Raw genomic sequence first — 57,671 nt, forward strand, 5'->3', positions numbered from 1 at the left:
CTTATCTATATACAGAATACTGTATTACACAAGAGTTATTCTGTCTGTCATTACACTCCCAGTAGATAATATCAGCATCTACAAAAGCAGCTCCACCAGAACCAACAACTTGTAATACTTGTGCTTGTAAATCATCTTGGTAATTATCTAAGTTAATATCACTATCACCATCTACATAATATACCATACTCCTAAAGTATGTGTTTACTACACCAGAAGGAGGCCAGTTTTTAGTATATGTAGTGCACTCACGTACATATCTTTCAAACTCAGATGAAGCATTGTCAGAACATCCTTCATCACCGCTTAATGTACATCCGGCTTTTTCTATGATAGCAGGTATTTTACTGAGTTCTTCTGCAGTGGCAATACGTTGTTCCTCTGTACCCACAAGATCAAATATAGCAGTTCGATCTGTAGACTCTGTAGACTCATTAAAATCATTGTCATTACTACATGAAACGATAATTAGTGATATAAATAAAGTTCCTAAAAAAGATTTAAAAAGTGATTTCATTGTGTAATATATTTAAGGTTAAAAGTTGAAATAAAAGTAAACAACAGTACCTAAAAAATGAGGGTATTACTTTTTAAGAAATCGTAAATAATACATAATATTTTTAGGGGAATTTTTAACTTTTTTTAATGTTTAGTTAAGGTGTGAATAACATATAGTCTAATAACAGTGAGAAACAGTATTTTTTTAGTTTGCATGTTGATTATTAGTGTATTGTGGTTTTATAAAATAATCATTTTTAAAGTTTATCAAGTATCGTACTAAGATTCTTATTAGATTTGGTATTCAACCAAGATATTAATATATGATTCAATCCTATAAACAACGTCCGAAGTTAGAAGATAAGTATGATGCCATCATTATTGGATCTGGTATGGGAAGTCTAACAGTTGCTGCTATTTTGGCTAAAGAAGGGAAGAAGATTCTTGTATTAGAACGTCATTATACTGCAGGCGGTTTTACTCATATATTTAAACGTAAAGGATATGAATGGGATGTTGGTATACATTATATAGGTGGAGTACAACAGGAGAATAGCCCGATAAGAAAATTGTTTGACTATGTTTCTGATGGTAAATTGACTTGGGCAGATATGGGAGAAGTGTATGATCGTATTATTATAGGGAATAGATCTTATGATTTTGTAAAGGGTGTAGAAAATTTTAGAAATAAGATGGTAAGCTATTTTCCGAATGAAGAAAAAGCAATTGATACTTATATTGATTTAGTTTTTAAAGCAAACAAAGCGATGGGAGCTTTTTATAAAGAAAAAGCATTGCCAAACTTATTACGTTTTTTTATAGGTGGTTTTTTAAAAAGGCCTTATTTGAAATTTGCCGATCAAACTACATATGAAGTACTTAGTAAGCTCACCAAAAATGATGAATTAATTAAAGTATTATCTGCACAGTATGGTGATTATGGATTACCTCCTAAGCAAAGTAGCTTTGCTATGCATGCTTCTGTAGCTAGACATTATTTTGGTGGAGGTAATTTTCCAATTGGTGGATCATCTAAAATCGTTGATACGATAGATCCAGTGATTGAAGCTTCTTTGGGTACTATTCTCACGAACGCTGCTGTAGAAGAAATTATTATTGAGAATGATAGAGCAAAAGGGGTAAAAATGTTTGATGGTAAGGAGTTTTATGCAGATACTATTGTTAGTGGTGCTGGTGTTTTTAATACCTTCGAAAGGCTAATTCCTGACCATATTAGTAAGAAGTATGGATTATTAGATCAATTGAAGAAAGTAACACCATCTGTATCTCATGCTTGTTTGTATATGGGGTTTAAAAGTTCTCCTAAAGCTTTAAAACTCCCAAAAACTAATTTTTGGATATATCCAGAAGATGGTGATCATGATACTTGTGTAGATCGTTACTTAAAAGATGAAACAGCTCCTTTCCCTGTTGTTTATGTCTCATTTCCTTCTGCCAAAGATCCAGATTGGCCTAATAGATATCCTGGTCGAAGTACAATTGATATTATTACACTAGTACCTTATGAAACTGTTTCTCAATGGAAAGATACCCGCTGGATGAAAAGGGGAGAAGACTACGAAGCTTGGAAAGAAAAGATATCTCGACGTTTAATGAGTGAACTTTTTAAACAGCTTCCTCACTTAAAAGAAGAGGTGGATCATTATGAACTTTCTACACCACTCAGTACAGAACATTTTGTGAATTATAAAAAAGGAGAAATTTATGGAATAGATCATACTCCAGATCGTTTTCGTCAGAAGTTCTTGCAACCTAGAACACCAATCAAAGGATTGTACTTAACAGGACAGGATATTGTTACGGCAGGTGTCGGTGGAGCATTATTTGCAGGAGTTGTGACTGCTTCTGCCGCAACCGGTATAAATTTTAAAAATAAGATTTTTGTCTAGTCTATTGTTGTAGGTATCATTTCAATTGATAACACGCTTCGATGTTTACAAAATCAATAAAGATTCTACGTTTAAATATGTTATATATAGTGTAAGGATATGAATCAATTGATCTAAACCAAGAAGAGGGAAAAATATTCGCGGATTTTCTCTATAACGCATGGTAAGTTTACTAGTGAAAAAATCAGTAAAACCATGTAGTAGACTATTTAGTAAGATATAAGTTATAGCGATTTTTATTGGAAATAGAAATATTACGAAAATAGCTAACACTGCTGTATACACTAAAACGTGTATACTTAACCATTTAATCTTTTCGTTTTTTTTCAAAGCCATTTTGGAAGTTTGAAATGCAAAATCCCCTATCCAGTGAGCTATTAAAATAAAGCTAAAGATCATAGCTAAAAGATATTAATTCAGTGAGTTATAACCTAATTGTTTCTGTAAAGTTTTAATAATTGTAATAAAAAAACATGAAAATGAGCATAAACTTAAGTATATTGTAATATCAATATTTTTGATAAAGAATAGTGAACTTCTTGCTCTTTTATGAGATGAATATACACTGAGGTGTAATAGTTAATATCCAATTTTAATAGTATTAGATGTTTCGTACTTTCCGTCATCGATTATTATTTTGGTTTCTGATTTTCATCAGCTTTAGCTTTGTGATTATCATGCTTTCTATTACCTATCTTCAAAAACGTGAAACCGTTTTAAAACGAACAGAAGCTATTGAGAAATCGTATGTTATGCTTTTAAAAAGTGTAAAAGCTCAACAAGATTTTTTTAGCCATGCTACTAGAGATCCTCATTTTTTTCGTACCGGTGATAATCAATATTTGGATCAATACCTTACTTTATTAGATAGTACTAGATCATATTTAATGCAATTAGATCTTGAGGAAGAATCTGCATTGGTAGGAGGTATTGAATTTGTAAAATCTGATATAACAGAAATCGATGCGGTTTTTTTAGAGCTTATTGAACAAATCCAAGCTAGAGGTTATAAGAACTTTAATCTAGAAGGATCTATGCGCAAGGACGCACATTGGTTAGAGAAAATAAATGAGATAGATACAAAAGATATACTTTTTCTAAGACGTCATGAGAAAGATTATATTATGAGAAATGAATCTATATATGTAACCAGACTTAGTAATCTCGTTAATAAATTAAGACAACAAACCATCAATAGTGGAAGAATATCTAAAGCAAGAAAAAAAGTTGTTCTCTATTATCTCGATGGTTATCGAGATAAATTTATTCAGTTGGTAAAACTCGACCAACGTATTGGTATACGAGATAACTCTGGATTAAAACAACAATTAGATCAGCGAATTATAGTCTGCGAAGAAGATTTTAGTAACTTGGTTTTATATACCGAAGAGTGGGCCAAGGCGGAATTTAAAAAACTTACTATTTATTTTGGTTTGATTGCGTTTCTATTACTCATTGTAAGTGTATTAATCAGTTCTTTGATTTCTAGAAAAATCACAAAACCTCTTACAGAATTGACAATGCATATTACGAGGTTTGTGGATAGTAACTTTACCTTAGAAACAGAACATCCAATTATACGTACAGATGATGAAATAGGAAGTCTTACACGTAATTTTTCTTTTCTGAAAGATGAGGTGATTTCTAGATTAAAATTTTTTAAGCAAAAGGTAGATGAACGGACTGAAGAATTAGCTAATGCAAATAGAAAATTGCTACGTCTTAGTGAAGCTAATAGCCGTTTTGTACCTCAGGAGTTTTTACAAAACTTGGGTAGAGCTAGTATAGAAGAGGTAGAACTAGGAGATCAAGTAGAACGGGAAATGACGGTTATTTTTTCCGATATTAGAGAGTTTACTAAAATTTCCGAATCATTAAGTCCACAAGAGAATTTTGATTTTCTGAATGAGTATTTAAGTGGAATAGTTCCGATTATAAAACGTAATGGAGGTTTTATAGATAAATTTATTGGAGATTCAGTTATGGCGTTATTTCCAGATAACCCTGATGCTGCAATACAAACCATTTTTGAATTTGAAGATTTTATAGAAGAATACAATAGTAGATTGGATAAGAACATAGCCTTACCTATACAAATAGGCACAGGAATTCATACTGGTAAACTTATTTTAGGTACTATAGGACATGATCATAGATTAGAAACTACTGTTATTTCTGATGCGGTGAATACAGCTTCTCGAGTAGAAGGATTAACCAAGTATTATAATGCAAAAGTCATAGGTACAGAGCATACATTACTAAAATTGAAAAATAAAGATTCATTTCATTATAGATTTTTAGATACTGTAAAGGTAAAAGGCAAAACTAAAACACTATCTGTATACGAATTTCTGGGCCCTGCAGATCAAATAAAATTAAGTTATCTGAAAAATTATAATAAGGGTGTTACGTTTATAGAAAACAAAAAAATTCGGGAGGCAGCTGTTATATTCTCTGATTTATATAAGAAGCATCCAAGTGATAGGGCGGTAGAAATCTTTTTTGATAGATGCGAAAATTACTTAGAAAAGAAAACATCTTCATGGGATGAAATAACACATATGATTACCAAATAAAAATGAATGAAAAAGAAATTTGATCTTATTGTAATTGGTTCAGGTCCTGCAGGTGAAAAGGCAGCAGCAAAAGCAGCATATTTTGGATATAAAGTAGCTGTTGTAGAAAAAGAAAGAAGATATGGAGGAGCAGGAGTGCAGACAGGTACTTTACCGTCAAAAACATTAAAAGAGACAGCATTGTATCTTTCAGGAATGTACCAGAAAGGTATATTTGGAGTTGATAAACAAATAGGAAGAGAAACTGGAGTTCATGATTTTTTATACCGTAAAAATGTTGTTACGAACCATATGCATAAGACCGTAGCCCATAATCTTAAAAAACATGGAATAGAAGTTTTTGAAGGTTTCGCTAGTTTTATAGACGCCACACACATAAAAATATCTGGAGAACTAGAGCAAATTATAGAAGGTAATTATATCTTGATAGCCACAGGTTCTTATCCATACCACCCCGAAAATATACCATTTGATGACAAACGAGTTTTAGATTCTGATTCAATTCTTAATATAAAGAGGTTTCCTAAGTCCATTTGTGTTTTGGGAGCCGGTGTAATAGGGTGTGAATACGCTACTATATTTGGCGCCATGGGAGTTAGAACTTTTGTAGTAAATGATAGAGATAAGATTTTGGGGTTTTTGGATTCGGAGATATCAGAAGCTTTAGTAGAACAAATGAAAAAAAATGAAATCAAAATCTTATTTAATAATTCGGTCACAGAATTTGAGATTTCGGATGATGAAATGCAACCATTAAAATTGAAATTGAAATCTGGAGAATGTTTGAATGTAGAGATGTTTTTATTTGCCGCAGGACGCAGTGGTAATATTAAGGGCCTAAATTGCGAAGGAATTGGATTAGAAACAGGTAAAAGAGAAACTGTATTAGTTAATGAAAAGTTTCAAACAAATATCCCTAATATTTATGCAGTAGGTGATGTGATTGGTTTTCCTGCTTTAGCAAGTACAAGTATGGAACAAGGTCGTTTAGCAGTTACTCATATGTTTGATACTGCAGATTTAGAATCGTTGGCAGATGTTTTTCCATATGGAATTTATACAGTTCCCGAAGTTTCTATGGTAGGAGTAACAGAAGAACAGGCAAAAGCAAGTAATATAGATTATGGCGTTGGATATAGTTATTTTAGGGATACTGCGCGTGGTAAAATCATGGGAGATAATGATAATGGATATTTAAAGCTAATTTTTGATAAAAAATCAAGAATCATAAATGGAGTCCATATCATGGGGCATTTTGCTACAGAGCTAATTCATTTTGGTATGCAGTTAGTTCAAGAGAAGAAGACATTAGATCATGTTATCTCCACAGTATTTAATTACCCTACATTGCACGATTTATATAAATATGCTAGTTATGATGGTTTGGGTAATATAGCTGGTAAAAAAGTAAAAACCGCAGGAGAAGTGATTTAGTTTTAATGATTAAGACAGTTTTATTAAGATGTTGCTGTAATCAATTCAATTTAATCAAAATGACTTCTAAACTCAGGTATTTCTACTCGAAAAGAAGTTAAATTATCTTACTAAATTTATTGTTCTTAAATCCTTTAAAAAGATGATGAAATCTAAAATAATTTTGGTTACCACATTATTCATAGCTATAGTGATGATTAGTAGTTGTGATAAAAGAAATAAAACAAAACAAATCACATCTACTGATGTTGAAATTGCAAAAGATTCAATACTATTCAGTTTTTCTTTTGTAGGATGTAATATAGTCCAATATGGAGATTGGCATAATGACAGTGTAACCAATGGTACGATCAGTATTATGAATAATGGAGAAATTCAGTTTATTTCTAGAGGTTTTGATAAAGGCGATCCATACTATCAGGATGTACCAGATAATCTTATGAAGGTACAGGACAGTACAATTCTAAGTTGGTCAGAGAATAAAAATCCGTATCTGGATAATTAATAAAAAGTCAATTTTCGTAAAATCACGTCACTTTTTGTAAAACTAGATGTCAACGTTCTAATTAGATTTGTATTGATGGAGATAAATAAGATATCTCCACTAGCTAGAGTCTAAATCTGTAATATCTCAGATTTTTGTTGTATTTTAAATTAAGTCTTTGATACAAAGTCATCTAAGTTCTATGAATGGAAAGCATTTTTTTACAAAATTAATAGTAGTACTCATTATTGTTTTGTTTTATCATGATTCTGGATTTGGTCAGGATGGTAAATCGGTAAGAGAACGTATTGATAGTCTACAAACTCTTTTACAATCCCGACAATCGGATAGCTTATCCATATTCATGAATCTTACGGATTCCTATAATAATCTTCAAAATGATTCAGCTAGTATTTACATAAATAAATCTCTTTCTTTATTAAATATTATCGGTCCTGATAATAGGAAATTTTATGAGGTCTTAACACAAAAACATCTATTTTTTGTTCAGAAGTATGCAATGGATAGCATAAAAAATGTAAATACAAAGAGACTCTCCATTGCAAATGAAATAGAGGACGATAGGCTGATTTTTGATTGTTTTAGTGATATTGCTGCCGCTAATGTAATATTGAGAAAGTTTGATTCGGCAGGTTATTTTTTTGATAAAGCTAAATTGATTATCCCTAAAATTAAAGATAAAGGGTCAATAGCTAGCTATTATATCAATTTAGGAATGTTTAACGCAGAAAAAGGAGATTTTGATCCTGCAATCAAAGATTATATAAATGCTTTAGAAATATTCGAGAGTCTTAATGATACGATATCATTAGCCACTATTTACAATAGTATTGGAGTTCTTTTTTGGAATACAAGTGAGATGGAAAAAGTTATAGATTACTTAGAGAAGTCACTTCAGTACAGTAAGGTTATAGGAAATGAAGGACTTATTTGTACCAATTTGTACAATTTAGGGAGTTGCTACCTGGAATTAAACAATACCAAAAAATCTGCTACTTATTTAAATGAGGCATTGGTTTATGCAAATAAATTAAATCTGGATTATATTAAAGCTGATATATATAATAACCTAGGAGCTATTACTGTTCTAGAGAAAAAGGATTATGCTATGGCTATTGTTTATAATAAAACTGCATTAGAAATCTATAAACAAACAGGTGATGAAAAACGATATATTGCCACTTTACAGAGCTTGTCAAGGAATTATCTTCATAAAGGCAATTATGAGAAATCTAAAGATATAATTGACAGTGCTATAGTATTATCAAGTGAAAAACAAATTATCGAAGAAAAACCTGATCTATATAAATTGTTATCTGAAATTGATTCTATTCAAGGAGATTACCTTTCTTCTCTTACAAATTATAAACAATCCATTCGAATAATGGATAGTTTAGAAAAGGTGAAAAGAAGGGATAAAATTAAACAATTACAGGTAAAATTCGAAACATCAGAAAAAGAAAAAGAGATCACTACTTTAAATAGTGAAAACAAAATTAAAGAATTACAAATAACACGTCAACGATATCAAAACTATATTTTATGGGCAATTTTGGGAATGTCAACTATTGGTATCGGAAGTATATTTTTTCAGTATAGAATCAAGAAAAGAAATAATAAATTATTATCAATTAAGAATGAAGAAATAGAAGAAAAAAACCAAATTCTTTTAGATAAAAGTGCTCAGTTAGAAAAAGCTTTAGGAGAAAAAGAAGTCTTATTAAAAGAGGTACATCATAGGGTTAAGAATAATCTTCAATTGGTTACAAGTATATTAAATCTACAGGCAGATCGCCTTAATGATAAGAAGATTGAAGCCTTTGTAGAAAGAAGTCAAAGCAGAATTACATCTATGGCATTGGTACATCAGATTCTTTATTCTAATGATAAAATTGAGCAGATAGATTTTCATAAATACTTATTAAAGTTAGTGAAAGCAGGGTATGACTCTTTTGATTTTAATGATCAAAAAATAAAATATAATATTGATGCAGAGGAATTTTTCTTCCATATTGATACAGCAATACCAGTAGGAATTATAGTCAATGAATTGGTTAATAATGCATTTAAATATGCTTTTAAAGGAAAAGAAACGGGAATATTAACAATTAAGGTATATAGAGAATCAGAAAAAATAGCTATTCTAATAAAAGATGATGGCATTGGAATTTCTGTGAAAGAAACGAATGAGGAATCATCATCATATGGTCTCAAATTGGTAGACTTATTAGTAAGACAAGTAAACGGGGAAATGATTGTAAATCAAAATAATGGAACATCGATTAAAGTTTTATTCGAACCCTTAAAAGTATAACCAATCATGTCAAAAAAAATACTAATTGTAGAAGATGAGTTAATTATAGCTGCTGATTTGGCACGTATTCTTAAAAAAAATAATTGGAATCCTGTAGCCACCTGTATTAGTGCCGATGAAGCTTTGGAAGAGATAGAATTGTTATCTCCTGATATGGTACTTATTGATATAAATTTAAGAGGAGAAAAGCAAGGAACAGATATTGCTAATTACCTTCTGGAAAAGGATACGATCCCTTATGTTTTTATCACATCCCTTTCTGATAAATTAACATTGGATGAGGTTAAGAAAACAAGGCCTATGGGTTATATAATTAAACCTTTTAAACCAGAAACCATTATTTCTACAATTGAAATAGCCTTTTCTAATCATAAGCACAGAAAATTAGATCCAGTTCGTAATTCTGAAACTCCGGTGAGTGATGTTCCATTTAAACTTAGAAAAGTAACAGATCACATTGCTAATAATTTAGACAAAAAATTAGTGGTAAAAGAATTAGCCAAAATGACCGATTGGCAACATCATCATTTCATTAGAAATTTTAAAAGATATATTGGATCTACTCCTTATCAATATATATTAGAACAAAAGATTAGCAAAGCAAAATTGCTACTTACTGAAACTGATTTACCAATATCCACTATCGCTTATGATCTTGGTTTTCAGAGCCATTCTAATTTTAGTGTAACATTTCAGAAAAATGTGGGCACAAATGCAGAAAATTATAGGCGAACTTTTAAAAGTAGATAATAGGTTGTAATTAAGTCAATTATAGTCAAGTATAGGCAATTTTGATAAATTCTTTCTTCATTCAATAACATACATTTGTCATAGAAATATTTCTGATAAAACAAGAAATTTTATTACATACGGAAAAAGCTATAATCTGATCAGTTTTCCAAATTATTATTTTTTGTTAACTATTAAAATAAGTTAAAATCTTAAAACCAGAAACAATGATAAATTATAAAAAAATCTTTTATTTAATGTCCTGTATACTAATGTTATCATTAGTGATTGCATCCTGTGATAGCGAAGAAACGGAGACAACTTCAATTGAGGCACAAATTGAAATTGATGATAAGGCTATTGAAAGCGACCCAGACTATATAGCATTAGAAAAATTACTTATTAATAATATTTCTTTAGTTCAGTCTTCTTTAAAAAATAATAATGTTTCTCTTACGGAATATAAGAAAATAGTTATAGATAAAAATGAGGAACAAATGCAGGAAATTTTTGATAACAATCAGATGAAAATTTCAGAGAATTTTATTTTAGCAAAAATGCATTATGAAAGTTTAATTTCAAAATATCCTCAAATTGAAGAAGAAGTAGGTAGCGGCATAGATTATAATAATTTGTCTAAATCTGAGGCTGAAAGTATATTCCAAAATTTAGATAAATCTGACTTCTTAGATGTTAATTTTATTGGAAAGAATAATAGACGTTGCGGTTGGAGGTATATAACTTGTCTGCTAGCAGTTGGTTTACCAGCTTGGGCTTGTGTAATAGGCGGTTCTCCGACTATTGTTGTATCTGCTGCCTGTATAGCAGGATATGGTGCTGGTGCTATACTTTGTATGGATTCTTATTGTTGGGTTTTTTAAATAACTCACAATAAAAATATTCATTGATTGGAGCTGTTTATTTAAACAGCTCCAATTTTTTGTTTATACTTAATAACCATGATCTATAGCTCAATGAATATATTTTGTATAGAAGGTTTCATATTACATCTACAATTTGAAAAAGTACTTTTTTAAAAGAGCGTAAATGTTTTTAAAAAGATTTTTTTTATGTTAAATAAAGTTAATATCAATTTTTGTAAAGTCGTAGCATTTTTCAGAAAGTTCGTACTAGTCTTCATCCATACATTTGCACTGTTAAAAAATAAAAAGCTAAATATTTAAATTACAATAAGTTATGAGATTTTGTTTAAAATCATTTACAGTAGTTTCACTTGTTTTTTCGTTTGTGTTTTTTTCTTCTTGTGATAATAAACAAGAAGAATTGGAAGAAATTGGAGTTGAAGAAAATGTTGAAGTAGTTGGAGTTGAGTATTATGGAGAAAAAATATATGTGGAAAAAGTAGATGGAAATTATGTAATGGAGGGTGATATTTTGATTGACTTGGATCAGAATGCTAAAAGTTCAGGAAAAATGGGCGTTTTATGGCCAAATGGTATTATTTATTATAATATAGCTAGTGATGTATCAAACTCTAAAAGACAGATTATTTTTGAAGCAATGAATCATTGGAAAGACAACACAGTGATTAAATTTCAACAGAGAACAAGTCAAAATGCTTATGTTAATTTTGTAGACAAAGGAGGTTGTAAATCATTTATTGGTAGAAGGGGGAGAATGCAAGAACTCAATGTAGGAGGATGTTTTAATAAAGAATTATTAATTCATGAATTAGGGCATGCTGTAGGTTTATATCATGAGCATAACAAATATGACAGAGATAAGTATATAAGAATATTGTGGGATAACATAGATGATAATTTTTTAAGTGAAGCTCAATACAAAAAAAATACAACAGCTCCGGGTAGAGATTTTACAATTGGAGTGGATTTCGAAAGTGTTATGATATATAGAGCAGGTGTTACTGATCATTCAATAGATATAACAAAACCTGTCATGGAAAAACTTGATGGGACAGATTGGTCTTACCCTCCAGGAACTTTAAGTGCTAATGATATTCGTGGTGTAAATCTGATGTATGCTAATTCCATACCACTTGCAAGCGATATTTCTGGGAATTGGGCGCAGTATGAAATAAACCTTTTAATGAGTAAGGGGTTGGTATCAGGATTTCCTGATGGAACATTTAAACCGAATGATCTTCTTACAAGAGCTCAGTTTGCCACATTAATAGCAAGCATTATAAAACCAGAACCAATTAGAGATGATATTAATTTCCCTGATGTTCCTGATACGGATTATTGGGCTACTGATGCAATATCTATTGCTGTTAGAGGCGGATACATTTCAGGGTTTCCTGATGGAACATTTAGACTAGATGAAAAGGTGTCAAGAGTTCAGATATGGGTTTCTTTGGCAAGCGGATTACGATTAGGTGGAGGAATAAATTCTGATTTAGATTTTTTCTCTGATCGAGAAGATATTCCTGATTGGGCAATCGATAACGGTAAAGTAGCAGATGCTTATAAAAATAAACTAATCTCTGTTTACAATCCGAATAATTCAATAACTAATAAGTTACGCCCAAATGATAATGCAACTAGAGCAGATGCATTGGTTACGTTTCATCAAGCACTGGTATTCTTGAAAAAAGTTGATGATACAGCGAATAGATATTTGGCATTACCTTAGATCATTTTATAGAATAATAATATAAACGTATTCATTATCCTTCAGATAGTTCTCTAATTATCTGAAGGGTTTTTTAACGTACTAATGAAAACCATTAATCATTCAAATCCCAATTATATTCTAGATAATGAATTTTTGCATAATCATTAACTTTTGTATTTGTATACTGGTTAATAAAAGAAATAACACCTTTTTTGAAATCAACTTTATACCATTCGAATATTTTGCTTATTTCTACAGTGTTTTCTGAAATTTTGTTTTTAGATATATCATTAATCCAATTCCTAGATAAGGTGTTTAATTGTGTATTTAATTCAGAAGGAAGAAAAGCCCCTTTCATTAATTTTGGACAAGATATGGCTGCGCAATTAAAAGCTACGTGTAATCTAGGCTCATTAAAATTTGGGCGTACAATAGAGTTTTCTATTTGATTTAGAGAGTATGTTTTGTTTCCAGATTTTATGAATTTCTTATCCCAAGGTTTACCATTATTTATATCCTTAATACTTTTTACAGGATAATTGCTGGCTATGAGATGAATTGTAGCGGCATTATATAAATTAAACCAATATGCTAATTTTTCATTTTTTGTCCAATCCTTTTTTGGAGAAGTTACTGCTAAGTGTGATAAGTAGATTTCAATGGATTTAATATCTGATTTAAAACCATTATAATTGACTTTTCCAGAAGAGGAGACGTGTTTTTTGGTTAAACTATTCCAAATGGTGTGATGTGGTCTAATCTTTTCAATATTATTTTTCTTAATATCTTTTTTTTCTTCTTTATCACCTGCATTAGTTCCTTTTACAATCTCTTTGCCCTTAGATACTTTTACATCTGTTTGTGGTTCTCTTACTTCATTAGTCTCAATCACAGAATCCTTTACTTCTTGAGCTTCAATTGTTTCATTATTAGATGTAATTTGATCAGATGTGTGGTCGACCATAGCAGTATCTATAACGGTAGTGCTTTCTGGTTTCAAATTAGATTTTTCTTCCTTTTTATTAGAAGAGCATCCAAGAATAAAAAGAATAGCAAATAGAAAAGATATTTTTTGCATATTATTTTGGTTTTAACACTAATAGTTTAGGTCTTATTAAGATAGACAATAATTTAATAAAAAATAAACAAGATATAATTTATTATTTCTCGCAATCCTGAGTTATCTGAATTTCATTTAATTTATTCCATATTAAATGATCAATTTCTTTAGGAGATATTCTAAAGATTACTAAATGTTTATCGATAGAATTACATTCAATATAAGTAGCAATAATATTTAGAGCGACTTCTTTTTTAGTTGTAAAAGCGTCATAGGTTATTACTTTACCAGCATAAGATGCATTGTCAATTTTCTCAAAGAAAGCCTTAGTTTCTGTGACTTTCTTGGTAGCATCAGGTTCTGATTTAACCATTCCTTGCATTAATCCGATAAAGTAATCTTCTAGTTGTGATTCTAAAACCGTAGTAGATAATGTTGGTTTTTCATCCAAATACCAAAGAAATGCATAAGAAAAGTAATCCTCAGCGCCTTCTTTACCCCAACCGGGAGCAAATCGAACATATTCCGTACCTTTATAATTAATTGATGGTGCAAATGATAATGGAAACTCGATGGTTTCTTTTCTCCAATTATCAGGAGCAGATAAGTAGTTAATAGACGATTCTTCTTTTTTACAACCACCAATGAATAACAAAGTAACAATGATAAAAAATGGTATGGTTTTTGGATTTATCATAAGGAAATGTTTATTTTAAGACAATAAAAATAGTAAATGCAAAAATATTTATTGTTTTTCATAAATTTGTTACAAGGAAAGGAAAAATAAGAATACAAAAATTTTAAAATGAGATTATATAAGTTTAGAACATTACTATTATTGATTTTTTGCATTCAGGTTTCAGTAGCTCAATCATTGACTGATCAAGAAGAAGCAGAAATCATTAATATCCAAAAGGATATTGTTGGTAAATTAACTGGACACATTCCTATTAAGGGAAAAAAGAAATTGTCTAGTAGGGCCAGTAATTCAGAAAGAAGAATCACCGCTGATTATTTATTTAATTATCTTAAAGATCTAGGTACTAAACCCAAGCGTAATAATTATAACGTTCAAGATAAAAAAGGAAATCAGTACAATGGATCTAATATCTATGCCGAGATTCCAGCTACAAATGGGAGTGATGAATATATAGTTTTAGGAGCTCATTATGATACAGCAGAGGGGAGCCCTGGAGCAGTTCATAATGCTACAGGAGTTGCACTTACTTTATATGTTACAGAGAAAATAACCAAATTAGCCAATCGAAATATTAATTTTATAATTGTATTTTTTGATCAACAAGAAACTAATATGATCGGATGTAGAATGTTTGTTAAAAAACTACAGGACGATAAATATAATGTAAACTCGATGCATCGAGTTGATTATGTTGGTTGGGATAATGATGAAGATAGAGCAATAGAATTATTAGCATCCAACATAAGTCTAGAATCTGCATATCGACTAGAATCTGGTGTACCTGTTTTTAAAAGAAGAGTATCAACTCCAGAGACCCGAGTGTTTTCTACTTTAGGGTATGATACAATAACAATTACTGCAGAGTTAATGAATGGAGATAATTCTCCATATGTACATCAATCAGAGGATAAGTATACGACTGTAAATTTTAGATACTTAGCGTCTACTTCGTATATAGTTTCTAAGGTAATGAAGTCACTTGCTAAGTAAGTTTAAGATATAATAGATAACAAATTAAAAGAGTTTCTTCTTAGTTAAGAAGAAACTCTTTTAATTTGTTATAATCATTGGTTTTAATACTCACTTTTTCTTTGTTCATTACTTTTTGAATCTGAGGCGGGATTAATATTTTAGTATCCAATGTTTCTTCTACAATATCCAAAAATTTAACAGGATGAGCAGTTTCTAAAAATACTCCGTATTCATTTTCCTTTAAATTATATTCTTTTAAACCAAGATAACCAACTGCTCCGTGAGGATCCGCTATATATTTTGTTTGTTGATATACTTCTTTCATAGCATCTTTTGTACTTTGATCGTTAAAACTATACGCAGAAAAACTACTCTTTAAAGACTCGAAATTATTGTCAAATAATTGTTGAATTCTAATAAAATTACTTGGGTTACCAACATCCATAGCGTTAGATATGGTTGCTTTAGAAGGCTTTGGGTTATAATCTTCGGTATTCATATACCTAACAACGGTATCATTTGCATTGGTAGCAGCAATAAAGTGTTTAACAGGAAGCCCAAGTTTATGAGCAACAATCCCAGCGCAAATATTCCCAAAATTACCACTAGGAACTGAAAAAACGATCTCTTTTCCTTTGCTTTTTAATTGTTTATAAGCAAAAACAAAATAGAATAATTGAGGTAGCCATCGAGCAATATTTATGGAATTAGCGGAAGTCAACTGTTTATAATTAGTGATGCTTTCATCAAGGAAAGCTTTTTTTACCATATCCTGACAATCATCAAATACCCCATCCACTTCTAATGCTGTTATATTTTGACCTAAGGTGGTTAATTGTCTTTCCTGTATATCACTAACTTTTCCGGACGGGTAGAGAATAACCACATCAACACCTTTTACGCCTAAAAACCCTTGTGCTACCGCACCCCCTGTATCGCCAGAAGTTGCAACCAATACGGTAACTTTATCATCATTATTTCTATTAAAATATCCAAGACAACGTGCCATAAATCGAGCACCAACATCTTTAAATGCCATTGTAGGTCCATGAAAAAGTTCTAACGTGCCTATATTTTCTTTGATATCAATTACAGGAAAGTCAAAACTTAATACATCTCTAAGAATGTCTTTTAATTCAGTATCAGGTATCTCATTTCCAACGAATTGTTTAATAGTCTGAAAACCAATTTCTATTGTGTCTAAATTCTCAATATTATCAAAAAATGATGGAGGTAAAGGAGTAATACTCTCAGGGAAATATAGTCCCTTATCTGGAGCTAATCCCTTTATAACTGCTTCAGAAAATGATACTTTAGGAGCTTTATTATGTAAACTATAATATTGCATTATAAATTTAATTTTATTATTGTGAAACTATTGCAGAAAATTCAATCTCTACTAAAATACTGGGATCAATTAACTTAGAAACTTCTACCATTGATGTTACTGGTTTTATTTTTCCAAAGTACTCTCCATGAGCTTTGCCAATTTTTTCCCATTGCGTAATATCTGTACAGTAAATTCGTGTTCGTATTACATTATCCAAACTTGCATCCAAACCTTCTAATACTTTTTTTATATTTTCTATAATTGCCACTGTCTGTTCATATTCATTTCTTCCAGGAGCAGTTGTTCCTGATATTTCAATAATGTTCCCAATTTTAATGGCTCTTGAGTATCCTACGATATCTTCCCAAGGAGAACCAGTAGCTATTTTTTTGATTTCTTGCATGTCATTTAATTATTTTGACTCCTTGACTATTGATTTTAGAAATATGAATATCAAAGTCAAGTCCAGTTTTTGTATATACATCGTTTATTACTTCCGCTACATTTTTTGCAGTTGTTATACTCTTACTCAAAGCAAATATAGAAGGCCCTGAACCTGATATCCCACATCCTAATGCGCCTGCAGAAATTGCAGCTTTTTTAACGTTTTCAAATTCAGGGATTAGAATGGATCGCATTGGTTCTATAATAACATCTTCTAGACTACGTCCAATAAGTTCATAATCTTCGGTAAAAAGACCTGATATAAAACCGCCAACATTACCCCATTGATGTATTGCTTGCTTTAATGTTACATTTTGCTTGATAACAGACCTCGCATCCGAAGTTTTTACTTCAATTTGAGGGTGAATAACGGTCATTACTAGATCATTTGGAGTGTGTAATTTGATCACATCTAATGGGGCATAACTTCGCACTAAAGTAAATCCGCCTAATAGGGCTGGAGCTACATTATCCGCATGAGCATTTCCACTAGCTAGTTTTTCTCCTTCCATTGCGAATTCTACTAATTTATGAGGAGAAAAAGGATTGTTTAATAGATGGTTTACAGCCCAAACAGCTCCTGCACTACTAGCAGCACTGCTTCCTATGCCACTTCCTGCTTTTATTTTCTTGTAAATTTCAATATCAACACCAATTTCATTCTCATAGTTAGCTAGTAAAGCTTCGACAGCAACACCAGCAACATTTTTTTTAGTATCTAAAGGTAGATCAGCTCCCTCAATTTTAGTAATTCTTACACCTGGTTTAGAACTAAGGGATATAACCATTTCATCTCCTACAGTATCCAAACAGCAGCCTAGGACATCAAATCCACAAGATAGATTGGCAACGGTAGCTGGAGCAAATATCTTTATACTTTTCATGTTAACATTGAGATTTACTTTTTACCTATTCTTATAATGTCAGCAAATATACCAGAGGCTGTTACTTCTGCACCGGCACCAGCTCCTTTTACAATAAGAGGTTGTTTTGGATAACGATCTGTATAAAAAAGAACAATGTTATCACTTCCTTCTAAATCATAAAAAGGATGATCAGCGGGGATATGCTGTAAACCTACTTTTGCTTTTCCATTCTCATATTGAGCTACATATTTTAGTCGACACTCTTTTTCGTTAGCTTCTTCAAGGATTTGAGCAAAATGAGCCTCATTATTTTTTAATGATTCAAAAAAATCATCAACCGTTAAGGTTTCAAGACTTTGCTGTGGTAAGAAAGCATCTTTTTCTATGTCATCTAATTCCATGATTTGACCACTTTCTCGAGCTAGAATGAGAATTTTCCTAGCAACATCTACACCGCTTAAATCAATTTTTGGATCTGGTTCAGTATATCCTTCTTCTTGTGCTTGTTTTACCACATCATAAAAGTTAACACCTTTTTTATAGTTATTGAAGACAAAATTTAGACTACCTGATAATACAGCTTGTATTTTATGAACGTTATCACCAGATGCAATTAGATTGTTTAGAGTATCGATAATCGGCAAACCAGCACCTACATTAGTCTCATAAAGAAAAGAGGCACTAAATTTTCTAGAAAGCTCTTTCAATTTAGAATAATTAACATATTCATCAGCACAAGCAATTTTATTACAGGTTACAACAGCCATACTTTCTGTTAAATAATGCTTATATACTTTTGCTATATCAGGATTAGCAGTATTGTCTACAAAAATTGAATTACGGATATTCATTTCTTTAGCTGTATTGAAGAACTGTTCTGAATTCGCTTTTTCTCCACTAGCTAGTTTTTCTTTCCAAGTATTTAATTTAATCCCTTGCTCATCAAAAACCATTGTTCTCGAATTAGAAATTCCAACAACACGTATTTTTAGACGTAACTTATCTTTTAAATAACTTTTCTGTTGTTCTAATTGGGAGAGTAATTTACCCCCTACATTTCCTACACCTGTAATAAATAAGTTTAACTGTTTTGTTTTTACTTCAAAAAAACGTTCGTGTAATATATTTAAAGCTTTTTTAATATCTTTTTTTCCAATTACAACAGAGATGTTTTTTTCTGAAGCTCCTTGAGCTATTGCTCTTATATTTACATTGTTTTTACCTAAAGTGCTAAACATCTTACCACTTAGGCCTTGATGGTGATACATATTATCACCAACTAAAGCTACAATAGCAGCATCATTTTCAATTTTTACAGGATCTACTTTATGTTTTGTAATTTCGAATTCGAATGCTGTATCCAAAACTGTTTTAGCCTTTTCCGCATCTACAGCTTCTACGGCTAAACATATAGAATGCTCGGATGAAGCCTGAGTGATTAGAATTACATTGATGTTTTCTAAGAATAGTGCCTCAAATAATCGTTTGGAAAACCCTGGAATTCCAACCATTCCACTTCCTTCTAAAGATATTACAGAGATATTGTCTATATGACTAATCCCAGTAACTGGTTTTGGTCTATTAATAACTTCTCTTGTAATTAATGTTCCTTTATCTTCAGGTTCAAACGTATTCTTGATAACAATTGGAATGTTTTTGTCTAAAACCGGATGGATTGTTGGAGGATAAATGACTTTAGCTCCGAAATGAGACAATTCCATCGCTTCCTGATAAGAAATATGAGATACAGGTTTTGCTTGTTTTACTATTTTGGGATTAGCAGTATACATTCCACTTACATCCGTCCAAATTTGTAATTTATCAGCTTGTATACCTGAAGCTAAAATTGCTGCTGTAAAATCGGATCCGCCTCTTCCTAAAGTGGTAGGTTCGCCAGCTGATGTTCTTGCTACAAAACCTGGAAAAAGACTAATCTGATGTTTATTATCCTCAGCATATCTTTTTATTCTATAGTTAGTTTCTTCATAATCAATGGTAACTTTTGAAGCTTCTGTTGTAATGATATAATCTCTGGAATCTTTAAGAACTATGTCTAAACCTTTTACTTTCGCAGCTTCAGATATTATGAAGGATGATAGCATTTCTCCAAAGCTAGCAATTACGGATTCAGTTTTAGGAGATAACTCACTTAATAGATATACTCCCTCACATAAAGATTCTAGTTTATTTAATTCTGATTTGACTTTACTAATAATAGAACTTTGAGAGACTACAGGAATCAATTTCTTTATAGCATCAAGATGTCTGTTTTCTATAGTAGTAAGAGTGTTTTTATATTTTTCATTGTTAGAAGAAGCTTCTTTACCAGCCTGAATTAGTAAATCTGTAATTCCGCCAAGGGCAGAAACAACCACATAAAGAGGTTTGCTTACAGATTGCTTTTCGATGATTTCTATAACTTTTTCTATAGTCGCTGCATTTGCGACTGAGGAACCTCCAAATTTTAGAACGTTCATAATATATTTTTTATAATGATGTATTTGATAAAGCTTTTCGATAGTTTATTTACTTAAAATATACTACCTACTTGATTTCTATGATATATAAATGATTAACCCCTAAGGGTAATAATAATAGTCGAAGTACGTGAAATTGAAGTATAAGCGAAAGCCGCTGTTGTTCCTAACGCGAAAAGTAAAACCGAGATTGAAACCGTACTAAACATTAGTTTAATTTATATTTAAGTTCAAATGTATAATTTTTTATTTTTGAACAAAATAAAAACGTTAGTAATCATAAACTTTTATTGATCCTTTAATTTAAGGCTGTATTCGTTAAAGCATTCTTAAAAAATAATTCAAAAGGATTATCAATGTTTTTGAAACCAATAAATAAATAATCACTAAAAATTAAACTTGTGAAGATATTTTCCGCTGATCAAATGCGTAAGGCAGACGAAGTAACTATTCAATCTCAAGAAATTACTTCTTTAGAATTGATGGAAAGAGCTGCTACCCAAATATTCAATGTTTTACATCAACGACTACAAGGAGCTCCAATTCCGATTCATGTATTTTGTGGTCTTGGGAATAACGGAGGTGATGGTTTAGTGATTTCACGTTTATTAGTAGAACATGGATATCATGTGAAGACGTATATCGTAAATTTCAGTGATAAAAGATCCGATGATTTTCTAGTTAATTATGATCGTTTAAAGGCGATGGGAACGGAATGGCCAACGCAGCTTAAATCGGATGAAGATTTACCAGAGATTAAGCAACAGGATATGGTGATTGATGCTATTTTTGGTATTGGTTTAAATAGACCATTGGTGCCTTGGGTAATCAATTTGATTAAGCATATTAATGCGTCTAGATGTTTTACCTTATCTATAGACGTGCCTTCAGGTTTATATGCAAATAAGGCTCCTGATGATCCAGAAGGTGTTATTTATGCTTCTACCACTGTTACTTTTCAGTTACCTAAACTAATATTTTTCTTACCAGAGACTGGGCAGTATTCTCAAGACATGGAAGTTATTGATATTGGACTTAGTAGAGAGTTTATCTCACAAACTCCAGGTTTTGCTGAACTAATCGGTAAAAATGAGGTACTTTCTTTATATAGACCTCGTCATAAATTTGCTCATAAGGGTGATTATGGACATTGTTTAATTATTGGTGGAAGTTATGGTAAAATTGGTAGTACAGTTTTAGCAACAGAAGCTGCTTTACGAATAGGATCCGGCCTTGCTACGGCATTTATTCCAGAATGCGGATATGATATTTTACAATCTACTATTCCTGAGGCAATGGTTATAACCGATAATGAAGATGATTACATTTCTAATATAAAGTTTGACTTAGAACCATCTGTTATTGGAGTAGGAGTTGGTTTAGGTACTAAAGACAAGACTATCGTAGCATTTGAAGAGTTTTTAAAACAAAATAAAACTAAATTAGTTATTGATGCAGATGGGATTAATATATTAGCTTATAAACCGGAGTTTTTAAAGTATATCCCATCAAAAACAGTATTAACCCCACATCCTGGGGAATTAAAACGTCTCATAGGTGATTGGAAAGATGATTTTGATAAAATTGATAAAGTAAAAGACTTTTCTAAAAAGAACGACTGTATTGTAGTAATTAAAGGAGCCAATAGTCTTATTGTTTATCAAGAAGATATCTATGTAAATACTTCTGGAAATCCCGGAATGGCTACAGCTGGAAGTGGTGATGTATTAACTGGAATTATAACAGGGTTGATTTCTCAAGGATATGATCCGTTGCATGCAGCAGTCTTCGGAGTTTACTTGCACGGTAGTGCTGGAGATTTAGCAATTCAACAAACTGGATATCAGGGTTTATTGGCTAGTGATATTGTTTCCCATATTGGGAAATCATATTTGGAATTGTTTAAAAAACCACAACAGGCTCCTCCAGAAGCTTAAGATTTCTTTAATTCACGTTAAAAAATAACGTTTAAAACGTACAATTTTATCAGCTTTTTGTAGTTAATTTGAATATTGATATCTATACTATCAAGAATTAAATTTAAAAAAGCAAAAAATGATGAAAAACAAGATGATGGCGATGGCAGTAATCGCCTTAGGATTATTGGGTGTTTCCTGTTCTAGTGATGACGGACCACCAGTAGCTAATATTGCTATTGAAACAATTGGATTAGAAAATTTAACAGGAGGAACTACGTATCAAGGATGGTTAATAGTAGATGGCCAGGCTGTACCAACGAATCGGTTTACAAACCCCGCTGGTACTATAAATCTTACAGTATTAGCTTCTGATCTTGCAGATGCTACTGAGTTTGTTCTTACTGTAGAACCAGTAGGTGATACAGATAATGTTCCTTCTGATGCTAAAATTTTGACAGGAAGTTTTAATGGATCTAATACTGCGACGCTTAATTTTGCGCCAGTAGTTGCGGATTTATCCAGTACAGCGGGACAGTTTTTTCTAGCTACTCCAACTGATGATGTAGCTGATAATGATGAATTTGGTGTTTGGTTTATGGATGGAACATCTGCAGGATTAACATTACCTACTTTAGCGAGCGGTTGGAAGTATGAAGGTTGGGTAGATTTTGGTAATGTAACAGTTTCGACTGGTACATTTTCTGATGCAGAAGGAAGAGATGATGCTAATTTCTTTAGTGGTTCTGGAGGGATGATTCCAGATTTTCCTGGGGAAGATTTTCTTGTACTTCCAAGTCAAATTCCATTAACTGGGGTTACATTTCCAGCTTCAGTAGCAAGTAGAAGAGTTTTTATTACAGTAGAGCCTTTTGGCGATAATGATCCAGCACCTTTCTTTATTGAGCCATTAAGCGGAACTGCAGGTATTACTACAGGTCCTGCAAATCCTGTTTCAATGATTTCGGATACTTCTACACCTTCAGGTAGAGCAACAAGACCAAATTAGATCTTATTTAAGATATAACAATACAATAAAAGACTCTCGATTTTTCGAGAGTCTTTTTATTTATAACTTTTTTGTTCAAAAGATAACAAGAAGAACCCTTTAAACGTTTTTTTTGCTTTTATTATTTCTTCGTAAGACAGTGGGTTGTTGTCTAAAATTAATCCTGCTAACGAGTATTTCTCAGTTTCATATACCTCTGGTATTGATACAATTTCATTATTATTAATGTGTACCATAAGTAGTGATTTCATGCTAGAAAAAACACTCGGAAATTCTTTAAATTTATTATAACCAGCATGTATGACCCATACATTTTTCATTTCAAGTAGTTGATCAGACAAGCCTTTTAAATAATTATGATCTACATAAAAAAATCGTATTTGATTAAGTTGCCCAATTGTATTAGGCAATTGTTCTAATTTATTATGATCAATCCATAAAGAATATAACTTAGGTAATTGACCTAAATAAGAATAACTTGCTTCATCGTGTATCTTGTTATACGATAAATTTAAATCTCTTAGCGTATTGAGTGCTGTTATATTCTCTGGAATTTTAGTGAGCTGGTTATTTTTTAGATTCAAAAACTCAATAGGTAATTCTGAAATTTCAGTTAGTATCTGCTGCAGATTAAGCCCAGGGTTATTTACCAATGAAATTTGTTTAAGATTAGGAAATAGTTTAATTGATTCTGGGATTGTTTTAATTCCTAGACTATCTAATATTAATACTTCTAAATTTTTATGAGTGGCTAATTGGTTCAAGCTTTTATCAATATTCAGATTCGGATTGTTACTTAGATTGACCATTCTTAAATCTTTTACTTTGACTATTGAAACGGGTAGCTCCCTAAAATTTTGATTACTAAGGTCTAAACGATGAATTTTCGAAAATTTATCTGAGTTGATTTCTGAGTGAGTTTTACTATAAAATGTTGTGTATGTATCGCAACTAACAAAGAGCCATAGAAAACATAAGTAATATATTAACTGTCTTTTAATCATTCGTAATCGCTTTATAAAATACATTTCCACTTATTTCTAAATAGATTTTGTTTTTGGTTTCGACTGGCCACGGAAATCTTGGGTTTAATCCTAATCCATCATGTAATATATTCTGAATGTAAGCTCCTGTTTTTTGACTATTTGCACCTAATTTGGCGTGTACAGAAACGTTGTTTTCTTGATGTGTTGCGTATCCGTATAAATTTCCATAAAAAAGTTCTTTAAAAGGAGGAAGTGTGTACCATACATTTTTACGGCCATCATCAGAATTAATAGAGTTTCTAGGTGATTGACTATAATCAGGTCTTGGAGTGAATAAGTCGATACCAATTCCAACTTTTTGTATAGTTTGAGGATCAATGATTTTTGTAAAACCAATGTCTAAAGAGCCTGTAACACCATAATCTGTTCCAGCACCTTTAAATAATCCAATACTAAAATCATTTTGGAAAGAGAAATGGATATTATGATTTGCATTACTAAAACGCATAAGAAATGCTCCACGTCTTAGGCTATACGATTTCAAAGATTTAGGGAGATAATCCTTGCTAAAACCGAATCCTAATCCGTTAAAGCCACCTTTTCCGTTTGGATTAAATAGAAGAGAAGTATTCATGTTGGAAACAGACGATCCTAGTAAGTTGCTATTTTTACCGATACCTGCCAAAGCAAAAAACTCATAAGAATATGCTAATCCAGGTATTTTAACAGTATGACGTTTTAAGAATTGATAAGTGGCTATAGATAATCCACTCTCTACTGAAATATCTCCATAGTTTAAGGTGCCAAAGCCATATGCTCCTAGTTTTAACCATTGATTTTGATTACCTATAGTGATTTCTGCCCTTAGCATAACGCCACCATCTGCACTAAGACGCTGAGAATATATTGAGGCACAATAACTCAAGAGAAGAATAAAAATAATTTGTTTTCTTTGGTTGTTCAAGAGCATACTATCTTCTGGGATGAAAAGTATTAATAACCTCACTAAGATGACTTCTATCTATATGCATGTAGATTTCAGTTGTCGTAATACTTTCGTGACCTAGCATCAATTGAATAGCTCTAAGATCTGCTCCGTTTTCTAATAAATGAGTAGCAAAGGAATGTCGGAAGGTGTGCGGACTTATATTTTTATGAATTCCAGCTCTTTCTACAAGTCTTTTTACAATGGTAAAAATCATCGCCCGTGTAAGTTGTTTTCCTCTTCTGTTTAAAAACAAAGTATCTTCATGTCCATTTTGAATATTTAGATGAGTTCTTATTTCATCCTTGTAAATATTGATGTATTTCTGTGTTACATCTCCAATAGGAACAAATCGTTGCTTATCACCTTTACCAGTAATACTGATAAAACCTTCATCAAAGAAAAGATCAGATAGTTTTATATTAATTAACTCGCTAACCCTTAAGCCACAACCGTAAAGCGTTTCTATGATAGCTCTATTACGTTCCCCTTCAGGTTTGCTTAAGTCTACCTTAGATATAATTATATCTATTTCTTCTAATGATAGTGTATCAGGTAGTTTTCTTCCAATCTTTGGAGCTTCTATGAGGTCCATGGGATTGGTATCTCTATAATCCTCAAAAACCAAATAGTTAAAAAAACTTTTTAACCCTGATATGATACGTGCCTGAGATCTGGCATTAACTAGTTTTGCTGTCTCATATATGAATTGTTGAAGTGTATCTTTTTCGATAGATAATGGTGTCTTCTTTATATTGTGTTCTTCTAGATGTTTGATTAGTCTTTGAATATCGAGGCTATAATTTATAATAGAATTATCAGAAAGCCCTCTTTCTATTTGTAGATAATGTTCATAATCTTTTATGGCGTGACTCCATTTCATTTTTCTAATATAAAAAGAAAAACCATCCTGATCTAATCAGGATGGTTTTATAATTTTTTTGATATTATAGTTTTTACAAATGAATAGCAAATCCAATATTAAGTTGAAATGCATCTGTATAGAAATCATCGTTTAAACTTAAATTATATCTCACTCCCGGTTCTATGCTAACATTATCTCCAATAAAAAAAGCATAACCACCTTGAATACCGAAATAAGAAGGGTCTTCATCAGCATCACTACTGATGCCACTGTAGTCTATTTGTACAGGTATAGTGCCTATAACATAATACTTAGCACCAATTTTATAACTAAATCTATCTACTGCATCAGCATCTGAATTAACTTTAATTGACCCATAACCCAATCCAGCTTTTAATGCTAAATTGTCTATAATAAAATATCCACCTTCTATTCCAATATTAAAAATAGATCCGGCATCATCAGAGAATGAGGTGAACTGAATGCCTGTATTTGCTGTATGAGCTGCGCCAAAATTGGTATTTGCTTCAATTAGCCATTTTCCCTTTGAAGTTTGCTCTCCATCTTGAGCATTAGCAAATGTTAAACTACATACTGCAATAGCAGTTAGAATTAATTTTTTCATGATAATTGTTTGTTTAAAATTGAATACAAATGTATCTCCGCTATGCATGAAAAAAAACCCTGTTTTCAGGTAGATTTTAAGTAAGATTATTCCTGAAAATAGGGTGTGGAAATAAGAAATATTTACTGTTTAGAAAAACAAACTCCATCATAATTATATTATAATGGAGTTTTAAATTTATATGAGCTTAATATTAAAACTTATATACTAAACCTAAGTTGATATCATCTAGATCTAAACCTACACTTACGGCATTAGTAGAATCAGCACCATCAACATCTGGTTTTGCAGTTGCATATGCTAATGCTCCCCAGAAAGCTTCAAGTGCAAAATGATCACTTAAGAAATAGCTTACTCCAGGACCAACATTAAGTCCAAATCCGTTTATTTTAAGCTCACCAGTTCCTTGCTCTTGTTTAGAACTAGCATATTCAAAAGCTAGCTCACCAAATACAGAAAATTTATTAGAAGGAGTAAAGTAATATCTTCCAAAAGCTCCAGCATTAAATGAATTATTTTTTATTTCTTCAGTAAAAGGAGCTTCTTGTTTACTAGTAGTAAAACCTAGTCTAGCACCAACAGCTATATTTTCTGACACAAAGAAACCTACTCTCGGAGTAAATTCAAATGAGTTATTTTTAATATCGCCTGTAGATGTGGAATTGTAACCAAAAGATCCAGAAACAAAAATATCTCCTTTAGTGAAACCTCCATCTTGTGCGTTGATAAAAGTTAATGTGAATACTGCAATTGCAGTTAAAATCATTTTTTTCATAATGTTTGTTTATTTGTTTAATACTCCCATTAGTTACATTGATGGTTATTTTGTTACTCCGGTTTCTCATATTTATTTAATATTTTTTCCTTGTAAAATCTAACACTCTTACTCTCAGTAATTAATAGATTGTTAAATTTTAGTTGTTCATAATATTAGATCATCAATTATGAGTTTCCTCTAGTTTTTAGTAGTAGTTTTTTTAGTTACTTATATACGGTTATAAAAAATAAAGCTACTTTTGAGTATCAACTTATTCTTAGACTATGAAAAGAAATGTTTTTATTTTTCTGGTAATGATTTTTAGTTTCATTTCGATGAAGGCCCAGAAAATTTCAGATGAGGATCCATTATATGCTCGTGCAGGTTTTAAAGGAGGTATAAATTATAGTAGTATTCTTGGTGATGCAGATGATATAAGCGGTAGAGTTAGCATACATCTAGGTGCTGTAGTAGAGTATCCTATTTCTAGTAAGTTCTATGTACAAGGTGAACTTTTATATTCGGCTCAAGGATATAAAGTAGAAGTAGCTGGACAAGAACAAAAAATTAGTCTAAATTATATTTCATTACCTATTATAACAAAATTCTACGTTACAGATAAAATAAGTCTAGAAACAGGACCACAGTTTTCTATTTTGACTACTGTAGGGAATGATGAAGTAGCAGACAATGATCCATTTTTTGATTCTTTTAATGATTTTGATTTTAGTTGGGCATTAGGAGCTGGTTATAAGTTAGAAAGTGGTTTATTTTTTCAGTTAAGGTATAATTTAGGACTTACAAATATTAATGATACTGCAATTATTGATGTAACTAATAGGAATTCAGTAGCACAATTATCAGTAGGATATTTGTTTAAAACTAAAGATAATCGAAGAATCATACGAGAACAATAACAAAATGAAGCTTTTAATATTAAACGGCCCTAATCTAAATCTTTTAGGAAAAAGAGAACCTGGTATATATGGAAGCCAGACGTTTGAAGATTTTTTTTCGGAATTGCAGATGCGATTTAAAGATGTCGAATTAGGATACTTTCAATCAAATATTGAAGGAGAATTAATTACTAAAATTCAGGATGCAGATGAAACTTTTGACGGTGTTATTCTAAATGCGGGTGCTTATACACATACTTCTATTGGAATTGGTGATGCCATAAAAGCAATAGATACACCAGTTGTCGAAGTGCATATTTCTAATACTTTTGGTAGAGAAGAATTTAGACATCAGTCATATATTTCCCCAAATGCCAAAGGAGTTATTCTTGGTTTTGGATTGGATAGTTATGTGTTAGCGATCCAAAGTTTTCTATAACATGCATAAAACATATTTTAATTGGAGTAGTGGTAAAGATTCATCATTAGCGTTATATTATATATTGCAACATAAAGAATATGATATAACTAAACTAGTTACTACAATTAATGATGATTTTAAAAGAGTTTCTATGCACGGATTGAGAGAATCTCTCCTAGATGATCAAGCAATAAGCTTGAATTTACCTTTACATAAAATTAAACTTTCAGCAAGTGTTTCTATGACTTCCTATAATGAAGTGATGAAAAAGAATGTAGAACAACTAAATTCTGATGGGTATACTCATTGCGTTTTTGGAGATATTTTTTTAGAAGATTTGCGATTGTATCGAGAGGAACAGTTAAATAGTGTCGGTATTCAAGGAATTTTTCCACTTTGGAAAAAAGATACTAAAGAACTATTGTTGGAGTTTATTAATCTTGGATTTAAAGCAATCACTGTTTGTGTAAATGCAAAATATCTCAATGATTCTTTTTGCGGTAGGATACTGGATGAATCATTTCTCAATGATTTACCAGAAAATGTTGATCCTTGTGGAGAAAATGGAGAATTCCATACTTTTGTTTTTGATGGTCCAATTTTTAGCAATCCAATAAACTTCGAAATAGGAGAGAAGGTGTTAAGAAATTACTCTCCATCGGCTGATGATGACGATAATTGTTTTTCTGATAAGGATGATAAAAGTTGGGACACTTCGTTTTGGTATTGTGATTTGATACCTAAATAAAAAAACACCGAACTAAAACTAACTAGATCGGTGTTTGTAATATAAAAGATTTATGTTATTGATGGTTTTGAAATAATTTTTTAATCATTTCCATGATTTCTTTATCTTTTTCTTCAGATGCATGAGGGTGTATTTTAAAACCATAATATTTTTTTGCGTTAGGTCTTTTGTCAGTATAATCACCGATGATTTTTTTCTTACCTTTTGATTTTATTAAAATACCTTTTTTATATTTAATTGATTTGATTTCAATTTCCTTCATAGGAACATAAAGTTCATCCCAAACCTTTGTTGAGTGAGGAACAGGATATGAGAATTTCTTCACTCTTAATGTGTCATTTTTAATAGACATTAGTTCATAAAAGTATTTTGTTCCTTGATTGTTATCATGATATTTTTTTAATTCATTGTTTATCTTTTTAAGTTGATATATTTCATTATAACCTTCTTCTTGAGCAGAAATATTCAGTGTTATGAGGAAAAAAAAAGCGCAATAAATTAATTTAAATGTAATTGTTTTCATGTAGGGGTTTTATTTATAATTAATAATTCTATAAGATGTATAACCTTTTGATTTTCGTTCTGTCCAATTATTTCTTTTATCAAATTGGATATATAACCAAGTAAATAACAGATTTTGATCTATAGTTGTAGAGTAAGTAATAGTCTCTATATTTTTGGAGTTTAAATAAGTAATGTTTTCATAACTAAATACATCAAAAGAGAATTTTTTAATTTTTAGGTCTTTATTCCAAATTAGAAAATCCTTAGATTCATTGACATTAAAATATACATCATCATTTTTTATTATATCTAAACTAAATCTAATCATTTGGTTATCATAATGATACAATATATTATAAACTTCTGTAACTTGATCTTTTCTGAAATATTTAATCTCTTTTAAAACACCAGAAGAATTATAGTTAAACTTGTATAACAGTCTATTCTTGATGTAAACACTATTTAATTTGTCATTTGAATAGTTAAAATGATATTTAAAAATGATATGATTTTCAATTTCATCTCTTTTTATTTGATATTCTATTTTAGATAAAACGTTCTTGTGATAGTCAAACGTTATATTTTCAATAAAACCATTTTTTAGAATAGAGTTAAATACAATATTTTCAATTTTATCATCAGAGTTTAGATGCGGGATGTAGTCGTATATACCTTGAATCTCCTGATTTCTTTTTGTTAACTCTAGGTTTAAGAAAAAGTTGACCAAAGTTTGATTTATCTTTTTAGTCTTAACATCAACTTTGTAGGACTGAAATAGAAAAGCCAAACAAATGACTATTGTTATAGTAAGTAACTTTTTCAACATCTTTGGACAGTGAACAAAATTTTAAACAAAAAAAGCGCTTTAAAGCGCTTTTTTTGAATTATTTTTTATAGATGTATTACTTCATCGTACGCATCAGCAACTGCTTCCATAACAGCTTCACTCATTGTCGGATGCGGATGTATCGTTTTTAATACTTCGTGGCCTGTAGTTTCTAATTTTCTACCTAATACAGCTTCTGCGATCATATCAGTAACTCCTGCACCAATCATATGACATCCTAACCACTCACCATATTTAGCATCAAAAATCACTTTTACAAAACCATCCTTAGTTCCAGCGGCACTTGCTTTACCAGAAGCAGAGAAAGGAAATTTACCAACTTTGATTTCGTATCCAGCTTCTTTTGCTTGATTTTCAGTCATTCCTACACTGGCAATTTCAGGAGATGCATATGTACATCCAGGTATATTACCGTAATCAATTGCCTCTACGTGCATTCCAGCTATTTTTTCTACACAAGTAATACCTTCTGCAGACGCTACGTGAGCTAATGCAGGGCCAGGAACAACATCACCTATAGCATAAATACCAGGAATATTAGTTTGATACCAATCATTTACTACGATTTTATCTCTATCCGTAGCAATTCCTAGTTCTTCTAAACCTATATTCTCTATATTAGTTTTGATACCAACAGCAGATAAAACAATATCTGCCTCTAGAATTTCTTCTCCTTTTTTAGTTTTTACTGTAGCTTTTACTCCGTCACCACTTGTATCAACACTTTCCACAGAAGAATTTGTCATTACCTTAATACCAGCTTTCTTGAAGCTTCTGCCAAATTGTTTTGATACCTCTTCATCTTCTAATGGAACCAAATTAGGTAAGTACTCTACAATGGTAACTTCTGTACCCATTGCATTATAAAAATGAGCAAATTCTACTCCAATCGCTCCAGAACCAACAACAATCATTTTCTTTGGTTGTGATGCTAACGTCATAGCTTCCCTATAACCTATTACTTTTTTACCATCTTGTGGTAGGTTTGGTAATTCTCTTGATCTAGCACCTGTTGCAACGATAATGTGCTTTCCTTCATAATCAGAAGTTTTTCCTTCATTATCGGTAACAGTTACTTTATTGTTAGCTTTTAATTTACCATACCCTTCAATAACATCGATTTTGTTCTTTTTCATTAGAAATTGAACACCTTTACTCATTCCCTCAGCGACACCACGACTTCTTTTTACAACCGCATCAAAATCTTTATCGAATTTTTCAACTGTTAAACCATAATCAGAAGCGTGTTTTAGGTAATCAAATACCTGTGCACTTTTTAATAAAGCTTTTGTTGGGATACATCCCCAATTTAAACAAACACCTCCAAGGCTTTCTTTTTCAATAATAGCAGTTTTAAACCCTAATTGAGAAGCTCTAATAGCAGTAACATAACCACCAGGTCCACTTCCTAATACGATAATATCATATGCGCTCATAAATGTGAATTTTTTGAAGAAACGAATTTACGGATAATTCGGTTAATCAAAAAGGGTTTTATGGATTCCGTTTTCATAATAATACCCTAATAAAATTCATAAAAAAACACTATCATAATGATAGTGTTAATTTTTTTTCAATTTCCTTATCTTTTTAGAATAATAAGGAATAATGTTTATTTTTTAGTTGCTTAAAATTCTAGGTTTAGCGCAGATTGTACTTCATCAAAGTTTAATAAATTGATGTCTGTGTTTTCTGCAAAAGAAGCTGGTACAACAACAACTCTGAATGTTTGATTAGTTGTTAAATCCGCAGGAACTAATTCTGGTGCATTACTCTCTAATAATACATCTACATCACCAGAGGTGAAATTAAATCTATATAACACAGTAATATCACCACCACTTCCATCATCTAAGAATATAGTAGCTGTTGGTAATGGCTCCCAAACATCTAAATTATTATCTACAGCTTCGAGTCGATATACTAGTACCACATCTGAATCAAAAATGTTTTCATTAAAAAAGAAACGATGCCCGAATTCGTTAGCTTGATTAAAGTTTGTAGTAAATTCAAAAGTTGATCCAATCGTATCGAAGTCTACGTCGTCATCGTTTACGCAAGAAGTGAATACAAGTGTTGATAAAAATAAAAGTGCAAAAATCTTTTTCATAATGTGTAATTATTTGTTGTTTCTGATATGAGATTTATATATCAATAAGTGTTCCAAAGTAGAGAATTGATAGTTTTTATGTTTTGTTAAAATCAATACTAGCTGAATTTACACAATATCGCTGACCGGTTTCTGTAGGACCATCATTAAAAATATGTCCTAAGTGACTACCGCAGTTTACACATAAAATTTCTGTTCTAATCATTCCATGGGATGTGTCTTTTATGTATTCTACAGTTCCTTCTATAGATTCGTCAAAACTGGGCCATCCACATCCAGAATCAAATTTGGATGTACTCGTAAATAAAGGAGTGCTACAGCCCATACATTTATATGTTCCATCTTCTGAATGAATATTATATGTTCCAGTAAAAGGGCGTTCAGTGCCTTTTTCTCTCAATATTCTATATTGTTCTTCTGTAAGTTCTTTTTTCCATTCTTCTTCGGTCTTATGAAAAGGATATTTACTCATTATTTATCTTTTTTTGGTTCGAATACTAATGCATCTCCATTAATACAATGTCTTTTTCCTGTTGTTTCTCTAGGGCCATCATTAAAAACATGCCCTAAATGTCCTCCACAAGTTGAGCATACTAACTCGGTCCTTGCATATCCTAATTTATAATCAGTATCTACATCTACATTTCCTTTAACAGCTCTATCAAAACTTGGCCAACCTGTTCCACTATCAAACTTATGTTTACTTTTATATAAAGGTGTTTTACAGGCAGCACATTTAAAGGTCCCCGAAGCATATACCTTATTTAGTGGGCTAGAAAAAGGTCTTTCAGTCCCGGCTTGTCTAAGAATATAGTATTGATCGTTAGTTAAAATTTCTTTCCACTCTTTGTTACTTTTACTAACGGCATATTCTTTCTTTTCTATTTTACTGTCTTTTTGAGCAGTACCTGTGCAACTTATAGTCAGAATACTGATGCACAGAATGAGAATTTTTTTCATTTTATTCAAATTAAAGTTCTTGTATCTATATAGTCGTTTGCAAGTTTAATCAATAACAAAATATTTACGATTAAGAAATAAACGTTACAATTTGTTTTATTATTGATTGGTCTCCAAGAATTTTGCGATGACCTAGTTTCTCTGTTAACAATATTCTCCCATTTTTTAATTTACTCTCAATCTCCAATGCGGAGCTATAATGAACATCCACATCGTTCTTGTCATGAATTACTAATGTAGGTGTTTTTATACCTTCCGCAGAAATACCACCGGAATAGTTATCTAGATCTTCACCATAATGGTCATCAAAATATTGCTTCATTAAACGACCAGTTTTATTACCTAATTGTAAATTTTTAGCAAAATCTTTAGTAATTTTAGTAATGCTATTCGCTGTTCCAACAATAACTAGTTTTTCTAATCCTAAACCTAATTTAGTTGCCCTTAATAACGACATTCCACCTAAGGAATGACCAATAGCTGCGTAAAATGGTCCATGTGTATTTTCTAAATGATGAATTGTTTCAATGAAATGAATCATATTACTTCTTTTTCCCGGGGCTTCTCCATGTGCTGGTGCATCAAAACTTATTGTACTATATCCAATTTTTAGTAATTGATCTGCTATCATGGAAAGTTGGGTTCCGCTGCCAGACCATCCATGAACTAATAAAATTTTTTTGTTAGATTCTCCATAGCTATAAACAATAACTTCTCTGTTTATTTTTTTTATTAAAACATTTTCCTTGCGACTTTTAATAGCCATTGTTTTCTCTCTCTCAGGACGTTTGTATTTAAAAGGAGTTAAAAATAATCTAGCAGCAAACCTTGAAGCCAAAAAGGGAGAAATCCAGTCTAATATCTTTCCAGTATATAAAATAGGCTTCGGAATAAGCAATGCTTGAACAGGTATTAGGTCTTTATCAATCTTAGTCATGAACCAATTATGAATTATACTTTAAAATTATAAAGAACCAAGGAAGTTGTAAGGAATATTATGAATAATTAACATTTTTGAAATCATTGTAGAATAAAACTAAATATATTTTATAAAATCTTTTATAAAAGTGGATAAAGTGCTTAATTTTGTAGCTTATTTTTAATCAATAGCAAATGCGGGTAAATCCCTCTGAAATAGAAAAAAAAGAACAAAAAGTTTTATACGATTATCAGGCTAGGGATATCGACAAGATTTTTGGGCGTTTGCAAGAGTTTTCCGGAAAGTATAATTTACTTTATCAATTGCCAACAGGTGGAGGTAAAACTGTAATATTTTCTGAAATTGTTCGAAGATATATTGAAACTACTAAGAAAAAAGTAGTAGTTCTTACACATCGTATTGAGCTTTGTGATCAGACATCTAATATGCTTACAGAATTTAATGTAAAGAATAAGATCATTAATAGTAATGTAAAAAAATTAGAAGATCAGAATGAATTTATGTGTTTCGTAGCAATGGTAGAAACACTGAATAATCGTCTTAATGATGACCAATTAGAGATTGATAATGTGGGAATGGTTATTATAGATGAGGCTCATTATAATTCTTTTAGAAAATTATTTCGCTTTTTTGATACTTGTTTTATTCTAGGTGTTACTGCCACACCTTTAAGTTCTAATATGAAACTTCCTATGAAGGATAATTATAGGGAGTTAATAGTAGGAGATACGATCACTTCTCTAATAGGAAAAGGGTTTTTAGCTAAACCAGTTACTTATACATATGATGTAGGGCTTGGTTCTCTGAAAATTGGAATGAATGGGGATTATACTGTTAAGTCTTCAGAAGATTTGTATACAAATGCACTTATGCAAGATAAATTGCTAAAGGCATATGAGGAAAGAGCAAAAGGTCAGAAAACATTGATTTTTAACAACGGTATTAATACATCTATTCAGGTATATGATGTTTTTAATAGAGCAGGATATCCAATACGACATTTGGACAATACGAATAGTAAGCAAGAACGAGCTGATATTCTAAGGTGGTTTAAGTACACGGATAATGCAATTCTTACTTCAGTCAGTATATTAACTACCGGTTTTGATGAACCTACTGTAAAGACAATTATTCTAAACCGTGCTACGAAATCATTAACACTTTATTTTCAAATGATTGGTAGAGGGTCAAGAATATTACCAAAAAAATCAGAATTTTCTATTATAGATATGGGTAATAATACTGCTCGTTTTGGTTTGTGGAATGGAGAGATCGACTGGCAAACAATATTTAGATCTCCTGATTTTTATTATGAAAGTCTGGTTAGTGATGATGAAATTGAACGTAATTTTAAATACGTCATGCCAGAAGAAATAAGGAAAGAATTTAGTAATTCTAGTGATATAGATTTTGATATAGAGGCGGAGTATGCGAATACTAAAAAGTATGGATTACGAAGCAAAAGTGTTTTGGAAAAATCTATAGAGCAGCATGCTAAGATGTGTGCAGAAAATAGTGAAGATGTTTTTGATGCTCGAATTCTTAGTAAACTATTAGACCATGATATAGAGTATCGTGTTCGGAGATATTCTTATTGTATTAGTAAAAGCACTAAAAATTATAGAGATTGGTTACAGGAAGATTATGGAAGGAAATTGAGATCTAAAATTAATCAGATGTTTTTATAACGGTATTTAGGCTTTTACAATCATTTTTCCATTGTTTTAGCCAAAAATAATATGTTTAGTGCTTTAGTTAACTTTATAAATCCTTTTATAAATAGTTTCTTGATATCTTAATTAAACCGTTTTGCGCCAAAGGTGTCATTTCTAGAAGCAATTCATCCATTCTATTATTATAGCCTCTGGCAATCACTCCTTGGATAGTTGCTTTTTTTTGTAAATAAAAAGCTAGGGATCAGCTATTTGTGGTGTGTATAGCCCACCTGAGTATTGTGATATCTGTCCATAGATAATTATTCGAGCGTTGATATTGATATGATCAAAAACAGTATCTGTTATATCTCTACCTACATTATCGTAGTATATATCTATTCCTTTTGTAGATATCTGTTATAGTTTTTTAGATCGTGTTTAGTGGATGTGGATTCTCCTATGTATTGCTTTTTGATTGTTGGATTCGGATATAAGGATCTACACTGAAATAAACAGATTTTAGTAATACTTTTCCTGATTACAAACCTATAATTGTTATTGTATTTTCTTGTAATGTGTAATGATTCTGATCAACAAATTTTTCAGGTCTTTTAATGTAGATCCATTGTCTGTTTCGAGATTATTTCACTATTCTCGAATGTTTATTTTAATTGATAGAACTATATTTCTATTTCTCCAATTAAATACGGTACAGCATATCCACTTAAAAACACCCTATCTTTTTCAACTCTACAATCTAATTCACCCCCTCGTTTAGATAATTGATGAGCTTTGAGTTTTGTTTTTCCAAGTTTTTCTGCCCAAAATGGGACTAAAGCAGCATGTGCAGATCCTGTTACAGGATCTTCTAATGGTATATCAAGGTTTGCATCAAATACTCTCGACACAAAATCCGATGTATTCCCCTGAGCTGTTATAACGGTGCATAGATAGGGGAGTCCTTTTAATACATCTAGTGTAGGTTCTTCATTTAAAACGTCTTCCTCAGAGGCAACAGTGATTATTAAATCTCTTCCTCCATATGCTTTTATGGGGTTCGATTTAAAAGCTTTGTATACTTCTTTAGGAATTTCAATTGGTTTTGGTGGTCTAGAAGGGAAATCTAAAGTAATTGTATTATTCTCTTCTTTTTTAGCTTTAAGAATACCGCTTTTAGAAGAAAAAATTATTTCATTTATAGAGGTATCTACATAATTGAAAATTACAAAAGCAGCGGCTAAAGTTGCGTGTCCACATAAATCAATTTCTGCATAAGGCATAAACCATCTAATTTCATAGATATTATCTTTTTTTACGAAATAGCCAGTTTCTGATAGATTGTTTTCAATAGCAATGTTTAATAGAGTTTTATCATCTAACCAATGAGGTAAATGGCAAATAGCTGCTGGATTTCCTCCGAAGAGTTTTTGTGTAAAAGCATCAATTTGATATATTGGAATTTTCATGAGTTTGTAGTTTTTTAATGATTTGTAGTGAGATAATTATAATTGATATGTTGTTGTAGATAGTTTAATGTCAGTTTTTTATTTTATTATTCAATAAATTTTAAGGATTTGACCTGTATTATTAGTTGTTAATGAATACTCATATATTTTTACGACATCTTTGATGTCTACAGGGAAATAGCCGGCGAATTTTTTGTCTTTAGGGAAATCACTTGATATCGCACCAGGTGCAACAGTATTTAAACGAATGCCTCGATCTAGTTCTTTAGACGCAGTATTGACATAACTATGAATTGCTCCGTTAACCAATGATAAAGCTACTGCGTTTGGTTCGTAATGTTCAGCGAGAATTCCGGTGGTTAATGTGATTGAGCCATAATCGTTTAAGTGATTTTTTGCTACGTGTACTAGGTTAACCTGTCCCATTAACTTGCTTTTGATTCCGATATAATAATCTTCTTCTTTAAGATCTGAAAGTGATTTCCATGATGCTGTCCCTGAGGCGTTAATAACAGCGTCTAGTTTAGGTAGTTTGTTAAAAAGAGATTCTATAGATTCTTTATTACTTATATCAACAGGAAAGGATGAGCTGTTTCTATGAGCGCCATATACCTCGTGATGTTGTTGAAGTGATTTGTAAATTTCTTTGCCTATTGTTCCGGTTGATCCTATTACTAATATTTTCATAATTATATATTTGATTTTATAAATATGTATTTTTAAATTTTTTATAGATTATATCTTATTTCATTAATATATTCTTGAATAACTTTTTCGTTTCTTTTAAAATACGTCCATTTTCCATGTCTTGTTGGTACTATAAGTCCAGCTTTGTTCATAACTGCCAAATAGTGAGAAATAGTTGGTTGTGATAATCCAGATTTATCTTTAATAAATTGCCCACATACACCAAAATCAAAATGACCTAATTCGGAATGGGGTGGGAAGTTTGATTCTGGATCTTTTAACCAATTTAGAATGTCTAATCTTGTTAAATTAGCCAATGCTTTGTTTATTTCTAATACTTGTTCCTTATTCACAGATCAAATATACATATTTAATTTTATAAATATGTATTAGTCATTTAAATTACAGTAATTTTATAAAACTTACTATAATTCATATGTTCTTGATTAGAACATTGGTATATCTATCTAGATTTTTTAGAACAATATCACTTCCTTTAACAACTACTTCTAATGGATTATCACCTTTATAGACAGGTAATTCGGTTGTTGCCGAAAATCTCTTGTCCAGACCACGAAGCATTGATCCACCTCCAGTTAAAAAGATTCCAGTTTTGTAGATGTCTGCAGAAATTTCTGGTGGTATATCACATAAAGTATCTAATACTGAGTTTTCTATTTGTGTTATGGATTTATCAAGACTCTTAGATATTTCTTTATATGTTATATATACTTGTTTAGGTTTACCTGTTAACATATCTCTTCCTTGTATAGTAGTTTTTTTTGGAGGTTCTTCTAAAGTATCAATTGCCGAACCAATTTTGATTTTAATACTTTCTGCCGTACTTTCTCCTATATGTAAATTATGTTTTTCTCTTACATATTGCGTGATGTCATTGTTAAATACGTTCCCTGCAATTTTAACAGACTTTCCTGCTATAATTCCACCAAGTGTTATCACAGCTATTTCGGTAGTACCTCCACCTATATCAATAACCATATGGCCCTTAGGCTGTAATACATCGATTCCTGCTCCTATAGCTGCAGCCATAGGCTCAGAGATTAAATATATTTTTTTAGCATTAAGTCGTCTTGCAGATTCTTTTACCGCTCTCATTTCTACTTTTGTAATACCGCAAGGAATGGCGATAATCATATTGTAAGATTTAATAAAAAATGCACTACTTATATCTGATAGTTTTTTAATCAGAATCTTAAGCATCTTTTCTGATAAATCGAAATTAGCAATGACACCATTTCTTAAAGGATAGGAAGTTTTAATATTCTTATGAATTTTACCTCGCATTGAACTTGCTTCCTTTCCAACGGCTATTATTTTACCAGTAATTTTGTTAACTGCTATTATTGAAGGAGCGTCTATTGCTATTTTACCTTTATGAGTAATTAATGTGTTAGTTGTACCTAGATCTACGGCTATCTTATTGTTTAAAAAGTCAAAAAAGCCCATGTTTGTGTGTTAAGTTAGTATCGATTAGCATTGTATAAATAAATCATTTTTCTTAAATGATTTTATACTTTAGGGTTGCTAATTCATTATAACTCTCATATACATATTATATTGTTGTACTTGTTTTATAGTGATGATAATCAATATTTTATGTTTTTGATTAAAGATCAGAAGATGTTATTTCATTGATTTAGATATTTTAGTTTTTATATAATTATATGTATTAGTAACTTCTTCATAGTGGGGATTTTTGGTAGTCAAATATGTTTTATTTGTTGTCGGATAAAATTTTTGTCACTAACTATCGTTTTCCAGATAGTTTCCTTTATTTTTGCTGCTAATGATGCGTAAATACATATTTCTGGTAATCATTTTTCTTACCACATTGACCTATTCACAGATAGGAGGTAGGTACACTTATCAATTTTTAAATTTGGTTTCTTCGCCAAAACAAGCTGCGCTTGGAGGTAAGTATGTTACTGGTTATAATATGGACCCTACTTCAGCAATGCTTAATCCAGCTACGATTAACATTGAAATGGATAACCAATTATCTGTAAATTATGTAAATTATATTGCTGATGTTAATTATGGATCTGTATCATATGCAAAGGCTTTTGGAGAAAAACAAAGAGTATTTCATGCAGGAATTACTTATATCAATTATGGTAAGTTTGATGGTTTTGATGAATTTGGAAATGAAACTGGAGATTTTGGAGCCGGAGAGGTAGCAGTTTCCGTAGGATATGGATATACAATTCCGAATTCAAATTTTCATGTTGGTGCGAGCGGAAAATTTATTTCTTCAAAATTAGAGGAGTATAGTTCTTTAGGAGGTGCATTAGACCTGGGGTTGATTTATCATAATCCGGAATCGAAATTTGATTTTGGTTTTGCAGTTCGTAATTTAGGTACTCAATTTACTACCTATGATAATACTAGGGAGGATTTACCTTTATCTGTAGACATGGGGTTTGCTCAAACCTTAAAAAATGTTCCCATTAGATGGAATTTAACATTGGAAAACCTTCAGATTTGGGATGTGGCTTTTAGAAATCCGGCTCGTGATATAACCGATCTTGAGGGTAATGTAGAGGCCGATGATCCTAGTTTTATTAATAATGCATTACGCCATGTTGTGGTTGGATTAGAATTTTTTCCAGAAAGTGGTTTTAATGTTCGTTTGGGATATAATTTTAGAAGATCGGAAGAATTGAGAATAGAAGATCAAAGATCTTTTGCGGGACTTAGTGGTGGTTTTTCTTTAAAACTAGGGAAGTTTAGGTTTGCTTATTCTTATGCCCGCTATAATTCTGCAGCTTCTTCTAGTACTTTTGGTGTAAACGTAAATCTTCAATAGTGATTCGTAAGATAATAATAGCAATAGATGGATATTCTTCAACTGGTAAAAGTACAGTTGCAAGACAATTAGCCAAAGAATTAGGGTATATATATGTTGATACTGGTGCTATGTACCGAGCAGTTACTTTATATGCTATGCAACAAGGGTTTATTGATGAAAATCAATTTGATAAAGATGCGTTAGCAAAGAACCTTCATTTGATTAATATTAGATTCGAAGTAAGTTCTAGCACTGGTCTAGCAGAAGTTTTTTTAAATGATGTTAATGTAGAAAAGGAAATTAGAACCTTAAAAGTCTCCAGACAAGTTAGTCCTGTAGCTGCAATATCATCTGTTCGTAGAAAATTAGTTGAACAACAACAATTAATGGGTAAGAATAGTGGTATAGTAATGGATGGTAGGGATATTGGTACAGTTGTTTTTCCGAATGCAGAGTTAAAGTTATTTATGACAGCTACGGCCAAAGATAGGGCAGAACGCAGGTATAAGGAACTTATTGAGCGAGGAGAAGATGTTACTTATGAAGATGTTTTGAAAAACGTAGTCAATAGGGATCATATAGATAGTACAAGAAAAGATTCACCTCTTCGTAAGGCTGATGATGCAATAAAAATAGATAACTCTAATTTAACTCTTGTAGAACAATTTGATCAAATCCTTAATATTGCTAAAAAAACGATAACTAAAATAAATAGTTAGTAGTTGTTGATAATTAGATGTTTTAGGAAAAAGCTTATTTGTAGTCTTCAACTTCTCTAAGTTCATAGAATAACATTTTTCCTTTAGTCCATTCTATTAACTCTTTAGACGTATTTTCTTCCTTAACTAAAAGAACTCTGTTTAGAATTAGAAGGTTGTCTTTAAACTTGTATCGTAAAGGAATTGTGGTGTCAGAAACGGCATATAAAGGAGTTTCTTTTAGTATTTTATATTCTTTACCATTATTCATTACCACGGTCTTTTTAGACTCATATATGATATTGGTTTTAGATAGAACTTGCCCATAGCCAGAAAAAGCAATTACTAGAAAGAATGAAAATAAAATTGATTTCATAATTATGTATAGTTTTGGCGGGGTGTGTTTACGGTAAAACCTCAAAGTTAAACAATTTATTATTTCTAAAGAGTATTTTCTAATAAACACTAAGAATTATTTTTTTAAATGTGTTTCTGTATTTTGTTGATTACCAGTGTTATTTAAAAAAAACCACCAAAACGAATTGTTTTGATGGTTTTGAAAATATTAAAATTGATGTTTTCTTATTTTATAATAATTGCGTGATTGGATAGTTTTCCTTCAATATCTAAAGAAAGGATATAAGATCCAGATTGAATTCCTTGTAAATTTATTGATTTATTATTTACCGTTCCATTAGATACTCTTCTTCCTCTTAGATCATAAAGATTGTAATTGATGTTTAAATTAGGTGCAATTACATTTAAATACCCATTTGTTTGGATAGGGTTTGGATATGCACCTATCTGTAATGCGTTAGTGGTTGTAAAGCTTTCAATTTCTGGCCCTCTTGCAGTTCCACCAACCGAGAATGTAGTTGATTCGGACCCTCCAAAAGATCCACCAGAAGCTAAAATTGTACTTCCTGCGGTTAATGTATATGAACCATTTCCATAAGAACAGCAAATTCCATCACCATAAGAATCATTAATGGTAAATGTATATGATCCAGCATCCAGACATTCGGTAATAGAAATTGTAGAACCATCAGGTTGTGAAGCATACGTTCCTCCAGAAGCTACTACTTGGTTACTGCTATTGGTAATTTGCCAACTTGTTTCTTCTGGATAGTTATCTAATGTTATAGATAAAGTTACATCAGTGCAAGAAGGAGGTGTTATAGTACCTGTAGTTAAGTTAATATCATCAACTGTTATATCACCAGCCCATGAAGAACTAGTAATGCCATTAAATCTAAGTTGAACTCCAGAACCGGTTAATGCTGCTAGATCAACACTCGCATTTTGCCAAGAATTTCCTTGATTACCAGATTCAGACCATAAAGATGTCCAAGTGGCACCATTATCGTTACTTCCTTCTAGAGTTAATGTTCCCATACTATTACCATACATATGATATTGAAAAGTAAATGTGGCTTGATTGGTTCCAGTTAGATCAAAACAAGGAGAGTTTAAAATAGCTCTTTTGTTCGGATATCCATTTCCATTTCCAGATGCTTCAATATACATATAAAAAGATCCTTCAGCAGCACTAGACGGTCCTGTGTTACGTGAAGGGGTACCATTAGAATCTCTAGTCCAATTAATATCATCGCTTGTAGCTTGAGACCAATTTCCTAATCCATTTTCAAAACCTTCACTATAAGGAAATGAAGAAATTCCTCCTGTACAACCTGTATTAGGAGTTCCAGCATCAGTAGTAATATTTACGGTATTACTAAAATTTGATTCATTTCCAGCAGCATCTTTAGCTTTAACTCTAAAAGAATATGCTGTTTCTGACGATAGTCCAGAAGCTGTATAAGATGCACTCGCTACTGTTGCAATCACAGTATCACCTCTATAAACATCATATCCAGTAACAGCAACATTATCTGTAGAAGCATTCCAAGAAAGATCAGTAGAACTGCTTGTCGTGTTAGAAGCTGTTAAACTGGATGGAGTAGAAGGAGCTTGTGTGTCTGGAGTTACTACACCAGAAATTTCAAAATCAGTATTAGAAATATCAAAGAAAATATTTCCAGAACCTTTAACCATAATTCTATTTTGAGTTCCTTGAACATTAGGAACCGTAATATTATGAGAACCATCGTTTGGTACTCCAGTTGCTAATGCGATAGAATAAGTATCTCCTCCGTCTGTAGATAACAAAATATCTACGTTAGAAGCATTAATTCCATTTCCAGTAGTTCCGGCTACATCCCAAGTTATTGTTTCATTGGCATTTGCTGACCAACTAACATTGGTGTTAGGTGTATTTACTATAAATGGTCCTGCATTTGCTGTAACATTTACACTCATATCGTCACTATTATTTCCAGCACCACCCGCTTTATTATCTCTTACGGTTAGTCTGAAATTTAGAGTTCGGGTAACGTTAGGAATAGCTTCCCATTGCCAAGAAGTAGCTCCGGTCTTTACAGTTTCTAATCTCGGAAAATATCTTTTATTAGAGATAGAAGGGTTAAAAGATCTAAATGCTACACCAGATGTTCCCGTAACACTTGGATATGTAGAAGATGCATTGTTTTCATCTCTTTGTTCCCAGCAATATGTAAGCACATCACCAGAATTAGTATCTGAACCCTGACCTTCTAGCACAAAAGGGGTTCCTCTTGGGATCGTATAGTTAGATCCTGCATCAGCAGTTGGAATAGCATTACCAGTATTAGTGTTTGTTTGACAGCTTGTAGATTTCACATAGTTAGTTACTTGCTCAATAGAATAAAAATGAAAATAAGGATCACTATTCTGTTGAACATCTGTAGCACCTGTTATACCTGCATATCCCATAATAGTAGTTCCACTTCCTGGCTCAAAATGAGCATTAGTACCTTCATTTCTAATTGAAAATGTATGGTTAGCTCCAAATTGATGTCCAATTTCATGAGCTACATAATCTACATCAAAAGCATCACCTATCGGAGTACTTCTAGAAGTAAAGGCACTTCCTTTACTTCCGTTCACACAAACACAACCAATACAACCAGCATTACCATTATCACCTGCTTTTGCAAATAAATGCCCGATGTCATAATTTGCTTCACCAATAACATTTGTTAAAGTTGATTGAAGTTGACTGTTAAAACTACCGGTATAAGGATCTGTATTAGCATTAGTATAAATAACATCATCAGTGTTTCCTATAAGAACCATTGTAACCGCAAAATCGCTTTCAAAAATACCATTTACACGGGTCATAGTTGTATTGATAGCTGCTAAAGCACCAGCTTTAGTTCCTCCATGGAATTCTGTATACTCACCATTTGTGGAAACAGCTAAACGGTATGTTCTTAAAGTGCTATCGTCAGCATTTTTCATATTTGATGAAGTGGACTGGCTCAGATTAGGTGTGTCTCCATCAACTAAACATTCAAATTTCTTAATTGTATCTGATTTTTGGTCTCTAGTATAAATTGTATACGTAGTACCATCTGTAGAAATAGGCTCTATAAATACTGTAGCCCCATTACTTAAGCGCATACTTTGCAGTCCTAATGGAGACATACTAAACCTTACTCTTGTAGTAGGGTCCGCAATACTTTGTCCTGAATAGGATTTAATTCCAGGATATTTAGCAGCAAGTTCATCACTAAATACTGGAGCTTCAAATACTCTATAGGATTCCATGCTTCCGTCTGCATTAGGCAATGGAATGATAGTAGATGATTGAGTAGATTTTCCTCTTAATGGAGAATTAGCAAGTATTTTCTGAATACTATTTACATCTAACGTGAAAAGAGTGTTCGTTGGTAAGTTCTTTTTTGTTGAAATAACATTAGAACTTTTAAGATTTGTGTTTGTTTTTGTCCATGGGTTTTGGGCAAAACAGAGACTTATCATGAATAAGCCCATGATTAAAGATAATCGTGTTTTCATAATTAATAATAAATTGAGTTAGTGGGTTCAAAAGTAGAGATATTTTCATAATTTTTGTGAAATAGTTAACATTAAAATGATGTTTAGTTAATAATTGTATTAAAATTGGTAATATATAGTAGGTTTTAATGTAAAATACTCAATTCACAGGTTCTTTTTAGTGGTAAATTAATCGTATTGATATTGTTAAATTATTAAGTAATTTGTAATGGGTTCTTGATTGATTAGTATATGAGGAGTAATAGGAAAGCAAAAAAAGATCGCTTAAAAGCGATCTTCATATAGTATAGTAAGAAAATTATCTATCGTTCTTATAAGTTAGGGATAATTAATTCTTGGTCTGGGTGAATTACATCTGGATTTTTCAAGATATGAGTATTGGCTGCAAAGATTTCCTTATATTTCATTGGATCCTTATAGTAATGCTTTGCTATTTTACTTAATGATTCACCACTTTTTACGGTATGTCTATGGTATACAGAAGCATCTGCAACATCAATATTAGCTTCAATATCAGATGGAGTTTCGCCACCGATTTCTTTTATTTTATCCCAAAGTTGATTTTTCTCGTATTGAGTGTTAGCAGTTCCTTTTACTTTAAGTACACCATTTTCTTCGGATACATCACCATTTTGGATATTTAATTCTTGTCCTAGATCCAAAACGTCTTGATATTTTGCTTTAACCATAACTAAGTTGATTTTTTAAATTATTAATTAGATTTACTCAAATATAATAATTTATAGAGTTGGTTTTATATTATTTACTCATTAAAAAACATCTTTTTATCGATGAAATACATAATTTATCTATATTCGAATACTTTTAAATAAATATAAATATGTTTAGAAAACGATACTATTACCTTATTCAACTACAATATTTAGGTTTTAGATATCATGGGTGGCAGAAACAACCTAACGTCAATACATTACAAAGAATGGTAGAACGAACCATTAATTATGTGTTAGAGACAAAAGATTTCAAAGTATTAGCTGCCGGAAGAACAGATGCTAAGGTGTCGGCTAATGAAGCTTATGTCGAATTATTTGTTGATCATAACCCACTTATCTTAAAGGATTTTTTTGAGTTGTTTAATCAAAATTTACCACAAGATATTAGGGGAATTAGTATACAAGAGACAAATGAGCATTTTAATATTATACAGCACCCTAAGATTAAAGAATATATATACTTGTTTTCTTTTGGGAAAAAATTTCATCCATTTAGTGCTCCTTTCATGTATAATGTTATGGAGGACTTAGATATTGATAGTATGATCAAAGCTGCAAAACTATTCGAAGGAAAGCATAACTTTAGATCTTATTGTCATAGACCTAACGAAAAAACTGTTTTGCATGGTGAAATAATAGCATGTGAAATCATAAAGAATACATTGTATACAGCAAGTTTTTTTCCAGAGACTAGTTATTTTTTGAAGGTAAAAGGCGAAGGGTTTAAAAGAAATCAAATACGATTGATGATGGGAGTGTTATTGGATTTAGGGAAAGGTAAAATTGACGTTAATTTTATTAAAAAAACATTGAATCCTAATGAAGAAGAGATTATTTTAGAGCATATTGTTCCAGGTTCTGGGTTAATTTTAAATGCTGTACAATTAAAAGATTAATTAAATGAAAGTAATATCCACTAACATAGGGGAGGCAAAAACAATTTCTTGGAGAGGAAAAGAGGTTAAAACTGGTATTTATAAACATCCAATAGATCAACCAATTTTTCTAGGAACAGAAGATGTAAAAGGAGATCATGTCGTTGATAGACGTGTTCATGGTGGTGTAGATAAAGCTTGTTATTTATACGCGGCAGAACATTATCCGTATTGGAAGGAAAAATATCCTAATCTTGATTGGGATTATGGTATGTTTGGTGAAAACCTTACCATCTTAGGGCTTGATGAACGGATAATTAATATTGGTAGTATTTATAAATTAGGAGAAGCATTGGTACAAGTTTCGCAACCTCGACAACCTTGTTATAAACTAGGAGTTCGTTTTGGAACTCAAACCATATTAAAACAATTTATTGAAGCACTAATACCTGGAGTGTATCTTAGAGTATTAACTCCTGGTATCGTTAAAATAGATGATATACTTATACCAAAAGAAATACATACAGATGGAATATCAATTCAAGATATGTATAAGTTATTCTATGATCAAAATTCTCATGAGGCTTTAGCAAAGAAAGCAATCAATGATCCTTTTGTTACTCCGAATAATAAAAAGAATATTCTAAATAGATATGGAAGCTCGATTTCTTAATAAACTATGAGCATTAGGATAGTCAAAAACTTAATTATTGGTGCTGGCCCCGCTGGATTGGCAGTTGCAGGACGTTTTAGAGAACAAAATGTTTCTTTTGAAATTATTGAAAAAACAAATAAGATTGCTTGGAGTTGGCATCATCACTATGATAGACTTCTGTTACATACGGTAAAAGAGCTTTCGTATTTACCTCATTTAGAATTTCCTAAAGAATATCCCAGATATGTTCCTAAAGCTAAATTGACTCAATACTATGAGTTTTATGCAAAACATTTTAATATCAACCCTCAGTTTAATTTAGAAGTAAAATCCATAAAGCGAGAAAATGGCCATTGGCTAGTAAAAACAAACAAACAAAACTATCAGGCAGATAATGTGATAGTGGCTACAGGAGTGAATAGAGTTCCTCTCTTACCTATTTGGAAAAATCAAGAGAATTTTAATGGAGAGATTATCCATAGTAGAAATTATAAAAATGCGAAACCTTTTATAGGTAAGAAGGTACTTGTGGTTGGTATGGGAAATACTGGTGCCGAATTGGCGCTGGATCTAAGCGAACATAATATTGATGTAAGCATTTCTGTCAGGAGTCCTCTTCTTATTGTGCCTAGAGATATTAATGGTCGTTCTGTGCAGCTCACAGCAAGAAAACTAGAGAGGTTACCTTTTGGTTTAGGAAGATGGATTGGTAAACAAGTACGTAAAGTTGTTATTGGTGACCTTTCTAAATACGGGATTTTATCTTCTATTAAAGATCCAATTGATCATTTAAGACAAACGGGAAAGACACCTGTTATAGATCTAGGTACTGTTAAACAGATTAAGTCGAACAAAATCAAAGTAGTTGGAGATATTACATCATTTTATACAAATGGAGTGCAGTTAAAAAATGATATTAAATTAGATTTCGATGTTGTTCTTTTAGCTACGGGTTATAGAGCCAAAATAAGTGATTTTATTGAAAACACTGATGAACTGTTAGATCAATATAATATTCCTAAAAAAGTCATTGCAGATGGAATGCACAAGGGGTTGTATTTTGTAGGTTTTGATAATTATAAACTTGGAGGGATATTAGGTACCATTGTAACTGATTCTAAAACAATCGTATTAGAAATTATGAAAGGTAATAAATAACAGTGTTTGATTCTTATTTAATTTAGAAAAACCTATAACGTTATTATAGAGTACAATACTTAGTATGGATTTAAAAATTGTATGATTTATTAATCCTAAAGGGATAATAAACATTTATTAGTGGACTTATAAAATTACCTCTGTAATTATTTTAGTTGCGTTCTTCTAAAACTGCTAGAGCTAGTTTAATAGTATTATAATCCATTGCTTGCTCAAAATGCTCGAAGTAAGGTTTTAGTGTATCAGGATTACCCAAAGTTTCTTTGGCCTTTTTTATGGAGTTAATATCTGTATTACTAACAAATTGTTTTAAATCAATGTCTTCACCATCGTTATACAACTTCATTATGTGAGAAAAAACAGTTGACTGTGCGAGTTTTCTTTCTTGAGCGATTTCTTCAATAGAGAACCCTTGTTTATATAAATTCAGAGTTTCTTTATGTGAATTTCCTTTGTTTTTATTAGTTTTCTTCTTTTTGGTTTTTTCGGCGGAAAAATCGATAATTGTTTTAATGAACTGATATCCATAATTTTGCATTTTCATTTTTCCAACACCGCTGATTTGCATAAATTCATCATCGCTCATAGGTCTTACTTTTTCCATTTCTTTTAGTGTAGCATCATTAAAAATTTGATAAGCAGGAATACCAGCTTCTTTAGCAAGATTTAATCGTAACTCTCGTAGTTTATCAAATAAAGTATTAGATGAAACTTTTTTAGTCTGTAGAACAGTCTTTTCTTTTATCTTTTCTAATTCTGTAAGATTAGCAAGATGTACTTTTTCATTTTCAAAAAGTACTTTTTTCGAAAGCTTAGTAAGTTTTAATTTGTTATTTAAATGAAAAGCAATTTCTATATATCCTTGATTAATTAACTGTATAATGTATTGTTGCCAATCTCTCCAAGAAATATCACTTGCTATACCATATGTTTTTATGCGTTGATATCCTTTATCTAGTACAATAGCATTTTGAGCACCTCTTAGCACATCTATTACTGTTCCTATTGGTTCTTCTTCCTTGATTCTAGCAACCGTAGATAGCGCTTTTTGGGCAATTATGGTTCCATCAATGAAACTAGGAGGGTTTTTACATACATCGCAATTACCACAATCTTCTTCAATTAATTCTCCAAAATAACTAAGTAATATTTTCCTTCTGCAACTTAGCGAATCCGCATATTGCTTCATTCTGTCTAATTTTGCCATCTGTACTTCTTGGTTACCCGATGTAGTAGCAAATTTTTGTAATTGTACGACATCTGCATAACTATGAAAGAGTAGTGTAGCTGATGGTAATCCATCTCTTCCTGCACGACCGATTTCTTGATAGTATCCCTCAATGTTTTTTGGTAAATTATAATGAATAACCCATCGCACATTAGATTTGTCAATTCCCATCCCAAAAGCAATGGTGGCACATACAATTTGAACACTATCGTTTATGAAACTTTCTTGAACTTTAGCTCTTTTTTCATGAGGAATTCCAGCGTGGTATGCTTCTGCTATAAATCCTTGACCCTGTAATTTTTCGGCTAACATTTCGGTAGTCTTTCTACTTAAACAGTATATAATACCAGAATCATTAGGTTTATTTTCAAGAAAATTAATTATTTGCTCAATTCTCTTATTTCCGGGACGAACCTCTAGACTTAAATTTTTACGATCAAAAGAGGCTAAGAACTGTGTAGCATTTGTAATGTTAAGTTGTTGGCAAATATCTTGTCTAGTCGCTTTGTCAGCTGTAGCAGTTAATGCGATCAAAGGTGTATCAGGAAATCGACTTTTTAGATATCCTAACTGTGTATATGCCGGTCTAAAATCATGACCCCAAGAGGAAATACAATGAGCTTCGTCAATAGCTATTAAGCTAATTTCTATCTGAGATAATAAAGAATCTAAAAAACTTAAGCTTTCTGGAGCTACATAAAGCAATCTAATATCTTTATTCAGGAGTTTTTGATAAATTTCTTGCTGTTCATTTTCATTCTGACTACTGTTTACAAATGCAGCTTGTATACCATTAGCTTTTAATCCATCTACCTGATCCTTCATAAGAGCTATTAATGGAGAAATCACTAAAGTAATGCCAGGAAGTAATAAGGCTGGTAATTGATAACATATAGATTTTCCACCACCAGTAGGCATTATAACAACATTATCATAACCATTGAATATAGAATTTACAATATCTTCCTGTAAAGGTCTAAAGCTATCATATCCAAAATATTCCTTTAGCGTACTTAAAATTTGTTTTTGATCTGGCATAAATGCAAAGAAAAGAAAAAGCTTTCAAAAAATAAATGATACTACTTAGACCTTAAATATAAAATCGATTATCTGTTGAAACTTTATACATGTTGATCAAGCAGAATTGTATTTCCATCTGGATCAGTTAATAAAACGCTTGCTGGTCCGCCAGTACTTTCATCAGCCTCTTTTTGCAGTACTACATTTTTATTTTTAAGGTGGTTTTGAATTTCTCTTACATCGTTAAATTTTTCAAGTTTATTAGCTTCTTGATCCCATCCAGGGTTAAAAGTGATAATATTATTTTCAAACATTCCTTGAAAAAGTCCAATAAGCGTGTTCTCATTTTTCATTATCAAATAATTGCTTTTTATGTCTCCTGCAAATACTTCAAATCCCAAGTTCTCATAAAATTCTTTTGAGATATGAATATCTTTTACATTTAGACTGATAGAAAATGCTCCTAATTTCATTTTTATGTTTTTTGCGGTTGATCATAAAATTAATGAAATTTCTATTTATTATAAATATGATAATTTATCTTTTGTAACAGATGAATTAGATGTTGTTAAGCATTAAAATGTTTATCACAAAAACAAATCAGAACTTAAATATCGATCTCCACGATCGCATATAATTGCCACAAGAACTCCATTATCTATAGTTTCTGCTAGTTTTAAGGCTGCAGTAACAGATCCTCCGCTACTCATACCAGAAAACACACCTTCTTCTTTTGCCAACCTTTTTGCCATTTCTGTAGCCTCTTCCTGACTAACTTCTATAACTTGATCTACTTTTGAAGGGTTAAATATTTTAGGAAGGTATTCTTTTGGCCATTTTCGTATTCCTGGTATTCTAGATTCATCAGTTGGTTGTACACCTACAATTTGAACGTTTTTAGACTGTTCTTTCAAATAAGTAGAAGTTCCCATAATAGTTCCGGTAGTTCCCATAGAGGAAACAAAATGAGTAATCTTCCCACCTGTATCTCGCCAAATCTCTGGACCTGTAGTTTTATAATGTGCCTTCCAGTTATCGTCATTAGCAAACTGATTAAGCATAACATATCCATCGTTTATTACTTTTGCTTCGGCATAATCACGAGCTCCTTCAATACCAACATCTGCAGGAGTTAATGTTACTTCTGCTCCATATGCTCGCATAGTTTGAACACGTTCTTTAGTAGAGTTTTCCGGCATTACTAACTCGATGTTTAGTTTAAAAACACCAGCAATCATTGCTAATGCAATACCTGTGTTTCCACTAGTAGCTTCAATCAACTTACTATTTTGATCGATATCTCCACGGTCTAATGCGGATTTGATCATGTTATATGCTGCGCGATCCTTTACACTCCCGCCAGGGTTATGTCCTTCTAGTTTAAGGTATAATATAATATCGGGATTGTCAATTAGGGAAGTAGCCTTTATCAAAGGCGTATTTCCAATAAGGTCTAGAATGCTATGAGACATTAAATTACTTTTTTAATCTTTATTTCTGAAGTATTTGATATAATCGAATTTTCCGGCACAGAAGAAGTAATCCAAGCGTTACCTCCAATAGTACTATTAGCGCCAATAATAGTAGTGCCACCTAAGATAGTTGCATTTGCATAAATGGTAACATTATCTTCTACAGTTGGATGTCTTTTTACATTGCGAAGCTTTCTATCTACATATAAACCACCAAGAGTTACTCCTTGATATATCTTTACATTGTTTTTAATAATTGCAGTTTCTCCAATGACAATTCCTGTAGCGTGATCAATAAAAAATGATTCACCAATCTCTGCACCAGGATTGATATCAGTTCCTGTTAATCTATGGGAATACTCTGTCATAAGTCTAGGGATAAGAGGCAATCCAAATTTTAATAGTTCATGACTTAATCTATAGATCGCAATGGCATAAAATCCAGGGTATGCGAGATAAACCTCTTCAATAGAATTAGCTGCAGGATCACTTTTCATAAAAGAATCTGCATCTTTATTCAGTTTTTGTAAAATTTCTGGTAGTTTTTCTAAATAAGAGTGCCATATTTTACTACAAGGTCTTTCCACTTCCCAACAGGCAAGATCCACTAACTCTTCAAAGGTTTGTTCGAGTAGATCAATATTTTTCTCCACTTCTGTGTCAGAATCAAATAAAGTGTAGAAAAGAAGGTTAGTGAAATACTCAGTTCTCTCTTTAAGTTTTAGCTTTAGATTAGGGTTCTTTTTCTGTTTTTCAATCTTAGCTATAATTTGTTCTCTTTCTTTAGTCATTGTGCCTATTTTGAAAAGTCTAGTAAATATATAGAATAAAGAAATAGAGAAGTCTTATTTAAATACAAATACTTACATTTTTACAATAATAATAACAAAGAATGGTCAGAATTCATAGTAATACATAAAATTTGGTTAAAAAGATAAGACGGTTTGGTATTCTTTAAAGATGAATTACCTTTATAAGGATTTACAAAAAACTAGATCTACAGTTATTGTTTTTTGTCGATATAGCTCGTAATAAAGTGCATACAAGAAAGAATCTTAATTTATCAAACAACAATAACACAAATTATGAAAAAACTCAAAAAGGAAGATATTAAGCAGGAGGTATTCAATTTATATGATGAGTATGCACATAGTAAGATTCAGAGAAGAGAGTTTATTGAAAAGTTGGGTGTTTATGCTGTAGGAGGAATTACAATTCCTTCTTTAATGAGTTTTTTAATGCCTAATTATAAGGATAATTTGATAGTTGATAAAAATGATGTTCAATTGGATTCTAGTTATATTACGTATAACTCGGAAAAAGGCGGAGGAGAAATAAAAGCGTTATTGTCTAAACCTAAGGATATAAAACAAAAATTAGGTGGAATTGTAGTAGTGCACGAAAACAGAGGGTTAAATCCTTACATAGAAGACACCGCAAGGAGAGCAGCGCTAGATGGTTTTATTACTATTGCACCTGATGCGTTATCTCCATTAGGAGGATATCCTGGTAATGATGATGAAGGAAGAACATTACAAAGAAAACGAGATCGAAGTGAAATGCTAGAAGACTTTACAGCGGCATATCAATACCTAAAACAACATCAAGAATGCAATGGCAAAATTGGAGTGGTAGGATTTTGTTTTGGAGGATGGGTTTCTAATATGATGGCGGTAAAAATAGCAGATTTAGCTGCTGCGGTTCCTTTTTATGGAAGTCAGCCCAAAGAAGATGTTGATAAAATAAAATCTCCGTTAATGTTACAATTTGCAGGCCTAGACAAACGTGTCAATGAAGGTTGGCCCGAATATGAAAAAGCTCTTAAAAAAGAAAACAAAGAGTATCAGGCCTTTACGTATCCAGAAGTAAATCATGGTTTTCATAATACAAGTACGCCAAGATATGACAAAGAAGCTGCAGAGTTGGCTTGGAGTCGCACGATACAATTTTTTAAAGAAAAGTTAGTATAGTATTCGGTTCAATAAATTAAAGATATAATAATTAAATCAAAACATATGCAGGTTAGAATTCCTGAATTGGCATTCGAGTTTTTAAAAGATCTAAAAAAAAACAATCACAGGGATTGGATGCAAGAACATAAAAAACGGTATCAATCTAACGAGAAGGAACTAAAAGCGTTCTATGCTTCAGTGATGGAAAAGTTAAATGAAGAAGATGAGATAGAGAAGACCAAAGTGTTTAGAATTAATAGAGACGTTCGTTTTAGTAAAGATAAAACTCCCTATAATGTTCACCGAAGCGTTAGTTTTAGTAGAGCAGGAGCACATCGTAGAGGAGGATATTATTTGAGGTTAGAACCTGGTAATTCTCGCATGGCTGGTGGTTTTTTTAGTCCAGAACCTAAAGATTTATTGCGAATTCGAAAGGAGTTCGAAATGGATGATCAAGAAATTAGAGATATTTTGGATCATCCAGATTTCAAAAAAGCATTTGGAGGTTTTAATACAGGATATCAAGTGAAAACCGCACCCAAGGGATTTAGTAAAGATCACCCATCAATTGATTTGATTAAAAACAAATCATTTTTTGTTGAACATAAATTTACAGATAAAGAGGTGTTTGCTAATGATTTTTTAGAAAAACTGGTATATCACTATGGCTTATTAAGACCGTATTTTGATTATATGAGTGATGTGTTAACTACTGATTTAAATGGGGTGTCTTTAATTGATTAGTGATGTAATTTTAATTAGGTTTAAACGACTATCAAATTATAGTTTTAACCACATTTTAAACCCAACAAAAAATAAAATATGAAAAGAATAGCAATAAACGGATTCGGAAGGATTGGACGAGCTGCACTTAAAGTAATTATGGAAGAACCAAACTTAGAAGTGGTAGCAGTGAATGATTTAATGTCAATTGATAATGCACAATATCTTCTGAAATACGATAGTGTTTATGGTATTTATGATAAAGAAGTACGTATTCATGAAGATCATTTACATATAGATGGCAAGAAGGTATTATATTTTAATCAGAGGGATCCGGAACAACTTCCTTGGAAAGAAAATAATATTGATGTAGTAATAGAAAGTACAGGTTTCTTTACGAACAGAGAAGATGCAGAAAAGCATATTAAAGCCGGCGCTACTAATGTTGTGATTTCTGGCCCTACAAAAAGTAAAGATACACCAACAGTAGTCCATGGTGTAAATACGGAAGATGGAAAAACGGCTATATTTTCTTGTGCTAGTTGTACGACAAATAATATTAGTCCTGTTGTAGAAATCTTAGGGAGAACTATTGGAATTAAAAAAGCAATATTAAATACCATCCACGCGTATACAGCTTCGCAAACCTTGGTTGATGCACCATCAAAAAAGAACCCTAGAATGGGTAGAGCAGGAGCAGTTAATCTTACTCCAACCTCTACAGGTGCAGCAATAGCAACAACAAAAGCTTTACCTCAGTTCGAAGGAAAATTTGATGGTATAGCAGTAAGAACTCCGGTACCAGTAGGTTCTGTTAGTGATGTAACATTTATAGCTGAAAGAGATACAACTGCTGAAGAGATCAATGAAATACTCCTAAAAGAGGCCGAAACTGATAGATATCTTAAAGTGTTGGATGTAACTTATGAACCTATTGTATCTTCGGATATACAAATGAATCCATTTGCTTCTACTGTAGATGCTTCTATGACAAGAGTAGTAGATGGGGATTTAGTTAAAATTATGATCTGGTATGATAACGAATGGGGATTCACAAATCAAATGATTAGACAAATTTTAGAATTGTAATCTATTTTAGACTTTTAGATATCTAAAATCTCATGTTTTTGTTTGTATTAATTTTAACATAAACTAAATTTTCGTGTTATATTTTTGAGGATTCAGTATCAAAAACAACTAATTATAAAGAATAAATACGAAATTTTTAACGTGAGATTTTGGGTTATTGTATTTTTTTTAGGTGCAAGTCATCTAATTTTTTGTCAAAAAAATAGCATTAAAAAATCTTTTGTAGTAGGTACTACCTCAGAAAGTATAACTATTGATGGCCAATTAGATGAAGCTATTTGGACAAAATTAGAACCTGCAAAAGATTTTGCACAATATTTTCCTAATGACTCTTTGCCAGCAGCAGCTCAAACTGAGATATATATGTGCACGGATAAAAAGAACTTGTATATAGGAATTAAATGTTATGCTGCTGGAAACGATTGGGTAATTGAATCATTGCGTCGAGATTATCGAGCTGGAGGTAATGATAATATTACACTGCTATTTGATACTTTTGATGATCAAACAAATGCATTTTATTTTGGAATTAATCCTGAAGGTGTTTTAAGAGAAGGTACTATAAGTAATGGTG

At 31.5% G+C, this 57,671-nt stretch carries 55 protein-coding genes (1 of these 55 running past the window's edge); 24 read left to right on the forward strand and 31 right to left on the reverse strand.

Going from position 1 to position 57,671, the window contains the following annotated elements; genetic code table 11:
- Window position 1: 1 nt before the first annotated feature.
- Complete coding sequence (locus BMY33_RS02000) at window positions 2-517, reverse strand: hypothetical protein (RefSeq protein WP_091404818.1); 516 nt, start codon at window positions 515-517, stop codon at window positions 2-4.
- Between the two features lie 304 nt (window positions 518-821).
- Here BMY33_RS02000 and BMY33_RS02005 point away from each other — a divergent pair, with 304 nt between their 5' ends.
- A complete protein-coding gene (locus tag BMY33_RS02005; protein WP_091404821.1) occupies window positions 822-2,408 on the forward strand; it encodes a phytoene desaturase family protein in 1,587 nt (528 codons plus the stop codon).
- A gap of 45 nt (window positions 2,409-2,453) precedes the next feature.
- On the opposite strand, the gene BMY33_RS23990 is transcribed toward BMY33_RS02005, so the two are convergent.
- A complete protein-coding gene (locus BMY33_RS23990) occupies window positions 2,454-2,807 on the reverse strand; it encodes a DUF3307 domain-containing protein (RefSeq protein WP_091404824.1) in 354 nt (117 codons plus the stop codon).
- Window positions 2,808-3,013: 206 nt separating this feature from the next.
- On the opposite strand from BMY33_RS23990, the gene BMY33_RS02015 reads away from it, so the two are divergent.
- From BMY33_RS02015 to BMY33_RS02045, 7 genes are all read left to right on the forward strand, one after another.
- Window positions 3,014-4,984, forward strand: coding sequence for an adenylate/guanylate cyclase domain-containing protein (locus BMY33_RS02015; RefSeq protein ID WP_091404828.1), 1,971 nt, complete (start codon window positions 3,014-3,016; stop codon window positions 4,982-4,984).
- Between the two features lie 6 nt (window positions 4,985-4,990).
- Entirely contained in the window at window positions 4,991-6,418 is a 1,428-nt protein-coding gene (gene sthA / locus BMY33_RS02020; RefSeq protein WP_091404830.1) for a Si-specific NAD(P)(+) transhydrogenase, read from the forward strand.
- A 142-nt stretch (window positions 6,419-6,560) separates the two neighbouring features.
- On the forward strand, window positions 6,561-6,923 hold the full coding sequence (locus BMY33_RS02025) for a hypothetical protein (protein ID WP_091404832.1): 363 nt from the start codon (window positions 6,561-6,563) through the stop codon (window positions 6,921-6,923).
- A gap of 157 nt (window positions 6,924-7,080) precedes the next feature.
- Window positions 7,081-9,237, forward strand: coding sequence for a tetratricopeptide repeat-containing sensor histidine kinase (locus BMY33_RS02030; RefSeq protein WP_170836977.1), 2,157 nt, complete (start codon window positions 7,081-7,083; stop codon window positions 9,235-9,237).
- 6 nt (window positions 9,238-9,243) lie between these two features.
- Window positions 9,244-9,987 (forward strand): response regulator transcription factor, encoded by a 744-nt coding sequence (locus tag BMY33_RS02035; protein WP_091404840.1) that lies wholly within the window; start codon window positions 9,244-9,246, stop codon window positions 9,985-9,987.
- A gap of 206 nt (window positions 9,988-10,193) precedes the next feature.
- Entirely contained in the window at window positions 10,194-10,847 is a 654-nt protein-coding gene (locus BMY33_RS02040; protein WP_139195568.1) for a hypothetical protein, read from the forward strand.
- A gap of 316 nt (window positions 10,848-11,163) precedes the next feature.
- Window positions 11,164-12,579 carry a M12 family metallopeptidase gene (locus tag BMY33_RS02045; RefSeq protein ID WP_091404848.1) on the forward strand — a complete coding sequence of 472 codons (1,416 nt, stop codon included), beginning with the start codon at window positions 11,164-11,166 and terminating at the stop codon, window positions 12,577-12,579.
- Between the two features lie 94 nt (window positions 12,580-12,673).
- On the opposite strand, the gene BMY33_RS02050 is transcribed toward BMY33_RS02045, so the two are convergent.
- Together BMY33_RS02050 and BMY33_RS02055 are read right to left on the reverse strand one after the other, a co-directional pair.
- Window positions 12,674-13,639 carry a DUF547 domain-containing protein gene (locus tag BMY33_RS02050; protein ID WP_244542961.1) on the reverse strand — a complete coding sequence of 322 codons (966 nt, stop codon included), beginning with the start codon at window positions 13,637-13,639 and terminating at the stop codon, window positions 12,674-12,676.
- A gap of 82 nt (window positions 13,640-13,721) precedes the next feature.
- Window positions 13,722-14,318 carry a hypothetical protein gene (locus BMY33_RS02055; protein ID WP_091404851.1) on the reverse strand — a complete coding sequence of 199 codons (597 nt, stop codon included), beginning with the start codon at window positions 14,316-14,318 and terminating at the stop codon, window positions 13,722-13,724.
- 108 nt (window positions 14,319-14,426) lie between these two features.
- On the opposite strand from BMY33_RS02055, the gene BMY33_RS02060 reads away from it, so the two are divergent.
- The gene (locus BMY33_RS02060) at window positions 14,427-15,311 is read left to right on the forward strand and encodes a M28 family metallopeptidase (protein ID WP_091404853.1); all 885 of its coding nucleotides are present in this window, start codon (window positions 14,427-14,429) and stop codon (window positions 15,309-15,311) included.
- A 40-nt stretch (window positions 15,312-15,351) separates the two neighbouring features.
- On the opposite strand, the gene thrC is transcribed toward BMY33_RS02060, so the two are convergent.
- From thrC to thrA, 4 genes are read right to left on the reverse strand one after another with little or no spacing between them, the layout of a single operon-like run.
- On the reverse strand, window positions 15,352-16,641 hold the full coding sequence (thrC, locus tag BMY33_RS02065; protein WP_091404856.1) for a threonine synthase: 1,290 nt from the start codon (window positions 16,639-16,641) through the stop codon (window positions 15,352-15,354).
- A gap of 16 nt (window positions 16,642-16,657) precedes the next feature.
- On the reverse strand, window positions 16,658-17,026 hold the full coding sequence (locus tag BMY33_RS02070; protein ID WP_091404858.1) for a RidA family protein: 369 nt from the start codon (window positions 17,024-17,026) through the stop codon (window positions 16,658-16,660).
- Between the two features lies 1 nt (window position 17,027).
- The gene (locus BMY33_RS02075; protein ID WP_091404863.1) at window positions 17,028-17,951 is read right to left on the reverse strand and encodes a homoserine kinase; all 924 of its coding nucleotides are present in this window, start codon (window positions 17,949-17,951) and stop codon (window positions 17,028-17,030) included.
- Between the two features lie 14 nt (window positions 17,952-17,965).
- A complete protein-coding gene (gene thrA, locus BMY33_RS02080; RefSeq protein WP_091404868.1) occupies window positions 17,966-20,410 on the reverse strand; it encodes a bifunctional aspartate kinase/homoserine dehydrogenase I in 2,445 nt (814 codons plus the stop codon).
- Between the two features lie 401 nt (window positions 20,411-20,811).
- Here thrA and BMY33_RS02085 point away from each other — a divergent pair, with 401 nt between their 5' ends.
- Both BMY33_RS02085 and BMY33_RS02090 read left to right on the forward strand, forming a co-directional pair.
- Window positions 20,812-22,347, forward strand: coding sequence for an NAD(P)H-hydrate dehydratase (locus tag BMY33_RS02085; protein ID WP_091404872.1), 1,536 nt, complete (start codon window positions 20,812-20,814; stop codon window positions 22,345-22,347).
- 118 nt (window positions 22,348-22,465) lie between these two features.
- Window positions 22,466-23,335 (forward strand): anti-sigma factor, encoded by an 870-nt coding sequence (locus BMY33_RS02090; RefSeq protein ID WP_091404875.1) that lies wholly within the window; start codon window positions 22,466-22,468, stop codon window positions 23,333-23,335.
- 56 nt (window positions 23,336-23,391) lie between these two features.
- On the opposite strand, the gene BMY33_RS02095 is transcribed toward BMY33_RS02090, so the two are convergent.
- The 5 genes from BMY33_RS02095 to BMY33_RS02115 form a co-directional block, all read right to left on the reverse strand.
- Complete coding sequence (locus tag BMY33_RS02095; RefSeq protein ID WP_139195569.1) at window positions 23,392-24,144, reverse strand: leucine-rich repeat domain-containing protein; 753 nt, start codon at window positions 24,142-24,144, stop codon at window positions 23,392-23,394.
- Between the two features lie 187 nt (window positions 24,145-24,331).
- Window positions 24,332-25,246 (reverse strand): hypothetical protein, encoded by a 915-nt coding sequence (locus tag BMY33_RS02100; RefSeq protein WP_091404882.1) that lies wholly within the window; start codon window positions 25,244-25,246, stop codon window positions 24,332-24,334.
- A 46-nt stretch (window positions 25,247-25,292) separates the two neighbouring features.
- Window positions 25,293-26,189 carry a site-specific tyrosine recombinase XerD gene (gene xerD / locus BMY33_RS02105; RefSeq protein WP_091404883.1) on the reverse strand — a complete coding sequence of 299 codons (897 nt, stop codon included), beginning with the start codon at window positions 26,187-26,189 and terminating at the stop codon, window positions 25,293-25,295.
- Between the two features lie 73 nt (window positions 26,190-26,262).
- Window positions 26,263-26,796: a porin family protein gene (locus BMY33_RS02110; protein WP_091406061.1), complete on the reverse strand. Its 534-nt coding sequence runs from the start codon at window positions 26,794-26,796 to the stop codon at window positions 26,263-26,265.
- 193 nt (window positions 26,797-26,989) lie between these two features.
- Window positions 26,990-27,571, reverse strand: a complete 582-nt coding sequence (locus BMY33_RS02115; RefSeq protein WP_091404886.1) for an outer membrane beta-barrel protein — start codon at window positions 27,569-27,571, stop codon at window positions 26,990-26,992.
- Window positions 27,572-27,867: 296 nt separating this feature from the next.
- Here BMY33_RS02115 and BMY33_RS02120 point away from each other — a divergent pair, with 296 nt between their 5' ends.
- From BMY33_RS02120 to BMY33_RS02130, 3 genes are read left to right on the forward strand one after another with little or no spacing between them, the layout of a single operon-like run.
- Complete coding sequence (locus BMY33_RS02120; RefSeq protein ID WP_280139524.1) at window positions 27,868-28,470, forward strand: porin family protein; 603 nt, start codon at window positions 27,868-27,870, stop codon at window positions 28,468-28,470.
- A gap of 4 nt (window positions 28,471-28,474) precedes the next feature.
- Window positions 28,475-28,888: a type II 3-dehydroquinate dehydratase gene (gene aroQ, locus BMY33_RS02125; RefSeq protein WP_091404890.1), complete on the forward strand. Its 414-nt coding sequence runs from the start codon at window positions 28,475-28,477 to the stop codon at window positions 28,886-28,888.
- 1 nt (window position 28,889) lies between these two features.
- Complete coding sequence (locus BMY33_RS02130) at window positions 28,890-29,618, forward strand: Dph6-related ATP pyrophosphatase (protein WP_091404892.1); 729 nt, start codon at window positions 28,890-28,892, stop codon at window positions 29,616-29,618.
- 55 nt (window positions 29,619-29,673) lie between these two features.
- Here BMY33_RS02130 and BMY33_RS02135 read toward each other — a convergent pair whose 3' ends face one another.
- The 7 genes from BMY33_RS02135 to BMY33_RS02165 form a co-directional block, all read right to left on the reverse strand.
- Window positions 29,674-30,141, reverse strand: coding sequence for a hypothetical protein (locus tag BMY33_RS02135; RefSeq protein ID WP_091404894.1), 468 nt, complete (start codon window positions 30,139-30,141; stop codon window positions 29,674-29,676).
- A 9-nt stretch (window positions 30,142-30,150) separates the two neighbouring features.
- The gene (locus BMY33_RS02140) at window positions 30,151-30,909 is read right to left on the reverse strand and encodes a hypothetical protein (protein WP_139195570.1); all 759 of its coding nucleotides are present in this window, start codon (window positions 30,907-30,909) and stop codon (window positions 30,151-30,153) included.
- 104 nt (window positions 30,910-31,013) lie between these two features.
- A complete protein-coding gene (gene lpdA / locus BMY33_RS02145) occupies window positions 31,014-32,405 on the reverse strand; it encodes a dihydrolipoyl dehydrogenase (protein ID WP_091404899.1) in 1,392 nt (463 codons plus the stop codon).
- Window positions 32,406-32,596: 191 nt separating this feature from the next.
- Window positions 32,597-33,079: a hypothetical protein gene (locus tag BMY33_RS02150; protein WP_091404900.1), complete on the reverse strand. Its 483-nt coding sequence runs from the start codon at window positions 33,077-33,079 to the stop codon at window positions 32,597-32,599.
- Between the two features lie 76 nt (window positions 33,080-33,155).
- Window positions 33,156-33,551 (reverse strand): peptide-methionine (R)-S-oxide reductase MsrB, encoded by a 396-nt coding sequence (msrB, locus tag BMY33_RS02155; RefSeq protein ID WP_091404902.1) that lies wholly within the window; start codon window positions 33,549-33,551, stop codon window positions 33,156-33,158.
- Window positions 33,551-34,039 carry a peptide-methionine (R)-S-oxide reductase MsrB gene (gene msrB, locus BMY33_RS02160; RefSeq protein ID WP_091404904.1) on the reverse strand — a complete coding sequence of 163 codons (489 nt, stop codon included), beginning with the start codon at window positions 34,037-34,039 and terminating at the stop codon, window positions 33,551-33,553. The genes msrB (BMY33_RS02155) and msrB (BMY33_RS02160) overlap by 1 nt, the downstream gene beginning before the upstream one ends.
- A 70-nt stretch (window positions 34,040-34,109) precedes the next feature.
- Entirely contained in the window at window positions 34,110-34,976 is an 867-nt protein-coding gene (locus BMY33_RS02165) for an alpha/beta fold hydrolase (protein WP_091404907.1), read from the reverse strand.
- A 176-nt stretch (window positions 34,977-35,152) separates the two neighbouring features.
- Here BMY33_RS02165 and BMY33_RS02170 point away from each other — a divergent pair, with 176 nt between their 5' ends.
- The gene (locus BMY33_RS02170) at window positions 35,153-36,667 is read left to right on the forward strand and encodes a DEAD/DEAH box helicase (protein WP_091404909.1); all 1,515 of its coding nucleotides are present in this window, start codon (window positions 35,153-35,155) and stop codon (window positions 36,665-36,667) included.
- 647 nt (window positions 36,668-37,314) lie between these two features.
- On the opposite strand, the gene BMY33_RS02175 is transcribed toward BMY33_RS02170, so the two are convergent.
- The 4 genes from BMY33_RS02175 to mreB all read right to left on the reverse strand — a co-directional run bounded on the left by BMY33_RS02175 (window position 37,315) and on the right by mreB (window position 40,254).
- Window positions 37,315-38,100: a PhzF family phenazine biosynthesis protein gene (locus BMY33_RS02175; RefSeq protein ID WP_091404911.1), complete on the reverse strand. Its 786-nt coding sequence runs from the start codon at window positions 38,098-38,100 to the stop codon at window positions 37,315-37,317.
- A gap of 90 nt (window positions 38,101-38,190) precedes the next feature.
- Window positions 38,191-38,787 carry a short chain dehydrogenase gene (locus BMY33_RS02180; protein ID WP_091404913.1) on the reverse strand — a complete coding sequence of 199 codons (597 nt, stop codon included), beginning with the start codon at window positions 38,785-38,787 and terminating at the stop codon, window positions 38,191-38,193.
- Between the two features lie 41 nt (window positions 38,788-38,828).
- Entirely contained in the window at window positions 38,829-39,140 is a 312-nt protein-coding gene (locus BMY33_RS02185; RefSeq protein WP_091404915.1) for an ArsR/SmtB family transcription factor, read from the reverse strand.
- A gap of 79 nt (window positions 39,141-39,219) precedes the next feature.
- A complete protein-coding gene (gene mreB, locus BMY33_RS02190) occupies window positions 39,220-40,254 on the reverse strand; it encodes a rod shape-determining protein (protein WP_091404918.1) in 1,035 nt (344 codons plus the stop codon).
- A gap of 343 nt (window positions 40,255-40,597) precedes the next feature.
- Here mreB and porQ point away from each other — a divergent pair, with 343 nt between their 5' ends.
- Entirely contained in the window at window positions 40,598-41,614 is a 1,017-nt protein-coding gene (gene porQ, locus BMY33_RS02195; RefSeq protein ID WP_342028411.1) for a type IX secretion system protein PorQ, read from the forward strand.
- Window positions 41,615-41,616: 2 nt separating this feature from the next.
- The gene (gene cmk, locus BMY33_RS02200) at window positions 41,617-42,315 is read left to right on the forward strand and encodes a (d)CMP kinase (protein ID WP_091406062.1); all 699 of its coding nucleotides are present in this window, start codon (window positions 41,617-41,619) and stop codon (window positions 42,313-42,315) included.
- Between the two features lie 34 nt (window positions 42,316-42,349).
- Here cmk and BMY33_RS02205 read toward each other — a convergent pair whose 3' ends face one another.
- From BMY33_RS02205 to BMY33_RS02215, 3 genes are all read right to left on the reverse strand, one after another.
- Window positions 42,350-42,670 carry a hypothetical protein gene (locus tag BMY33_RS02205; RefSeq protein WP_091404922.1) on the reverse strand — a complete coding sequence of 107 codons (321 nt, stop codon included), beginning with the start codon at window positions 42,668-42,670 and terminating at the stop codon, window positions 42,350-42,352.
- 206 nt (window positions 42,671-42,876) lie between these two features.
- Window positions 42,877-46,191, reverse strand: a complete 3,315-nt coding sequence (locus BMY33_RS02210) for a reprolysin-like metallopeptidase (RefSeq protein ID WP_091404924.1) — start codon at window positions 46,189-46,191, stop codon at window positions 42,877-42,879.
- Window positions 46,192-46,502: 311 nt separating this feature from the next.
- Entirely contained in the window at window positions 46,503-46,880 is a 378-nt protein-coding gene (locus BMY33_RS02215; protein ID WP_091404927.1) for a LysM peptidoglycan-binding domain-containing protein, read from the reverse strand.
- 152 nt (window positions 46,881-47,032) lie between these two features.
- Between BMY33_RS02215 and BMY33_RS02220 the strand changes: the two genes are divergently transcribed.
- Genes BMY33_RS02220 through BMY33_RS02230 form a run of 3 tightly spaced genes read left to right on the forward strand, consistent with a single transcriptional unit; the run spans window position 47,033 to window position 49,613 of the window.
- A complete protein-coding gene (locus tag BMY33_RS02220; protein WP_091404929.1) occupies window positions 47,033-47,821 on the forward strand; it encodes a tRNA pseudouridine synthase A in 789 nt (262 codons plus the stop codon).
- A gap of 4 nt (window positions 47,822-47,825) precedes the next feature.
- A complete protein-coding gene (locus BMY33_RS02225) occupies window positions 47,826-48,473 on the forward strand; it encodes an MOSC domain-containing protein (RefSeq protein WP_091404932.1) in 648 nt (215 codons plus the stop codon).
- Window positions 48,474-48,479: 6 nt separating this feature from the next.
- Complete coding sequence (locus BMY33_RS02230) at window positions 48,480-49,613, forward strand: flavin-containing monooxygenase (RefSeq protein ID WP_091404935.1); 1,134 nt, start codon at window positions 48,480-48,482, stop codon at window positions 49,611-49,613.
- Between the two features lie 151 nt (window positions 49,614-49,764).
- Here BMY33_RS02230 and recQ read toward each other — a convergent pair whose 3' ends face one another.
- The 4 genes from recQ to epsC form a co-directional block, all read right to left on the reverse strand.
- Entirely contained in the window at window positions 49,765-51,879 is a 2,115-nt protein-coding gene (recQ, locus tag BMY33_RS02235; protein ID WP_091404937.1) for a DNA helicase RecQ, read from the reverse strand.
- 83 nt (window positions 51,880-51,962) lie between these two features.
- Complete coding sequence (locus BMY33_RS02240) at window positions 51,963-52,334, reverse strand: VOC family protein (protein ID WP_091404939.1); 372 nt, start codon at window positions 52,332-52,334, stop codon at window positions 51,963-51,965.
- 114 nt (window positions 52,335-52,448) lie between these two features.
- Window positions 52,449-53,333 carry a cysteine synthase CysM gene (cysM, locus tag BMY33_RS02245; RefSeq protein WP_091404941.1) on the reverse strand — a complete coding sequence of 295 codons (885 nt, stop codon included), beginning with the start codon at window positions 53,331-53,333 and terminating at the stop codon, window positions 52,449-52,451.
- The gene (epsC, locus tag BMY33_RS02250) at window positions 53,333-54,124 is read right to left on the reverse strand and encodes a serine O-acetyltransferase EpsC (RefSeq protein WP_091404943.1); all 792 of its coding nucleotides are present in this window, start codon (window positions 54,122-54,124) and stop codon (window positions 53,333-53,335) included. Before epsC ends, cysM begins: the two co-directional genes overlap by 1 nt.
- 294 nt (window positions 54,125-54,418) lie before the next feature.
- Between epsC and BMY33_RS02255 the strand changes: the two genes are divergently transcribed.
- The 4 genes from BMY33_RS02255 to BMY33_RS02270 form a co-directional block, all read left to right on the forward strand.
- Window positions 54,419-55,303, forward strand: a complete 885-nt coding sequence (locus BMY33_RS02255; RefSeq protein WP_091404946.1) for a dienelactone hydrolase family protein — start codon at window positions 54,419-54,421, stop codon at window positions 55,301-55,303.
- A gap of 45 nt (window positions 55,304-55,348) precedes the next feature.
- Entirely contained in the window at window positions 55,349-56,029 is a 681-nt protein-coding gene (locus BMY33_RS02260) for a DUF2461 domain-containing protein (RefSeq protein ID WP_091404948.1), read from the forward strand.
- Window positions 56,030-56,107: 78 nt separating this feature from the next.
- A complete protein-coding gene (gene gap / locus BMY33_RS02265) occupies window positions 56,108-57,097 on the forward strand; it encodes a type I glyceraldehyde-3-phosphate dehydrogenase (protein ID WP_091404950.1) in 990 nt (329 codons plus the stop codon).
- 141 nt (window positions 57,098-57,238) lie between these two features.
- Window positions 57,239-57,671 carry the 5' end (the start) of a DUF5916 domain-containing protein gene (locus tag BMY33_RS02270; RefSeq protein WP_211482369.1) on the forward strand. The gene runs 1,793 nt beyond the window's last position, so only the first 433 of its 2,226 coding nucleotides appear in the window; its start codon is at window positions 57,239-57,241; the stop codon falls past the right edge of the window.

The sequence above is a fragment of the Aquimarina amphilecti genome, from assembly GCF_900109375.1.
GTDB classification, from domain to species: domain Bacteria; phylum Bacteroidota; class Bacteroidia; order Flavobacteriales; family Flavobacteriaceae; genus Aquimarina; species Aquimarina amphilecti.

Excerpts from the sequence above, each read along its gene's own strand:
- BMY33_RS02110 (WP_091406061.1), bottom strand. The coding sequence starts at position 26,796 with ATGAAAAAATTAATTCTAACTGCTATTGCAGTATGTAGTTTAACATTT.
- BMY33_RS02070 (WP_091404858.1), bottom strand. The coding sequence starts at position 17,026 with ATGCAAGAAATCAAAAAAATAGCTACTGGTTCTCCTTGGGAAGATATC.
- BMY33_RS02255 (WP_091404946.1), top strand. The coding sequence starts at position 54,419 with ATGAAAAAACTCAAAAAGGAAGATATTAAGCAGGAGGTATTCAATTTA.
- BMY33_RS02260 (WP_091404948.1), top strand. The coding sequence starts at position 55,349 with ATGCAGGTTAGAATTCCTGAATTGGCATTCGAGTTTTTAAAAGATCTA.
- BMY33_RS02170 (WP_091404909.1), top strand. The coding sequence starts at position 35,153 with ATGCGGGTAAATCCCTCTGAAATAGAAAAAAAAGAACAAAAAGTTTTA.
- BMY33_RS23990 (WP_091404824.1), bottom strand. The coding sequence starts at position 2,807 with ATGATCTTTAGCTTTATTTTAATAGCTCACTGGATAGGGGATTTTGCA.
- BMY33_RS02090 (WP_091404875.1), top strand. The coding sequence starts at position 22,466 with ATGATGAAAAACAAGATGATGGCGATGGCAGTAATCGCCTTAGGATTA.
- BMY33_RS02095 (WP_139195569.1), bottom strand. The coding sequence starts at position 24,144 with ATGGTCAATCTAAGTAACAATCCGAATCTGAATATTGATAAAAGCTTG.
- mreB (WP_091404918.1), bottom strand. The coding sequence starts at position 40,254 with ATGGGCTTTTTTGACTTTTTAAACAATAAGATAGCCGTAGATCTAGGT.
- BMY33_RS02205 (WP_091404922.1), bottom strand. The coding sequence starts at position 42,670 with ATGAAATCAATTTTATTTTCATTCTTTCTAGTAATTGCTTTTTCTGGC.
- gap (WP_091404950.1), top strand. The coding sequence starts at position 56,108 with ATGAAAAGAATAGCAATAAACGGATTCGGAAGGATTGGACGAGCTGCA.
- BMY33_RS02215 (WP_091404927.1), bottom strand. The coding sequence starts at position 46,880 with ATGGTTAAAGCAAAATATCAAGACGTTTTGGATCTAGGACAAGAATTA.
- BMY33_RS02135 (WP_091404894.1), bottom strand. The coding sequence starts at position 30,141 with ATGAAAACAATTACATTTAAATTAATTTATTGCGCTTTTTTTTTCCTC.
- BMY33_RS02120 (WP_280139524.1), top strand. The coding sequence starts at position 27,868 with ATGATTTTTAGTTTCATTTCGATGAAGGCCCAGAAAATTTCAGATGAG.
- aroQ (WP_091404890.1), top strand. The coding sequence starts at position 28,475 with ATGAAGCTTTTAATATTAAACGGCCCTAATCTAAATCTTTTAGGAAAA.
- BMY33_RS02005 (WP_091404821.1), top strand. The coding sequence starts at position 822 with ATGATTCAATCCTATAAACAACGTCCGAAGTTAGAAGATAAGTATGAT.
- msrB (WP_091404902.1), bottom strand. The coding sequence starts at position 33,551 with ATGAGTAAATATCCTTTTCATAAGACCGAAGAAGAATGGAAAAAAGAA.
- porQ (WP_342028411.1), top strand. The coding sequence starts at position 40,598 with ATGCGTAAATACATATTTCTGGTAATCATTTTTCTTACCACATTGACC.
- xerD (WP_091404883.1), bottom strand. The coding sequence starts at position 26,189 with ATGAAATGGAGTCACGCCATAAAAGATTATGAACATTATCTACAAATA.
- BMY33_RS02045 (WP_091404848.1), top strand. The coding sequence starts at position 11,164 with ATGAGATTTTGTTTAAAATCATTTACAGTAGTTTCACTTGTTTTTTCG.
- BMY33_RS02230 (WP_091404935.1), top strand. The coding sequence starts at position 48,480 with ATGAGCATTAGGATAGTCAAAAACTTAATTATTGGTGCTGGCCCCGCT.
- msrB (WP_091404904.1), bottom strand. The coding sequence starts at position 34,039 with ATGAAAAAAATTCTCATTCTGTGCATCAGTATTCTGACTATAAGTTGC.
- BMY33_RS02165 (WP_091404907.1), bottom strand. The coding sequence starts at position 34,976 with ATGACTAAGATTGATAAAGACCTAATACCTGTTCAAGCATTGCTTATT.
- thrA (WP_091404868.1), bottom strand. The coding sequence starts at position 20,410 with ATGAACGTTCTAAAATTTGGAGGTTCCTCAGTCGCAAATGCAGCGACT.
- recQ (WP_091404937.1), bottom strand. The coding sequence starts at position 51,879 with ATGCCAGATCAAAAACAAATTTTAAGTACGCTAAAGGAATATTTTGGA.
- BMY33_RS02050 (WP_244542961.1), bottom strand. The coding sequence starts at position 13,639 with ATGCAAAAAATATCTTTTCTATTTGCTATTCTTTTTATTCTTGGATGC.
- BMY33_RS02130 (WP_091404892.1), top strand. The coding sequence starts at position 28,890 with ATGCATAAAACATATTTTAATTGGAGTAGTGGTAAAGATTCATCATTA.
- lpdA (WP_091404899.1), bottom strand. The coding sequence starts at position 32,405 with ATGAGCGCATATGATATTATCGTATTAGGAAGTGGACCTGGTGGTTAT.
- BMY33_RS02220 (WP_091404929.1), top strand. The coding sequence starts at position 47,033 with ATGTTTAGAAAACGATACTATTACCTTATTCAACTACAATATTTAGGT.
- BMY33_RS02075 (WP_091404863.1), bottom strand. The coding sequence starts at position 17,951 with ATGAAAAGTATAAAGATATTTGCTCCAGCTACCGTTGCCAATCTATCT.
- BMY33_RS02210 (WP_091404924.1), bottom strand. The coding sequence starts at position 46,191 with ATGAAAACACGATTATCTTTAATCATGGGCTTATTCATGATAAGTCTC.
- BMY33_RS02025 (WP_091404832.1), top strand. The coding sequence starts at position 6,561 with ATGATGAAATCTAAAATAATTTTGGTTACCACATTATTCATAGCTATA.
- BMY33_RS02055 (WP_091404851.1), bottom strand. The coding sequence starts at position 14,318 with ATGATAAATCCAAAAACCATACCATTTTTTATCATTGTTACTTTGTTA.
- BMY33_RS02240 (WP_091404939.1), bottom strand. The coding sequence starts at position 52,334 with ATGAAATTAGGAGCATTTTCTATCAGTCTAAATGTAAAAGATATTCAT.
- BMY33_RS02180 (WP_091404913.1), bottom strand. The coding sequence starts at position 38,787 with ATGAAAATATTAGTAATAGGATCAACCGGAACAATAGGCAAAGAAATT.
- BMY33_RS02040 (WP_139195568.1), top strand. The coding sequence starts at position 10,194 with ATGATAAATTATAAAAAAATCTTTTATTTAATGTCCTGTATACTAATG.
- epsC (WP_091404943.1), bottom strand. The coding sequence starts at position 54,124 with ATGACTAAAGAAAGAGAACAAATTATAGCTAAGATTGAAAAACAGAAA.
- cysM (WP_091404941.1), bottom strand. The coding sequence starts at position 53,333 with ATGTCTCATAGCATTCTAGACCTTATTGGAAATACGCCTTTGATAAAG.
- BMY33_RS02115 (WP_091404886.1), bottom strand. The coding sequence starts at position 27,571 with ATGAAAAAAATGATTTTAACTGCAATTGCAGTATTCACATTAACTTTT.
- BMY33_RS02175 (WP_091404911.1), bottom strand. The coding sequence starts at position 38,100 with ATGAAAATTCCAATATATCAAATTGATGCTTTTACACAAAAACTCTTC.
- BMY33_RS02015 (WP_091404828.1), top strand. The coding sequence starts at position 3,014 with ATGTTTCGTACTTTCCGTCATCGATTATTATTTTGGTTTCTGATTTTC.
- sthA (WP_091404830.1), top strand. The coding sequence starts at position 4,991 with ATGAAAAAGAAATTTGATCTTATTGTAATTGGTTCAGGTCCTGCAGGT.
- BMY33_RS02060 (WP_091404853.1), top strand. The coding sequence starts at position 14,427 with ATGAGATTATATAAGTTTAGAACATTACTATTATTGATTTTTTGCATT.
- BMY33_RS02150 (WP_091404900.1), bottom strand. The coding sequence starts at position 33,079 with ATGAAAAAGATTTTTGCACTTTTATTTTTATCAACACTTGTATTCACT.
- thrC (WP_091404856.1), bottom strand. The coding sequence starts at position 16,641 with ATGCAATATTATAGTTTACATAATAAAGCTCCTAAAGTATCATTTTCT.
- BMY33_RS02225 (WP_091404932.1), top strand. The coding sequence starts at position 47,826 with ATGAAAGTAATATCCACTAACATAGGGGAGGCAAAAACAATTTCTTGG.
- BMY33_RS02035 (WP_091404840.1), top strand. The coding sequence starts at position 9,244 with ATGTCAAAAAAAATACTAATTGTAGAAGATGAGTTAATTATAGCTGCT.
- BMY33_RS02000 (WP_091404818.1), bottom strand. The coding sequence starts at position 517 with ATGAAATCACTTTTTAAATCTTTTTTAGGAACTTTATTTATATCACTA.